The organism is Actinosynnema sp. NPDC053489 (assembly GCF_044544865.1).
GTDB lineage: Bacteria > Actinomycetota > Actinomycetes > Mycobacteriales > Pseudonocardiaceae > Actinosynnema.
The window spans coordinates 1-57671 of the sequence record NZ_JBITXT010000010.1 but is presented as its reverse complement, the minus strand read 5'-3'; the positions used below and the strand labels follow the sequence as shown (position 1 = coordinate 57671).

Annotated in this window: 43 protein-coding genes and 1 pseudogene; 24 read left to right on the top strand and 20 right to left on the bottom strand. The window is 73.4% G+C overall.

Translation table 11 applies throughout. The features are described from left to right. The first annotated feature begins 55 nt into the window (after positions 1–55). Positions 56–1693, top strand: coding sequence for a glycosyl hydrolase family 18 protein (locus ACIGNX_RS22860; RefSeq protein ID WP_396542704.1), 1638 nt, complete (start codon positions 56–58; stop codon positions 1691–1693). A gap of 159 nt (positions 1694–1852) precedes the next feature. Here ACIGNX_RS22860 and ACIGNX_RS22855 read toward each other — a convergent pair whose 3' ends face one another. Next, positions 1853–3256 carry a M14 family zinc carboxypeptidase gene (locus ACIGNX_RS22855; protein WP_396542703.1) on the bottom strand — a complete coding sequence of 468 codons (1404 nt, stop codon included), beginning with the start codon at positions 3254–3256 and terminating at the stop codon, positions 1853–1855. Between the two features lie 156 nt (positions 3257–3412). Here ACIGNX_RS22855 and ACIGNX_RS22850 point away from each other — a divergent pair, with 156 nt between their 5' ends. Both ACIGNX_RS22850 and ACIGNX_RS22845 read left to right on the top strand, forming a co-directional pair. Beyond that, positions 3413–3655 carry a DUF2630 family protein gene (locus ACIGNX_RS22850; RefSeq protein ID WP_396542702.1) on the top strand — a complete coding sequence of 81 codons (243 nt, stop codon included), beginning with the start codon at positions 3413–3415 and terminating at the stop codon, positions 3653–3655. 61 nt (positions 3656–3716) lie between these two features. Beyond that, positions 3717–4529 carry a MerR family transcriptional regulator gene (locus tag ACIGNX_RS22845; protein ID WP_396542701.1) on the top strand — a complete coding sequence of 271 codons (813 nt, stop codon included), beginning with the start codon at positions 3717–3719 and terminating at the stop codon, positions 4527–4529. A 7-nt stretch (positions 4530–4536) separates the two neighbouring features. Here ACIGNX_RS22845 and ACIGNX_RS22840 read toward each other — a convergent pair whose 3' ends face one another. Both ACIGNX_RS22840 and ACIGNX_RS22835 read right to left on the bottom strand, forming a co-directional pair. Further along, positions 4537–6702, bottom strand: coding sequence for an ATP-dependent RecD-like DNA helicase (locus ACIGNX_RS22840; protein WP_396542700.1), 2166 nt, complete (start codon positions 6700–6702; stop codon positions 4537–4539). 20 nt (positions 6703–6722) lie between these two features. Then, on the bottom strand, positions 6723–7814 hold the full coding sequence (locus ACIGNX_RS22835; protein ID WP_396542699.1) for a hypothetical protein: 1092 nt from the start codon (positions 7812–7814) through the stop codon (positions 6723–6725). A gap of 188 nt (positions 7815–8002) precedes the next feature. On the opposite strand from ACIGNX_RS22835, the gene ACIGNX_RS22830 reads away from it, so the two are divergent. The 3 genes from ACIGNX_RS22830 (at position 8003) to ACIGNX_RS22820 (ending at position 11360) form a co-directional block, all read left to right on the top strand. Then, positions 8003–8677, top strand: a complete 675-nt coding sequence (locus ACIGNX_RS22830; protein ID WP_396542698.1) for a response regulator — start codon at positions 8003–8005, stop codon at positions 8675–8677. Beyond that, positions 8674–9786, top strand: coding sequence for a sensor histidine kinase (locus tag ACIGNX_RS22825; RefSeq protein WP_396542697.1), 1113 nt, complete (start codon positions 8674–8676; stop codon positions 9784–9786). The genes ACIGNX_RS22830 and ACIGNX_RS22825 overlap by 4 nt, the downstream gene beginning before the upstream one ends. Positions 9787–10028: 242 nt before the next feature. Beyond that, positions 10029–11360 (top strand): DUF4153 domain-containing protein, encoded by a 1332-nt coding sequence (locus ACIGNX_RS22820; RefSeq protein WP_396542696.1) that lies wholly within the window; start codon positions 10029–10031, stop codon positions 11358–11360. On the opposite strand, the gene ACIGNX_RS22815 is transcribed toward ACIGNX_RS22820, so the two are convergent. Continuing rightward, a complete protein-coding gene (locus tag ACIGNX_RS22815) occupies positions 11335–12189 on the bottom strand; it encodes an alpha/beta fold hydrolase (protein ID WP_396542695.1) in 855 nt (284 codons plus the stop codon). The two genes, ACIGNX_RS22820 and ACIGNX_RS22815, sit on opposite strands and share 26 nt — an antisense overlap. Positions 12190–12389: 200 nt before the next feature. Between ACIGNX_RS22815 and ACIGNX_RS22810 the strand changes: the two genes are divergently transcribed. Beyond that, complete coding sequence (locus tag ACIGNX_RS22810; protein WP_396542694.1) at positions 12390–13529, top strand: mechanosensitive ion channel family protein; 1140 nt, start codon at positions 12390–12392, stop codon at positions 13527–13529. 45 nt (positions 13530–13574) lie between these two features. Beyond that, positions 13575–13976 (top strand): hypothetical protein, encoded by a 402-nt coding sequence (locus ACIGNX_RS22805; protein WP_396542693.1) that lies wholly within the window; start codon positions 13575–13577, stop codon positions 13974–13976. A gap of 68 nt (positions 13977–14044) precedes the next feature. On the opposite strand, the gene ACIGNX_RS22800 is transcribed toward ACIGNX_RS22805, so the two are convergent. Further along, the gene (locus ACIGNX_RS22800; RefSeq protein WP_396542692.1) at positions 14045–17290 is read right to left on the bottom strand and encodes a S8 family serine peptidase; all 3246 of its coding nucleotides are present in this window, start codon (positions 17288–17290) and stop codon (positions 14045–14047) included. Positions 17291–17570: 280 nt separating this feature from the next. On the opposite strand from ACIGNX_RS22800, the gene ACIGNX_RS22795 reads away from it, so the two are divergent. The 3 genes from ACIGNX_RS22795 to ACIGNX_RS22785 all read left to right on the top strand — a co-directional run bounded on the left by ACIGNX_RS22795 (position 17571) and on the right by ACIGNX_RS22785 (position 21446). Further along, positions 17571–18377 (top strand): hypothetical protein, encoded by an 807-nt coding sequence (locus tag ACIGNX_RS22795; RefSeq protein ID WP_396542691.1) that lies wholly within the window; start codon positions 17571–17573, stop codon positions 18375–18377. Between the two features lie 593 nt (positions 18378–18970). Next, the gene (locus ACIGNX_RS22790) at positions 18971–20626 is read left to right on the top strand and encodes an FAD-binding dehydrogenase (RefSeq protein ID WP_396542690.1); all 1656 of its coding nucleotides are present in this window, start codon (positions 18971–18973) and stop codon (positions 20624–20626) included. 112 nt (positions 20627–20738) lie between these two features. Beyond that, positions 20739–21446 carry a zinc ribbon domain-containing protein gene (locus tag ACIGNX_RS22785; RefSeq protein WP_396542689.1) on the top strand — a complete coding sequence of 236 codons (708 nt, stop codon included), beginning with the start codon at positions 20739–20741 and terminating at the stop codon, positions 21444–21446. A gap of 6 nt (positions 21447–21452) precedes the next feature. On the opposite strand, the gene ACIGNX_RS22780 is transcribed toward ACIGNX_RS22785, so the two are convergent. The 3 genes from ACIGNX_RS22780 to ACIGNX_RS22770 form a co-directional block, all read right to left on the bottom strand. Beyond that, on the bottom strand, positions 21453–21620 hold the full coding sequence (locus ACIGNX_RS22780) for a hypothetical protein (RefSeq protein ID WP_396542688.1): 168 nt from the start codon (positions 21618–21620) through the stop codon (positions 21453–21455). A 906-nt stretch (positions 21621–22526) separates the two neighbouring features. Continuing rightward, positions 22527–23435, bottom strand: a complete 909-nt coding sequence (locus ACIGNX_RS22775; RefSeq protein ID WP_396542687.1) for a transposase family protein — start codon at positions 23433–23435, stop codon at positions 22527–22529. A 136-nt stretch (positions 23436–23571) separates the two neighbouring features. After that, positions 23572–26244, bottom strand: a complete 2673-nt coding sequence (locus ACIGNX_RS22770) for a BTAD domain-containing putative transcriptional regulator (RefSeq protein ID WP_396542686.1) — start codon at positions 26242–26244, stop codon at positions 23572–23574. Between the two features lie 216 nt (positions 26245–26460). Between ACIGNX_RS22770 and ACIGNX_RS22765 the strand changes: the two genes are divergently transcribed. The 5 genes from ACIGNX_RS22765 (at position 26461) to ACIGNX_RS22745 (ending at position 32677) form a co-directional block, all read left to right on the top strand. Next, positions 26461–26877: a hypothetical protein gene (locus ACIGNX_RS22765; RefSeq protein WP_396542685.1), complete on the top strand. Its 417-nt coding sequence runs from the start codon at positions 26461–26463 to the stop codon at positions 26875–26877. A 13-nt stretch (positions 26878–26890) separates the two neighbouring features. Continuing rightward, positions 26891–28603: a PPE domain-containing protein gene (locus tag ACIGNX_RS22760; protein ID WP_396542684.1), complete on the top strand. Its 1713-nt coding sequence runs from the start codon at positions 26891–26893 to the stop codon at positions 28601–28603. Then, positions 28600–29364 (top strand): ESX secretion-associated protein EspG, encoded by a 765-nt coding sequence (locus ACIGNX_RS22755; RefSeq protein ID WP_396542683.1) that lies wholly within the window; start codon positions 28600–28602, stop codon positions 29362–29364. Before ACIGNX_RS22760 ends, ACIGNX_RS22755 begins: the two co-directional genes overlap by 4 nt. A gap of 457 nt (positions 29365–29821) precedes the next feature. Next, the gene (locus ACIGNX_RS22750) at positions 29822–31792 is read left to right on the top strand and encodes a putative bifunctional diguanylate cyclase/phosphodiesterase (protein ID WP_396542682.1); all 1971 of its coding nucleotides are present in this window, start codon (positions 29822–29824) and stop codon (positions 31790–31792) included. 45 nt (positions 31793–31837) lie between these two features. Beyond that, entirely contained in the window at positions 31838–32677 is an 840-nt protein-coding gene (locus tag ACIGNX_RS22745) for a S1C family serine protease (RefSeq protein ID WP_396542681.1), read from the top strand. A 91-nt stretch (positions 32678–32768) separates the two neighbouring features. Here ACIGNX_RS22745 and ACIGNX_RS22740 read toward each other — a convergent pair whose 3' ends face one another. Both ACIGNX_RS22740 and ACIGNX_RS22735 read right to left on the bottom strand, forming a co-directional pair. Continuing rightward, the gene (locus ACIGNX_RS22740; protein ID WP_396542680.1) at positions 32769–34004 is read right to left on the bottom strand and encodes a class I SAM-dependent methyltransferase; all 1236 of its coding nucleotides are present in this window, start codon (positions 34002–34004) and stop codon (positions 32769–32771) included. Positions 34005–34018: 14 nt separating this feature from the next. Continuing rightward, positions 34019–35422 (bottom strand): FAD-binding oxidoreductase, encoded by a 1404-nt coding sequence (locus tag ACIGNX_RS22735; protein WP_396542679.1) that lies wholly within the window; start codon positions 35420–35422, stop codon positions 34019–34021. 52 nt (positions 35423–35474) lie between these two features. Here ACIGNX_RS22735 and ACIGNX_RS22730 point away from each other — a divergent pair, with 52 nt between their 5' ends. Beyond that, positions 35475–37067, top strand: a complete 1593-nt coding sequence (locus tag ACIGNX_RS22730; RefSeq protein WP_396542678.1) for an acyl-CoA dehydrogenase family protein — start codon at positions 35475–35477, stop codon at positions 37065–37067. Beyond that, positions 37064–37819, top strand: a complete 756-nt coding sequence (locus ACIGNX_RS22725; protein WP_396542677.1) for a crotonase/enoyl-CoA hydratase family protein — start codon at positions 37064–37066, stop codon at positions 37817–37819. The genes ACIGNX_RS22730 and ACIGNX_RS22725 overlap by 4 nt, the downstream gene beginning before the upstream one ends. A gap of 232 nt (positions 37820–38051) precedes the next feature. Here ACIGNX_RS22725 and ACIGNX_RS22720 read toward each other — a convergent pair whose 3' ends face one another. From ACIGNX_RS22720 to ACIGNX_RS22705, 4 genes are all read right to left on the bottom strand, one after another. Next, on the bottom strand, positions 38052–39209 hold the full coding sequence (locus ACIGNX_RS22720) for an acyl-CoA dehydrogenase family protein (protein ID WP_396542676.1): 1158 nt from the start codon (positions 39207–39209) through the stop codon (positions 38052–38054). Between the two features lie 3 nt (positions 39210–39212). Continuing rightward, a complete protein-coding gene (locus ACIGNX_RS22715) occupies positions 39213–41144 on the bottom strand; it encodes a biotin carboxylase N-terminal domain-containing protein (protein WP_396542675.1) in 1932 nt (643 codons plus the stop codon). Positions 41145–41149: 5 nt separating this feature from the next. Beyond that, entirely contained in the window at positions 41150–42754 is a 1605-nt protein-coding gene (locus tag ACIGNX_RS22710) for a carboxyl transferase domain-containing protein (RefSeq protein ID WP_396542674.1), read from the bottom strand. A gap of 116 nt (positions 42755–42870) precedes the next feature. Further along, positions 42871–43659, bottom strand: coding sequence for an SGNH/GDSL hydrolase family protein (locus ACIGNX_RS22705; RefSeq protein ID WP_396542673.1), 789 nt, complete (start codon positions 43657–43659; stop codon positions 42871–42873). Positions 43660–43850: 191 nt separating this feature from the next. Between ACIGNX_RS22705 and ACIGNX_RS22700 the strand changes: the two genes are divergently transcribed. After that, positions 43851–44426 (top strand): TetR/AcrR family transcriptional regulator, encoded by a 576-nt coding sequence (locus tag ACIGNX_RS22700; protein WP_396542672.1) that lies wholly within the window; start codon positions 43851–43853, stop codon positions 44424–44426. Between the two features lie 48 nt (positions 44427–44474). Next, on the top strand, positions 44475–46625 hold the full coding sequence (locus ACIGNX_RS22695) for a phospholipase A2 (RefSeq protein WP_396542671.1): 2151 nt from the start codon (positions 44475–44477) through the stop codon (positions 46623–46625). 3 nt (positions 46626–46628) lie between these two features. On the opposite strand, the pseudogene ACIGNX_RS22690 reads toward ACIGNX_RS22695, so the two are convergent. The 4 genes and pseudogenes from ACIGNX_RS22690 to ACIGNX_RS22675 all read right to left on the bottom strand — a co-directional run. Then, positions 46629–47414, bottom strand: a pseudogene (locus ACIGNX_RS22690) (acyltransferase family protein); the annotation flags it as partial. Positions 47415–47482: 68 nt separating this feature from the next. Next, entirely contained in the window at positions 47483–48157 is a 675-nt protein-coding gene (locus ACIGNX_RS22685; RefSeq protein ID WP_396542670.1) for an alpha/beta hydrolase, read from the bottom strand. Positions 48158–48220: 63 nt separating this feature from the next. After that, on the bottom strand, positions 48221–48868 hold the full coding sequence (locus ACIGNX_RS22680) for a response regulator (protein WP_396542669.1): 648 nt from the start codon (positions 48866–48868) through the stop codon (positions 48221–48223). Further along, entirely contained in the window at positions 48865–49983 is a 1119-nt protein-coding gene (locus ACIGNX_RS22675; protein ID WP_396542668.1) for a sensor histidine kinase, read from the bottom strand. The genes ACIGNX_RS22680 and ACIGNX_RS22675 overlap by 4 nt, the downstream gene beginning before the upstream one ends. A 189-nt stretch (positions 49984–50172) precedes the next feature. On the opposite strand from ACIGNX_RS22675, the gene ACIGNX_RS22670 reads away from it, so the two are divergent. Both ACIGNX_RS22670 and ACIGNX_RS22665 read left to right on the top strand, forming a co-directional pair. Beyond that, positions 50173–50673: a hypothetical protein gene (locus ACIGNX_RS22670; RefSeq protein WP_396542667.1), complete on the top strand. Its 501-nt coding sequence runs from the start codon at positions 50173–50175 to the stop codon at positions 50671–50673. A 131-nt stretch (positions 50674–50804) separates the two neighbouring features. Continuing rightward, positions 50805–52367, top strand: a complete 1563-nt coding sequence (locus ACIGNX_RS22665) for a cellulose binding domain-containing protein (RefSeq protein ID WP_396542666.1) — start codon at positions 50805–50807, stop codon at positions 52365–52367. Here the strand turns inward: ACIGNX_RS22665 and ACIGNX_RS22660 are convergent. Both ACIGNX_RS22660 and ACIGNX_RS22655 read right to left on the bottom strand, forming a co-directional pair. Continuing rightward, positions 52364–53443 (bottom strand): homoserine O-acetyltransferase, encoded by a 1080-nt coding sequence (locus ACIGNX_RS22660; protein WP_396542665.1) that lies wholly within the window; start codon positions 53441–53443, stop codon positions 52364–52366. The genes ACIGNX_RS22665 and ACIGNX_RS22660 overlap by 4 nt on opposite strands. Continuing rightward, positions 53440–54729 carry a bifunctional o-acetylhomoserine/o-acetylserine sulfhydrylase gene (locus ACIGNX_RS22655; protein ID WP_396542664.1) on the bottom strand — a complete coding sequence of 430 codons (1290 nt, stop codon included), beginning with the start codon at positions 54727–54729 and terminating at the stop codon, positions 53440–53442. Before ACIGNX_RS22655 ends, ACIGNX_RS22660 begins: the two co-directional genes overlap by 4 nt. Positions 54730–54950: 221 nt before the next feature. On the opposite strand from ACIGNX_RS22655, the gene ACIGNX_RS22650 reads away from it, so the two are divergent. Both ACIGNX_RS22650 and rdmE read left to right on the top strand, forming a co-directional pair. Next, positions 54951–55964, top strand: coding sequence for a Gfo/Idh/MocA family oxidoreductase (locus ACIGNX_RS22650; protein ID WP_396542663.1), 1014 nt, complete (start codon positions 54951–54953; stop codon positions 55962–55964). Positions 55965–56008: 44 nt separating this feature from the next. Continuing rightward, positions 56009–57550 carry an aklavinone 12-hydroxylase RdmE gene (rdmE, locus tag ACIGNX_RS22645; protein WP_396542662.1) on the top strand — a complete coding sequence of 514 codons (1542 nt, stop codon included), beginning with the start codon at positions 56009–56011 and terminating at the stop codon, positions 57548–57550. Positions 57551–57671: the final 121 nt, after the last annotated feature.

Sequence of the window (57671 nt, the reverse complement as noted above, 5' to 3'; positions counted from 1 at the left end):
GGTCTGAACCACATGGTGGCCTCAACCCTGCACTCCTTTCCTGACAAGGAGCACGATGTCCAAGATCCGATGGCATGTCACAGCGTTGTTCGTGGCGGTTGCCACGTTGGTGGTGGGCCTGGTCGTCGCACCCGCGGCCAGTGGCGCGGGCGGCGTCTCGGCCACCTTCAGCAAGGGCTCGGACTGGGGCACCGGGTACGAGGGCAAGTACACCATCAAGAACGGCAGCACCGCCGCCCTGACCTCGTGGACGGTCGAGTTCGACCTGCCCGCCGGTCACAAGGTCAGCTCCGTGTGGGACGCCTCCTACACCACCAGCGGCCAGCACGTGACGGTCAAGAACACGTGGAACGGCAACGTGGGCGTGGGCGCGTCGGTGAGCTTCGGCTTCAACGTGGCCTACTCCGGCGCGTTCAGCGGCCCGGCCAACTGCAAGCTGAACGGCGCGTCGTGTGACGCCGGGGGCACCAACCCGACGACGACCACGACCACGTCGACCACCACGTCCACGACGACGACCACGACGACCACCTCCACCACCACTTCCACGACGACCACGAGCAACCCGCCCGTGGGCGCGCGGAAGAACCTGGGCTACTTCACCCAGTGGGGCGTCTACGGTCGCCAGTACTTCGTCAAGAACATCCACACCTCCGGCTCGGCCGCGAAGCTGACGCACATCAATTACGCGTTCGGCAACGTGCAGAACGGCCAGTGCACCATCGGTGACGCGTACGCCGACTACGACATGGCCTACACCGCGGCGAACTCCGTCGACGGCGTCGCCGACACGTGGGACACCGGCGCGCTGCGCGGCTCGTTCAACCAGCTGCGCAAGCTCAAGAAGATGTACCCGAACCTGAAGGTGCTGTGGTCGTTCGGCGGCTGGACCTGGTCCGGCGGCTTCGGCCAGGCGGCGCAGAACCCGGCCGCGTTCGCCGACTCGTGCTACAAGCTGGTCGAGGACCCGCGCTGGGCGGACGTGTTCGACGGCATCGACATCGACTGGGAGTACCCGAACGCCTGCGGCCTGACCTGCGACACCAGCGGCTTCGGCTCGTTCAAGACGCTGACCCAGGCGCTGCGCAGCCGGTTCGGCTCGAACAACCTGATCACCGCCGCCATCACGGCGGACGGCTCCAACGGCGGCAAGATCGACGCGGCCGACTACGGCGGCGCGGCGCAGTACCTCGACTGGTACAACGTCATGACCTACGACTACTTCGGCGCGTGGGCGGCGAAGGGCCCGACGGCTCCGCACTCGCCCCTGACCTCGTACGCGGGCATCCCGACCGAGGGCTTCAACTCCGACGCGGCGATCCAGAAGCTGAAGAGCAAGGGCGTGCCGTCGGCCAAGCTGCTGCTGGGCATCGGCTTCTACGGCCGCGGCTGGACCGGCGTCACCCAGGCCGCCCCGGGCGGCGCGGCGACCGGCGCGGCCCCCGGCACGTACGAGGCGGGCATCGAGGACTACAAGGTCCTCAAGACCAAGTGCCCCGCCACCGGCACGATCGCGGGCACGGCGTACGCGTACTGCGGCAACGAGTGGTGGAGCTACGACACCCCGGCCACCATCGGCGGCAAGATGAGCTACGCCAAGACCCAGGGCCTGGGCGGCGCGTTCTTCTGGTCGCTCGACGGCGACACCTCGAACGGTGAGCTGGTCACCGCGATGGGCAACGGCCTGAAGTAACCCCGGCACCACCTCGGAGGGCCCTGCGGGCATCGCGCCCGCAGGGCCCTTCGCCGTCCTGAGCGTTGAACTCGGGGGTCGCCGACGTAGGACTCTCGCGCTCCGAACGTAGGACTCTCGGGACCTGAACGTAGGACTCTCGGGACCCGGAGGTACGACTCACGCGGGTGGGGCGTAGGGGTCGGCGGCCCTCTTGGCGGCGTAGGTCAGCATCGGCCCGACCTTCGGCCAGAAGGTCGAGGTCTGGCACGAGTAGGTCGGGAAGAACCCGGAGCACGACCCCGAGGCCGGGCCGACCTCCCACACGAACGACGCCACGCCCAGCTCGTCGTACACCCAGTCGTCCGTCCCGCCGGCCGCGTCGTAGAGCACCTCGCCGGGCTGCCCGTACTTCCAGCCGCCCGCCAGCGCGGCCAGGTCCTTCGCCATCGCCCGCAGCGGCGCGTCGTTGCCCGTCTTGTACGAGGTCGTCCACCCCCACGGGAACAGCACCAGGTTGGCGTAGCTGTGCAGGGACACCACGACACCGGTCGTGTCGGCTGGTGCGGCGTCGGTGGTGCCCGTGCCCCGGCGGTCGCGGTAGAGGCCGCGCCACAGCGCCTGGAGCGCCTTGGTCTCCACCTCGGAGTTGGCCGACGGCCCCTTGTAGGTCTGGTCGCACGGCCTGGCCGACGTGCCCGTGCCGCCCCAGTGGGAGTCGGTGTTGCGGTTGAGGTCGACGCCGACCTGGGACGACGACGAGCCGGAGCAGTTCGACCCGTTCGCGGTGTTGGCGTTCTTGCGCTGGTAGCGCGGCGAGTTCCCGCCCTGCTGCACGACGTCCACGCCGTCGGGGTTGGCGATCGGCACGACCCACACCTCGGTGCTGTCCAGCAGCGCGGTGACCTCGGGGTCGGTCCCGTAGCCCGCGGTGAGGTGGTCGATCCACCGCCACGCCACGTCACCGGTGGTGATCTCGCGGGCGTGCAGCTGGCCCAGCACGAAGAACCGGGGCTTGGGCGCGGACGGGTCCACCGCGCAGTCGCCGGCGTTCCTCTTGGTGAGGCAGATCACCCGCAGGTCGTAACCGCCCGAGCCCTGCGTCCTGCGCCACGAGTCGCCGTAGTCCACGACCGCGGCGAGGCCCGGGTACCGCTGCGCGACCTGGTCGAGGTGCGCCCACTGGGCGTTGACCGTGTGGTAGCCGCCGAAGTAGGTCTCGTCCACGTCGGCCGCCGACGACCGCGACCGGCCCGGCGGCCGCCACCGGGCCGGGGGCAGCACCTCGTCCACGACCGCGCTGAACCCGGTTTCCCCGATCCGCGCGCCGGTGCCCGCGTCACCGAGCACGAACAGGTCGTCGCCGTCGCGGTGCTCCAGCACGTCGAAGCCGCGGTCGAGCAGGTCCCGGGCGGCGTCGCCGAGGGGCGCCCGGACCCGGTAGACGTAGGTCGGCCCGGCCGCCGCCCCGGGAGCGGCACCGGGGGCGGGGCCGGCGGTCCCCGGGGTGCTCCCGGTGATCACCGCGGCCACCGCGGCGCCGGCGGCGGCCAGCGCCAGCGCGGAACGTCTGGTCGGTTTCACGGCTGTTCCCTCCTCGCCACGGTCGAGCAGCAGGAGGATGCGGGACGGGCCGGGCGCCCGCACGTCCGCGATCCGGCCGTCGCCGAGCGTCACGGGGGCGGGTTTCGGTCGCGCACCGGGAGGTACCCGGCCCTTGGTCCGGATGGAGGAGGAGTCGTGACGGACGAGGAACTGGTCGCACGAATCACCCAGCTGGTTGACGAAGAGCACCGGTTGGAGGGGTCACGCATCGGGGAGGGTCTCAGCGAGGGCGACGTCCGGCGGCTGCGCGACCTCGAAGTCGCCCTGGACCAGACGTGGGACCTGCTGCGCCAGCGGCGCGCCCGGCGCGCGGCGGGCATGGACCCCGACGCCGCCGAGCCCCGCCCGCCCGGCACCGTGGAGAACTACCGCCAGTGAACCGGGTGTTGACCCGTCCCCTGGGTCCGGCCGCAGGGTCGTCGCCGTGGAGGATGTGGCGGTGGCGCGATTGCTGGGCATCGGCGAGTTCGCCCGCCGGTCGCGCCTGTCGGTGAAGGCGCTGCGGCTGTACGAGCGCCAGGGCCTGCTGCGGCCGGTCGAGGTCGACCCGGGCAACGGCTACCGGCGCTACGGCGAGGAGCAGCTCGCCACCGCGCGCCTGGTGGCGCTGCTGCGCCGGCTCGACATGCCGCTCGCGGACGTCGCCCGCATCGTCGCCGCGCCCGAGGCCGGGCGGGCCGACCTGCTCGCCGGGTACTGGGCCGGGGTCGAGCACCGGGTGGCCGTGCAACGCGGCCTGGCCGCCCACCTCCGCGTCGTGCTGTCCGGAGGGAAGGGGTTGTTGGAGATGTACGAGGTCGAGCAGCGCGAGGTGCCCGAGCAGGTCGTCCTGACCGAGCAGCGGCACCTGCTGCAACCCGCGCTCGTGGAGTGGCTGCGCTCGTCGCTGGACCGGCTGGTGCGGGCGGCGGGCGAGCACGGTGGCGCGTCCGCCGCGCCGTTCGTCGTCTACCACGGCGAGGTCAACGAGGACAGCGACGGGCCGGTGGAGGCGTGCGTGCCGATCGCCGCGGCGGAACCGCCGGACGGCGTCGCGGCCCGGGTCGAGCCGGCGCACCGGGAGGCGTACGTGCGGCTGACCAAGGCGCAGGTGGCGTTCCCGCAGATCCTCTCCGCCTACGACGCCGTCGCCGCGTGGATCAAGGAGAACGGGCACGCGGTCCACGACGCGCCGCGCGAGGTCTACTTCGCGGACTTCGCCGCGGCGGGCCCGGACGACGAGGTCTGCGACATCGCCTTCCCGATGCGGTAGGCGGGCCTCAGACCAGGCGGCCGAGCCGGTGGTCCAGCGCCGTGTGGCGCCGTCCCGCGCCCACGGTGCGGACCGCCTGGCCGATCGCCTTGCGCGACCCGACCAGCACGACGAGCTTCTTGGCCCGCGTCACCGCCGTGTACAGCAGGTTGCGCTGGAGCATCATCCACGCACTCGTCGTGATTGGGATGACGACGCACGGGTACTCACTGCCCTGTGAGCGGTGAATCGTCATGGCGTAGGCGTGGGTCAGCTCGTCCAACTCGCCGAACTCGTAGTCCACGTCCTCTTCCTCGTCGGTCCGAACGGTCAGCCTCTGCTCCACGACGTCAATCGCCGTGACGACGCCCAGCGTGCCGTTGAAGACGTTCTTCTCGTAGTTGTTGCGCATCTGGGTCACCTTGTCGCCGACCCGGAACACCCGACCGCCGAACCGGCGTTCCGGCCGGTCCGGTGTGGACGGTGTCAGGGCCTCCTGCAGCAACGCGTTCAGCCCGCCCGCGCCCGCCGGCCCCCGGTGCATCGGCGCGAGCACCTGCACGTCCGTGCGGGGCGCCAGCCCGAACTTGCGCGGGATGCGGTTGGCGACGACGTCGACCACCAGTGCCGCCGCGTCCTCGGCCTCCTCCGCGGGGAAGAGGAAGAAGTCGGGCAGCCCCCGCACGACGGGGTGCTCGCCGTTGTTGATCCGGTGGGCGTTGGTCACCACGCCGGACTGCTGCGCCTGCCGGAAGATGTGCGTGAGGCGGACGTTCGGGATCGGGCTGCCGGTGGCCAGCACGTCCCGCAGCACCTCCCCCGCGCCGACGGACGGCAACTGGTCGACGTCGCCGACCAGCAGCAGGTGCGCGCCCGGTGCGACGGCCTTGACCAGCTTGTTCGCCAGCAGCAGGTCCAGCATCGACGCCTCGTCCACGACGACGAGGTCCGCGTCGAGCGGCCGGTCGCGGTCGTAGGCGGCGTCACCGCCGGGCTTGAGCTCCAGCAGCCGGTGCACGGTGCTCGCCTCGTGGCCGGTCAGCTCGGTGAGCCGCTTGGCGGCCCGGCCGGTCGGCGCGGCCAGCACCACCTTCGCGCCCTTGGCCGCGGCCAGCTTCACGACCGACCGCACGGTGAAGCTCTTGCCGCACCCCGGACCGCCGGTCAGCACGGCGACCTTGCTGGTCAGCGCGAGGCGGACGGCGTCGCGCTGCCGGTCCTCCAGCGACGCGCCGAGCCACCCGAACGCGCGGTCCCAGTCGACGGACCGAAACGCGGGCAGGCGCTCCTCCTCGGTCCGCAGCAGGCGCAGGAGCTGGTTGGCCAGGGAGACCTCGGCGCGGTGGAACGCGACCAGGTAGATGCCCGGCTCGCCGTCCGGCATGACCTCGCGGACCACGCCCTCCTCGGCGACCAGCTCGGCCAGGCAGTCGATCACCAGCCCCGCGTCGACCTGGAGGATCTTGATCGCCTCGCCGATGAGCGCGTTCTCGGGCAGGTAGCAGTTGCCGTCGTTGGTGGCCTCGGAGAGCGTGAACTGCAGCCCCGCCTTCACCCGCTGCGGGCTGTCGTGCGGGATGCCCACCGCCTTCGCGATCTGGTCGGCGGTGCGGAAGCCGATGCCCCACACGTCGTTGGCGAGCCGGTAGGGCTCCTCGCGGACGACGTCGATCGCCTTGTCCTGGTACTGCTTGTAGATGCGCACGGCCAGGGACGTCGACACGCCGACGCCCTGGAGGAAGACCATCACCTCCTTGATGGCCTTCTGCTCCTCCCACGCGGCCGCGATCAGCCTGGTGCGCTTCGGCCCGAGCTTCGGCACCTCGATCAGGCGCTGCGGCTCGTGCTCGATGACGTCCAGCGCGCCCACGCCGAAGTGGGTGACGATCCGGTCGGCCAGCACCGGGCCGATGCCCTTGATCAGGCCGGAGCCGAGGTAGCGGCGGATGCCCTGCACGGTGGCGGGCAGGACGGTCGTGTAGTCCTCCACGTGGAACTGCCTGCCGTACTGCGGGTGGGAGCCCCAGCGGCCGCGCATCCGGATCGACTCGCCGGGCTGCGCGCCGAGCAGCGACCCGACCACCGTGACCAGGTCACCGCCGCGGCCGGGGTCGACGCGGGCGACCGTGTACCCGGTCTCCTCGTTGGCGAACGTGATCCGCTCCAGCACCGCCTCCAGGACCGCGTCAGCCACCCGGTCAGCCTAGGGCGCGCTCACGGCCAGAGCAGCGGCCGCCCGCCGTACTCGCCGACCACGACACCGTGCCCGTTGACGCCCTGGGCGAAGCCGTAGGTCCCGGAGGGCACCGGCAACAGCTCGACCCGACCGTCCGGCGACCACCTGACGGGCCGGTTGTACCGGCTGATCGCCGTGCCCGCGGCCACCCCGCGGTCGTTGAGCCGCGTCACCTCGCCCGCGGCGTACCCGGTCGGCAGGGGCATGATCGCCACCCCGCCGTCGGCCGCCCACCGCACCGGCTTGCCGTTCACCGTGCCGTACGCGGTGCCGTCCGCGGCGACCGCGAGCAGGGTGCTGAAGCCCTGCGGCGTCGGCACCTCGGCGAGGACCGGGCCGTCCCACCGCACGCCGTACCCCGTGCGGTCGTCGCGCTGGACGTCGCCGACGACGTAGCGGCCCTCGACCTGCGCGACGGCGGAGTGCGTCGCGCCGGGCACCGCACCCAGCTCCGTGAGCACGCCGTCGTCCCAGCGCACGTAGTGGGCCACGTCGTCGGCGGTGGTGGTGATGCCCGCGATCGCCCCGGCCTCGTCGATCGCGGTGGCCTCGGTCGCCGGTCCGAGGCCGGGCAGCACCGTCGCGGTCCCGTCGCGGTCCCAGCGCAGGGCGCGGCGGGTTCCGGTCCGGTGGTCGCCGCTGTAGCCGACGACCGTGCCGCTGCCGTTCACCGCGACGGCGAAGCCGTAGGTGTCGCCCGCGGGGACGTCGAGGACGGTCGCCGAACCGTCGGGGTGCCACTTGGTGGCCTGCGCCCAGCGGTCCGCCGTGCTGGTGTTGCCGTACGCCGCGCCGTCCGCGTCGACGCCGAACACCCGGCCGGGGTTGGCACCGGCCGGCGGGACCAGCTCGGAGATCCGGCCCTCCGCGTCCCACCGCACCTGCCGCGTCCGCCCGTCCGCCGCCGTGGAGCGGCCGACGACCACCCCGGCGTCGTTGATCGCGAGCGCGGTCCCCTTGGTGCCCCCGGGCAGCAGGGCGAGTTCCACCACGCCCGGCTCCGCCTGCGCGGCGGGCGCGCCGGACACCGCCGAGACGAACGCCAACGCCACGCCGAACGTCCTCCGCACGACCAGACCTCCTCGTCGAAGCCCCGCCCGCCCTCCAGCTTGGCAGCCCAGCCCTGGGAGCGCTCCCAGATTCGCCTGATCGGCCGTCCGCCACGCTCGGGGCGGGCGCGGGTCGCCCGGGGAGGTCTCCACAGGACGTTCACAACTCGCCCCGGACGTCTCCACGGCCCGCACCTAGAGTCGGCCGCATGACACGGCGCGTTCTGGTGGTCGAGGACGACCCGACCATCGCCGAGTCCGTGGCCGCGCGGCTGCGGGCCGAGGGGTTCGAGGTGGTGGTGGCGCACGACGGGCCGTCGGCGGTCGCGCGGGCCCGTGACGTCCGGCCCGACCTGGTCGTGCTGGACGTGATGCTGCCCGGGTTCGACGGGTTGGAGGTGTGCCGGCGCATCCAGGCCGACCGGCCCGTGCCGGTGCTCATGCTGACCGCGCGCGGCGACGAGACGGACCTGCTCGTGGGGCTCGCGGTCGGCGCGGACGACTACCTGACCAAGCCGTTCTCGATCCGCGAGTTGGCCGCGCGGGTGCACGCGCTGCTGCGGCGGGTGGAGCGGTCGGCGTCGGCGGCCTCGTCCCGGATCACCGTGGCCGACCTGGAGATCGACCTGGCGGAGCGGCGGGTGGTGCGCGGCGGGGAGGAGGCGCACCTGACGCCGACCGAGTTCGAGCTGCTGGTGCACCTCGCCGAACGGCCGCGGGCCGTGCAGTCGCGGGAACGGCTGCTCAGCGAGGTGTGGGGGTGGGCGGACGGGACGGGGACGCGGACCGTGGACAGCCACATCAAGGCGCTGCGGCGGAAGTTGGGCACGGACCTGATCCGGACCGTGCACGGGATCGGTTACGCGTTGGAGGTGCCCCGGTGAGCCTGCGGTCGGCGTTGGGGACGGCGGTCGACCTGCTGCCGCGCCCGCTCGACCCGGTGCGGTCGATCAAGCTGAAGCTCGGGATCCTGCTGGTGTCGGCGATGGCGGCCGGGTTCGCGTTCTTCCGGTGGCGGATCGGGTGGCTCGCGCCGGGCACCACGTTCGGGGCGGTGGCGATCGTGCTGGTGACGTCCCAGGTGCTCGCGCACGGGATGACCCGGCCGTTGCGCGACATGACCGCGGCGGTGCGGGCGATGCGGGCCGGCGACTACAGCAGGCGGGTGCGCGCGACGGCGCGGGACGAGGTCGGCGAGCTGGCCGGGGCGTTCAACCAGATGGCGGCGGACCTCGGTGCGGCGGACCGGCAGCGGCGGGAGCTGATCGCGAATGTCTCGCACGAGCTGCGGACGCCGATCACCGCGTTGCAGAACGTGCTGGAGAACGTCGTGGACGGGGTGGCGCGGCCGGACGCGGCGACGATGCGGACGGCGTTGGCGCAGACCGAGCGGCTGGGCCGGTTGGTGGCCGAGCTGCTGGACCTGTCGCGGATCGACGCCGGGGCGCACCGGTTGGACAAGGCCGAGTTCGCCGTGCGGCCGCTGCTGGAGGAGGTCGTCGCGGAGACCTCGGTGGCCGCCCGGGGGGTGCGGTTCACCGTGGACGTGTCGCCGCCCTCGGCGACCGTGTACGCGGACGAGGCGCGGCTGGCGCAGGTGGTGGCGAACCTGCTGGACAACGCGGTCCGGCACGGCCCGGCGGGTGGTGAGGTGCGGGTCTCCGCGTCGGTCGGGGCGGAGCTGGTGCTGGAGGTCGCCGACGACGGTCCGGGCATCGCGCCGCGGGACCGGGAGCGGGTCTTCGAGCGCTTCACGCGGGGCGAGCGGGCCGGTGACGGCGGCACGGGGCTCGGGCTCAGCATCGCCCGGTGGGTGGTGGACCTGCACGGCGGCACCATCGCCGTGGTGGACGGGCCGGGCTGCCGGATCAGGGCGACCCTGCCGGCCACCGCACCGCCGGACTCGGCGCCACAGGACTCAGCGCCGCAGGACTCCGCACCGCCGAATTCCGCGCCGCCGAATCCTCCGGCGGATACCGGCCCGACCGCCTGAAGGGCAGTGCACGGCAAGCGTCCCCACCCAGGGGAACCCTGATCTTCAGTCAACCACGCACCACCGACAATTCCCGGCTCCGAGCTGCCGCCGAACCGGCCGCCGACGCGCGCCGGCGGCCCGGGGCGGCCCCGGAGCGGGCCTGAGCAGCCCGGCCCCCGCGCGCCGGAAACCCAACCCATCCCCACCCCGCCACCACGCACGGCGGGGCGGTGGAGTGCGCCCTTTGGAGGCACCACCCCATGACACCCCACCGCGCGCTGCTCATCGGCGCGCTCGCCGGGACCGCGGCCGCCGCCCTGCTGCCCCCCACCGAACCCGGCCTCGGCTGGGCGCTGACCGCGGCCCTCGTCCTCGCCCTCCTGCGCCACGTCCGACCCGGCTGGGCGGTGCTCTCCGTCGCCCTCTTCGGCGTCGGGGCGGTCGTCGCGGCGGGCTGGTTGTTCGCGCTGTGCGCCGCCGCCGGCTGCGCCGCGGCCTCGCTCGCGGTCGCCGGGGGGCGCACCGCGCGCGGCCTCCTGGTCGGCGCGGGCGCGGTGCCGGTCGCCGCGGTCCGGGCGGTGCCCTGGCTCGCCCGCGGGGTCCGGCGGGCCGGCACGCCTCCGCTCACCCGGCCGGTCCTCGTCACCGCGGGCCTCCTGCTGGTGTTCGTCCCGCTGCTGGCCGGCGCGGACGCGGCGTTCGCCGACCTCCTCGGCTCCCTCGCCCCGGACGAGCCGTCCGGCCAACCGGTCGTGCTGTTCGCGGTGGTCGGCCTGGGCGCGGTCGGCGCGGCGCACCTGCGCGTCTCCCCCGTCGACGCCGACGAGCCGTCCGACCTGCCCCGGACGGTCGCGCGCCGCGACTGGGCGCTGCCCGTCGGCGCGTTGGTGCTGCTCTTCACCGCCTTCGTGGTGGTCCAGGTCGACACGCTGTTCGCGGGCGACGAGCACGTCCTCGTCACCCCCGACCTGACCTACGCCGACTACGCCCGCAGCGGCTTCTGGCAGCTGCTCGCCGTCACCGTCCTCACCCTGGGCGTGATCGCGGTGGTCGCGCGGTTCGCCCACCTGGACTCGCCGGCGGACCGCCGCTGGTTGCGCGGCCTGCTGGGCGCGCTCAGCGGGCTCACCCTGGTCATCGTCGCCTCCGCGCTGGCCCGCATGTGGCTCTACCAGCAGGCGTACGGCTTCACGGTGGCGCGCGTCGCGGTCGCCGGCTGCGAGCTGTGGCTGGGCGCGGTGTACCTGCTGGTCCTGGCCGCGGGCGTGCGGTTGCGCGCGGGGTGGTTGGCCCGCGCGGTCGTCGGCACGGGGTTCGCCGCCCTGGTCGGGCTCGCCGCGCTGAACCCCGACCGGTTCGCCGCCGAGCGGAACGTCGAGCGCTACGAGGCCACCGGGAAGATCGACGTCTGGTACCTGGCCCGGTTGTCGGACGACGCCGTGCCGGCGCTCGCGGGGCTGCCGCCGGAGCTGCGGGACTGCGCCCTGGAGTTCCGCCGCGTCGAGCCGGACGACTGGCGCTCGTGGAACCTCGGCCGGCAGCGGGCCCGGGAGGCGCTCGCGGGCTTCAGCTGGAACGGCTGTGCGCGGTGACGTGGTCGGCGACCAGGGCGGCCACCTCCCCGGCGTGCGTGACCGGCGCCCAGTGCCCGGCGTCGACCACGCGCCGCCGCACGTCCGAGGCCCACCGCTCGACGTCCTCGATGACGCCGGGCGTGACGTACCGGTCGCGGGTCGGCCGCACGAGCTGCACCGGGACGTCGGTCCGCCGCTCGCGGGGCGAGCGCAGCCGGGGCACGAAGTTCGCCCGGTACAGCGCCATGCCGTGCACCCCGTCCCGCGCCACGGTCGGCGACACGTGCGACGTGACGCCCTCCAGCCTGCGCACGATCGTCGACCACCGGGGCCCGACCACGTACCGCCACGCCAGGGGCGCGACGAACGGCAGGTGGAACGCGGCGATGTACCAGGAGTGCCGCAGCTGGGCGAAGCGCCGGCCGGTCCGCCGGTCGCGCAGCCAGTGGCCGACGTGGTCCAGGCACGGCCCGGAGATCGAGGTGAAGGACGCGATCGGCGCGCCCGGCGCGGTCACGGCCTCCCACGCCTGCACCGAGCCCCAGTCGTGCCCGACGACGTGCACCGGCGCGTCCGGGCTGACCGCCGCGACCACCGCGAACAGGTCGCGGGCCAGCACCGGCAGCCGGTAGGCGGCCAGGCCGCGCGGCGCGGAGGACGCCCCAGCCCCCCGCACGTCGTAGGTGACCACGTGGAACCGCTCGGCCAGCACCGGGACGACGCCGTCCCACACCCGGTGGGTGTCGGGGTAGCCGTGCACCAGGACGACGGTCGGCGCGGACCGGTCGCCCGACTCGAACACGGCGAGCCGCGCGCCTTCGGACTCCACGAACACCGTCGCCTCCACCTACTCGTGCGTAGCCCCCGGCAAGTTACTCCACCGTAGCAACGGGGCCGGCCACCCGCGGGTGGAGCCGGAGCGCGACCGGGGTGATCAAACTCCACTGATAGTGGGATAACTCGCACAATCCGCGCGGACGGCTGATCGACGGCGCACCCGGGTACGGCTGTTCGGACGAACCCGCGCACTGAGGAGGTGCCCTTCCCGTGCTCGCAGCCCTGGTCACGTTCGCCGGCTCGCTGCTGGTCGCCCTGCTCGCCGTCACGCTCGTCCACCGGGTGGTCCGCCGCATCGGCAGGCGGTCGGACCTGTTCGCGGGCCTCGCCCGGCACGCGCACAAGCCCGCGGTGGCGGTGGCCGCGCTGGTGGCGGTGCAGTTCTCGCTCGGCGTGGTGGCGCACGGCGACTGGCGTCCCGTCGCGCTGCACGTCACCGGGATAGCGCTGATCCTGGCGGGCGCGTGGCTGCTCGCCGCGCTGCTGGTGGTGGTCGAGGACGCGACGCTGGCCCGCATCCGGGTCGACGTCTCGGACAACCGGCACGCCCGCCGCGTGCACACGCAGATCACGCTGGTCCGGCGGGTCACCGTGGTCGTGGTGAGCGTGCTGGCGGCGGCCGCGGTGCTGATGACGTTCCCGAACGCCCGCGCCGCCGGGACCAGCATCCTCGCCTCCGCCGGTGTCATCGGCGCGATCGCGGCGCTGGCCGCGCAGTCGCTGCTGGGCAACGTGTTCGCGGGCGTGCAGATCGCGTTCAGCGACGCGTTGCGGCTGGACGACGTGGTGGTCGTGGAGAAGCAGTGGGGGCGCATCGAGGACATCACCCTCACCTACGTGGTCGTGCACCTGTGGGACGACCGGCGGCTGATCCTGCCCACCGCCTACTTCCTGAAGACGCCGTTCGAGAACTGGACGCGGACGCAGTCGGCGCTGCTGGGCACGGTCGAGCTGGACCTGGACTGGACGGTGCCGGTGGAGGAGCTGCGGCACGAGCTGCGGGCCGCCCTGGAGGCGAGCGACCTGTGGGACGGCCGGGTGTGCGTGCTGCAGGTGACCGACGCGGTGGGGTCGTTCGTGCGGGTCCGGGCGCTGGTCAGCGCGTCGGACGCGGGGCGGCTGTGGGACCTGCGGTGCGTGGCGCGCGAGCACCTGGTCGGCTGGCTGCGGTCGCGGCACCCCGGCGCGCTGCCGCAGGTGCGGGTGCGCGAGCTGCCCCGCGGCAACGGGGTCGCGCTCACGCGGACGGCCAACGGCTCGTCGGACAACCGGGTGTTCGGGGACAGCGTCGACGGCGAGGAGCGGGTGCAGGCGTTCAGCGGGCCGGACCAGGCCGTGCAACCGCGCTGACCACCCGGTCCGTCCTGGTGGTGGGATCGGCTCCGGGGAGGCTTCGTGCGAGGGTTCGTGGTGACCGTGCTGGCGGGGCTGGTGCTGGCGGGCTGCGCCCAGCGGCCCGCGGAGACCGGGCCGCCGGCCACCACCGGTGCGGAAGGGGTGACGTCGGTGCCCGTGACACCGGGCAAGCTCGGCCCGAGCGCCCGGGGCGCGCTCGACCGGGCCAGGAGGGACGGCGCGAGCACCGTCGGCCTGACCGTCTCCACCGAGCGCGACCGGGCCGCCGAGGTGGCCGAGGGCCTGCGCGGGCTGGGCGCGACGGTCGAGTCCACCGACACCGCCGTCGGTTACGTGCGCGCGACCGTGCCCATCGAGGCGGTGGCCCGGGTGCCCGCCGTCGCGGGGGTCAGCCGGGTGGACGTGGACGAGCCGTTGTCCAACGGCGACCCGACGCCCTGACCCCCGAAATGGCTCAGGGCCACCCCCGCGCGAAGCGGGAGTGGCCCTGAGGGTCGGGCGACGTGGCGTCAGACCACGTTCTTGATGATCACCGCGCCGCGGCCGACGACCGCGCCCTCGGAGGTCTGCACGGTCAGCTCACCGCGCAGCACGCGGCCCGCGCCGGCCTGCCCGGTGGCGGTCACCGTGGCGGGGACCACCCAGGAGGCGCCGGCCGTGCGCTCGGCGTCGGCGTCGGTCACCGCGATCGAGCCGAGGCCCGCGGCGGTGAACAGGTCGATGTAGTCGTACTCCGTGGTGCCCGAGGGCACCTCGTAGCCGTCGACCTGCACCCGCCACGCGCCGGCGGCCGGGTTCGGGATCGTCACCGACTCCTCGGAGTCGCCGTCCGCCGACTGCCCGGCCAGCACGCAGGCGCCGGACGTGCAGTTGTAGACGAACAGGTCCAGGTCGGCCGACACGTCGCTGGTCCGGCCGATCGTCGCGCGCAGCGACGTCGAGCCGGGTGCGACGGTCAGGTCGTAGTTCTGGGCCGTCGCGTCGGCGATGGTCGGGCGGTCGATCCGGGCGCTGGCCAGGGGACCGCCGACGAGCTTGCCGGTGAACGCGGCCAGCGAGTTGGTCACCGTGTACTGCCGGGCGACCGGCGTGCCGGCGGTGACCGACTCGATGGTGTCCGGGTTCGGGCTGATCGTCGTGCCCAGCACGGACGCGGTCACCGAGTACGGCGCGGCGTCGGCGTCGGAGGTGCGCCGGGCCTCGAGCACGACCTCCCACACGCCCGGCGTCGGGTTGCTGACCGTGCGGCTGGTGGGCGAGCCACCGGTGCAGCCCGCGCCCGCGTCGGGGTTGTAGCAGTTGGTCGACGACGTGGTGTCGAACGGCACGCCGTACGGGTCGAAGCGCAGGAACCGGACCTGGCCCTTGCCCGCCTCGGCGCCGCCGGCCGCCATGTCGACCTTCAGCGCGCTGGTGCCCGCGGGCACCTTGACGAAGAAGCTCTTCGACTGGTTGCGCGGGAGCGTGCCCGTCTTGGTCACCGCGTACTTGTTGGCCGCGGTGAACTCGTCGGCCGCGAAGACGGTGTTCAGGGTGAACACGTCGACGCCGCGGGTGAGCACGTTGTCCAGCCGCAGCACGGCCGAGTGCGCGCCCGCCGCCTTCGGCTTGACCTTCACGTCGAACGACACGGGCTTGTTCAGCGGCAGCGTCACCGACGCCTTGGACGAGAACGTGCCGTCGTTGCCCTGCCAGTTGACCACGAAGCTCTGGTTGCGGTCCGGGCCGGTGGTGCGGGTCAGGGTGTAGGTGCGGGTGTACTCCTTGCCCACGACGACGCCCTCGCGGTCGTGGATGCCGACACCGGTGTTCGGGGTGGCCAGCAGCGCCGACAGCGCGGTGCTCACGGTCACCGAGGTGCTGACCGCCTGGGGCTCCGGGTGCGCGTTGAGCTGCGTCCACGCGCGCTTGGTGTCGAACAGGCCCGCGCCCTGCTCGTACGCCTGGAGGGTGGGGACCCACTTGGCGCCGGACTGGATCGCGTTGCGCAGCGCCGCGACGGGCGGGCGCTCGCCGTTGTGCTCGGCCTTGTAGGCGCTGACCAGCAGCGCGGCCGCGCCGGTCGCCTGCGGGGCGGCCATCGAGGTGCCGTTGAACATGGCGTAGCCGGCGGGCAGGTCGTAGGTGCCGGCCACCGGGCCGGGCGCCTGCCACTGCGGCGTGGTGGAGATCGCCGAGCCGGGCGCGACGATGTTCGGCTTGAACCCGCCGTCCTCGCGCGGGCCGCGCGAGGAGAAGCCGTGCAGGCTCTCCTTCTGCTTGGTCACCGAGCCGTAGTTGGACAGCCAGGTGTCCGCCGTGATGTAGGAGCCGACGCTGACCGCGTCCGTGGCCACCGACGGGTCGCCCACGGTGTTCGCGCCCGCGCCGCTGTTGCCCGCGGAGATGAACACCTGCACGTTGTACTCGGCGATGGTGCGGTTGTAGAGCTCCGCGCGCGCGTTGTTGCCGTCGTTGAGGGCGGGCAGGCCGCCGATGGAGATGTTGACGACGTCGGCGCCGTTGCGCGCCGCGTACAGCAGGCCGTCGATCAGGCCGCTGTTGGTGCACGACGGGGTGGAGAGGCAGACCTTGACGGCCATCAGCTTCGCGCCGGGCGCGGCGCCCGTCATCTTGCCGCCGAACAGCTTGTTGGCGGAGGTGATGCCCGCGACGTGCGAGCCGTGCGCGGCACCGGCGATGCCGATGTTCACCCACGCCGTGCCGGCCGCGTCGTAGATCGACTTGTCGGTCTGCACCACGAACGCCACGGTGTCCAGCACCGGGGTGGCCGGGTTGTCCGCGCCGAAGTGGCCGACGTCCTTCTTGTACTTGTAGTCGATCATCGCGGCCTGGTCGGTGAAGTCGCCGTCGCCGTCGGTGTCGACCCGGACCTCCTTCGTCGTGGTGTCCTGCAGCACGCCGAAGGTGTCGGTGCGGTCGCCGTCGCGGTTGATGTCGCCGCCGGTCTCGCTGTTGGCCAGGCCGAGGTCGCCCGCGGTCTCGCGGAACGTGCCGAAGCTGAACGGACCACCGGTGGCGGGCGCCTTGTAGGTCGCGCCGCCCGCGGTGAACGTGCCGTTGTAGCGACCCGAGACCTGCAGCCAGGTGCCGTCGCCGGAGTTGGTGGCGTTGGCGTTGTACCAGTCGACGATCTTGCGCTCACCGGTCGTGGTGGTCGCCAGGGCCGGGTGGTCCAGGTCGATGCCGGAGTCCATGATGGCGATCGTCGCGCCGCGGCCGTCCCACTTGGGGTGCTCGTCGGTGAACTGCGCCGCCTTGGTGTCCTGCGTCGGCATGTACGGGTTCTTCTTGGGCGTGGACTTGCCCGGCGCCGGCTGCGGCAGCGGGTTCGTCGCGCCCTCGGGGCGAGGGTTGTCCAGGACGACCAGGCCGTCGACGTCCACCGCGTTCACGGACGCGAGCTTGGCGGCCTTCTCGGCCTTGTCCCGCGGGACGGAGACCTTGAGGTAGTCGACGTCGCGCTCGGTGGACTCGACCACACCGCCGAGTGCCTTGAGGTCGTTGGCGGCGGAGTCCAGCTTGCCCGCTTCGGCGGCGACGAGGAGCGTGACGTTCGCCTGCCCGGCCCGCTCGGCCTCGGCGATGCGCTCCCGGTCCTGCTTGTCGAGCTGCTTGTCGGCCGGCGCGGGCGCGGTCGGCGCCTCCTGCGCGACGGCCGTACCGGCGGCGAAGCCGAACCCAGTGGTGCCCAGCACGGCGGCCAGCAAGGCCGCGCTGGTGCGGTGTCTCCACCGACTTCCCGAGTTGATCACGGCGCAAACCCTTCGTGGGGAAAGATTGGCGCAAGCACATCTCCCCGGGTCCCCGCTAACAATCGGACGAACAGCCCAATAGAAGTGTCCACATTGGACTGAACGGTCTATTGCGGGAACACGTCGGAAGTGCCGCACAACTCAGGAACGAGTGCGACACCTCCAGTCAAGAGCCGACCGGTCGGAATGTCAAACACTGTCAACGGTGAACCGCTCACGAGCGCGGGAAATCGGTAACAAATCGCACATCAACGCGATCGCGGGCACACTGGTCGACATCGTGGACGCCGCACCGATCGACCGGATCGCCGACGAGCTGTACGCCCTGCCGCCGGCGGAGTTCGTCGCGGCCCGGGACGCCCACGCCAGGGCGGCCGCGGACCGCGGCGACCAGGCGCTGGCCAAGCAGGTGTCGGCGCTGCGCAAGCCCACCTCGTCGGCGTGGGCGCTGAACCTGCTGGCCCGCGAGGACCCGGCCGACCTGGCCGAGGCGCTCGCGCTGGGTGACGAGCTGCGGGCCGCCCAGGAGGACCTGCGCGGCGGGGCGCTGCGGCGGTTGGGCGCGCGGCGGCGGGCCGTGCTCAGCGCGCTCGTGCGGCGGGTCGAGGTGCTGGCGAGCCACGCGGGCCGGCCGCTGGGTGCCGACGCCGTGCAGCAGGTGCGCACGACGTTGGCCGCGGCGCTGGCCGACGCCGTGCTCGGCGCCCGGATCCGGGCCGGGCGGCTGGTCAAGCCGGTCGAGCAGTCCGGCTTCGGCCCGTTGAGCGAGACGGCCACCCCGGTCCGGGACGACCTCGCGCCCCGCCGTGAGCAGCGGCGGGAGCGGCAGCTCGCCAAGGCCCGCGACGACATCGACGCGGCCCGGGCGGACGTGCGCAAGGCGGACGACGCCGTCGCGGAGGCCGAGCAGGTCGTGACCGAGCACGAGGACCGCGTCGCCGACCTGCAGGCCGAGCTGCGGCGGGCGCAGCGGGCCGAGCGCGAGGCGGCGGCCCGGCTGGGCAAGGCCAAGCGCCACGCCGAGACCGCGCGGACCAGGCTGGAGCACGCCGAGGGCCGGATGGCGGAGCTGCGCGACGAGGGCTGACCGAGGGCCTTTCCGAACACTCTTCGTGACCCCGACACCCCCGGCCCATCCGGGGAACACCCACCGGTCACCACCCGTTCTACTGCTGGTCGGCACGTGGACGCCGCACCGGACGTCAGGCCCCGCGAGGCCCCTCCCCCCGAGGCCCGCGCGGCACCTCTCCCCGAGACGTTGCAGGTGCGCCCGCGCATGCCCGACCGCCGTCGGCCGGACGGTTCCCCCCACCGCACGGCCGGCGGCCTTTGCCACCGCTCCCGCCCCACCCGCGAAGTCCGAGAACAGGCCGTGCCGACGCGGAAGTCCGCAGCCGGACCGACAACCCAATGGGGATGTCCGCCGGTTCCCGGAAGTGCCCCGCCCGGGGCGGGAGCGATCACGATCACCGTCGACGCCGGGTTCGCCGGAGTCGTTCCCGAATGCGCGGATGTCGTCGGCGGCGGCGTGGAGGAAATCACCCCGCGCGCCCGTTACCGAATTGTCACCGCCGGGTCACCGGGCCGATCCGGGGCACCGCGTGGAACACCTCACCCCGCACGAAGATGAATCTTCCTCAAGTCTCGTGCGCCGCCGGAGCTTCGATCTAGACTCGCCCGATGGCACATGACGCGGATGTCATCGTGGTCGGCGCGGGCCTCGCGGGCCTGGTCGCCACCGCCGAACTGGTCGACGCCGGGCGCAGGGTGATCCTGCTCGACCAGGAGCCCGAGGCGTCGCTCGGTGGCCAGGCGTTCTGGTCCTTCGGCGGGTTGTTCCTGGTCGACAGCCCCGAGCAGCGGCGGCTGAAGGTCAAGGACTCGGCGGAGCTGGCACTGCGGGACTGGCTGGGCTCGGCGGCGTTCGACCGGGAGGCCGACCACTGGCCGCGTCGGTGGGCCGAGGCGTACGTGCACTTCGCCGCGGGCGAGAAGCGGTCGTGGCTGCACGGCATGGGCGTGCGCTGGTTCCCGCTCGTGCAGTGGGCCGAGCGCGGCGGGTACCTGGCCGACGGCCACGGCAACTCCGTCCCGCGCTTCCACGTGACCTGGGGCACCGGGCCGGGCATCGTCGCGCCGTTCGAGCGCCGGGTCCGCGAGGGCGTGGCGCGCGGGCTCGTGCAGCTGCGGTTCCGGCACCGCGTGACCGGGCTGACCACCACCGGCGGCGCGGTGGACGGCGTGCGCGGCGAGGTGCTGGAGCTCAGCACGGCCGGTCGCGGCGAGCCCAGCTCGCGCACCGCCACCGGCGACTTCGAGCTGCGCGCGCAGGCCGTCGTCGTCACCTCCGGCGGCATCGGCGCCAACCACGAGATGGTGCGCCGCAACTGGCCTTCCCGCCTGGGCACGCCGCCCGAGCACATGCTGTCGGGCGTGCCCGACCACGTGGACGGCGAGATGCTGCGGGTCGTGCAGAGCTCCGGCGGCGGCATCATCAACGAGGACCGCATGTGGCACTACCCCGAGGGCATCGCCAACTACGCCCCGGTGTGGAACCGGCACGGCATCCGCATCCTGCCCGGGCCGTCGTCGCTCTGGCTGGACGCGACCGGCGCGCGGCTGCCGATCCCGCTGTTCCCGGGGTTCGACGCGCTCGGCGCGCTGGAGCACATCGTCAAGACCGGCCACGGCTACTCGTGGTTCGTGCTGAACTCCCGGATCATCGGCAAGGAGTTCGCGCTGTCCGGGTCCGAGCAGAACCCCGACCTGACCGGCAAGGACGTGCGGGCCGTGCTGAAGCGGGCGCTGCCGGGCGCGGTCGCGCCGGTGGAGGAGTTCGCCAAGCGGTCCGAGGAGTTCGTCTTCGGCCGCACGCCCGAGGAGCTGGCGGCCGGCATGAACGAGCTGACCGGCACGTCGCTGATCGACGCGGCCGGGCTGCGGCGCACGATCGCGGCCCGCGACCTCCAGGTGCTGTCCGGGCTGGGCAAGGACATGCAGGTCAACGCCATGCGCGAGGCGCGCCGGTTCCTCACCGACAAGCTGATCCGGGTGGTCGAGCCGCACGCCCTGATGGACCCCAAGGCCGGGCCGCTGATCGCCGTGCGGCTGTCCGTGCTGACGCGCAAGACGCTGGGCGGCCTGCACACCGACCTGTCGGCGCGGGTGCTCAAGGACGACGGCACCCCGTTGGACGGCGTCTACGCGGCCGGTGAGGCGTCCGGCTTCGGCGGCGGCGGCGTGCACGGCTACCGCGCCCTGGAGGGGACGTTCCTGGGCGGCTGCCTGTTCTCCGGCCGCGTGGCGGGCCGCGCGGCGGCCGAGGCCACCGGCTGAGGTTGGACGAACAGCGGCCAAAAGGTGGTCAATCGCCCGCGGCGCGCGGCGGGGAGGTGGGCCCGGGGCTAGCGTGGTCTGTCTTCTTCGGACACGCGGCAGGGACTCCACCATGGACGTTTGCGGCAGGTGCGGCACCGCGTCGACCCCCGGTCTGCGGTACTGCGCGGCCTGCGGAGCCGACCTGGCGGTCTGGTCCCGGCGGGGTTCGGACGGGCACCGCGTGCCGGTGCTCGTCGTCACCGCGGTGGTGGTGGCCGCGCTCGCGGTGGCGGCCGCGACCGCGGTCGGGTTCCGCTACTCCGACCGCCGCGTCACGGGCGTCGCGACCGCGGCGGGCGGCTCCGCCGTGGTGCCGACGTGGACCCCGCCCCCGCCCGCGGTGCCGGCCCCGACCACGGTGCGCGTCCCGACCACGGTGGCGGCCGTCTCGCCGGACGAGGTGGCGCTCTCGCAGCTGAACGCCGAGGTCGCGGCCGACCGGGCGGCCGTCGAGTCGCTCGTGGACCGGTGGGTGCCGCAGCTGTCCTCCAAGCGGCTCGGGCTCGTGGTGCACGGCGTGCGGTTCACCCACGAGGACATCTGGCGCGACTTCCAGCTCACCCGGGCCAGGTACCCGGACGCGCTGCTGCTGTCCTCCGCCGACTACGCGAGCTTCGACAGCGGCGACTTCTGGGTGACCGTGGTGCCCCGGACGTACGCCGCCGGCGCGGAGGCCAACGCGTGGTGCGACCGGGAGCTGATCGGCCCGGACGACTGCTTCGCCAAGCGCCTCACCCACACCGGGACGTCCGCCGGCACCACGCTGCCCCGCCGCTGACCCGGCTCACCGGTCCGGCGTCCAGCGCAGCCCGCAGACGTCGCCGGGGCGCAGATCCGTGAACCGCGCGTGCGCCTCGTGCACGGCGTCGACCGCCACCTCGCCGGTGACCACCTCGCCGGTGACCGCCTCGGCCTCCGGCGTGCCGCGGACCGGGGCGATCGCGGCGGGCACGTGCGCGGCCGGGAAGCGGACCGTCAGCTCGAACGCCTCGCACCGCCGTTCCGGTCGGTAGAGGTGGTGCGACCGGGGCGGGCCGGAGGCGGCGACGACCAGGCCGCACTCGTGCCGCTGACCGGCGTGGAGGGGGGTGGGGCAGGCGCAGGTCGAGCAGGAGGCGTCCGTCGGGGGCCGGGTGCGCGCCGGCCACCTCCACCCCGAAGAACGGGGTGGCCGTCACGTCGGCGTGCCCGCACGGCGGGGTGGGGGTGACCCGGACGTGGTCGCCGATGTCGCGTTCGGCGACGATCGTCCAGCGCTCGACGCACTCCGGTCGCGGCACGTCGAGGCGGACCAGCGCGGCCAGGCGCTCGACGTGCCAGTGGTCGGCCTCGACCCCTGGTGGCGGCCCGACCCGGGTCGCGGCGTTCTCGGCGACCAGGTCGACGGCCTCCTCGACGCGTCGCCGGATCGTGCGGGCGTCCCGGTGCAGGGCGGCGGCCAGCGACCGCTCGCGTTCGCCGAGGAACTTGCCGGGCACGTCGACGTCCAGCGCGAGGGCGGTCACGAAGACGGCGCGGAGGTCGGCGGGCAGCGCCTCGCTCCACCCGTGCAGGGTCGTGCCCACCTTGGCGCGCGCGGCGGCGTGGGAGTCGGTGTCGCGGATGCCGCACAGTGCCCTCAGCGCCGGGCCGACCTCGTCCCGCAGGCGTGCCGCCTGGGCGCCGCGCCCGCGGCGGAGCCTGCGCAAGTCGGCCGCGAGTTCGGCCGGGGAGACCTCCACGCGCCCCTCCCACCGGGCCGACCGGTCACCGGACCACTCCAGTGTCGGCACCGACCCCGCCACCCGCCACCGTCCCGAACGGAGAACTCGGGGGTCCTGGAGGTACGACACACGAGCCCCGAACGTAGGAGCTTTATTCAAAAGTGTCGTTGGCTGAGGCGGTAGAACTCGAGGTTGGTGACGATGCGGATGATGGTGGGGAGTTCGGTCAGGCGGGCGCGGTAGCCGGTGGCGAGGATCTTCCAGTTCTTCAGGTGGGCGATGGCGCGTTCGACGGGCCATCGGTGGCGGGAGATGAGGGTGTTCCAGGCCTGGTCGGCGGGGGTGTGGTGGGTGTGGCCGGGGCGTTTGCGGCGGGGGATGATCGCGTCGGTGCCCTGGTAGCCCAGGTCGGCGATGGTGGGGGTGGTGTGCAGCAGGTCGGCCAGGCCGTGGTGGTGGTAGGCGCGGCTGTCGTGGGTGCTGCCGGGTTGTGGTGTGAGCACGGCGAGCAGTCGGCCGGCATGGTCGGTGAGGATCTGGACCGACAGGCCCTGCTCTCGGTGTTTGCCGTTGTAGTTGGGGTGGGGTCGTCGGCGGGTGCCGTCGGTGGGGTGGGGGTCGGGGTGGGCCCGGTTCCCCGTGGGGATCAGGGTGCCGTCGAGCAGGACGGTGGACAGTCGGGGCAGCAGGTCGGGCAGTGAGGGGGTGTGGGGGCGCAGCACCCGTCCGATCAGCGGCGCGTAGCGGCGCAGGGTGCGGGAGACGGTGGGTTGGGAGACGCCGAACAGGTCCGCGGCCAGGGTCTGGGGCAGGTTCTGCCGTAACAGCACCAGGGTGAGCAGCACCGAGCGGTACAGGCTCAGCGCGGGCGGGCGTCCGGTCCGCCGGTCGGGGTCGGGCAGCGTCTGTCGGATCCGGGCGATCAGTTCCCGGATCCGGGCGGGATCCAGTCCGGTCGTAGAGTGGTAGCGCAACAGCCCTGTCCTGTGGTGGTCGAGCTTCTGTGGAAGGAAACCGACCCTACCCAGGCAGGGCTGTTGCGCTACCCGCCCCAGAACACCCACACCAGCACTTCTGAATAACGCTCTAGGACTCTCGCGAGAGTCCTACGTTCACGCCGCGTGTGTCGAACGCTCAGAGCCCGTGTGTCGAACGTTCAGGGCCGGTGTGTCGAACGTTCAGGGCCCGGGTGGTGCACGGTCAGGGGGTCGGGCAGGCGGTGTGGTCCAGCTTGCGGGCCAGGTCGTCGGCGTCGGCCAGGCGCAGGTCGCGGTACAGCTGGTAGGCGGCCAGGTAGTGCGGGCGGGCGGCGGACGGGCCCTCCGACTGCTCCAGCACGTCCCCGATCGCCCGGTGGCACAGGGCCTCCTGGTAGCGGTCGCCCAGGCGGGCCGCCAGGGCCAACCCCGCCCGGTACGACTCCAGGGCCTCGTCGGCACGGCCCAGCTGCTGCGACGCCGCACCCACGGTGTGCAACGTGGCCGTGTGCGCCTTGGACGGCGCGGCCGGGAACAGGCCCAGCGCCTCCCGCGCGTGCCGCAACGCCTCCTCCGGCCGGTGCTTGCGCAGCAGCACGTTGGCCAGGTTGTTCTGGATGCTCGCCTGCGACCGGTCGTCACCGACCTCCCGCGCCACCTCCAGCGCGTCCAGGATCGTCGCCTGCGCCCGGTCCAGCTGGTCGTCCGCCATCAGGCAGTACCCGAGGTTCGCCAACGCCGCCAGCTCCAGGTGCCGGTCGCCGTCCGACAGCGCCGCCGCCCGCGTGCACGCCTGGATCGCCTCGTCGATCCGGCCCAGGTCGGCCAGCGTCGACCCCAGCCGCAGCAGGAACGTCGCCTCGGCGTGCCGGTCGCCCAGCGACCGCGCCGCCGCCAACCCGATCCGGCACAGCGCCAGCCGGTCCAGCCGGTTGCCCCGCCGGAAGTGGAACGCGTCCAGGCACAGCGCGAGCTGCCACGTCCGCTCCCGCTGCCCGCCGTTCACCGCGATGTCCAGCGCCAGCCCCAGGTTCGCCTCCTCCAGCGCGAACCACTCCAGCGCCGCCGCGTTCGACGACAGCTCGGGGAACGACGACGGCCGGTGCTCGATCGGCCCGAACGGCCGCACGTGGTCCGACAGGTGCGCCCGCGCCCGGTCCGCCACGTGCAGGTAGTAGTCCAGCAGCCGGTTCGTCGACACCTGCTTGTCCACTTCGGACTCGGTCGCCGCCAGGTGGTGCGTGAACAGCCGCACGAGGTCGTGCCGCGAGTACCGGTCCGGCGTCGACTCGTGCAGCAGGTTCGCGTACGCCAGGGTGCGCAGGTGCGTGCGGGCGCTGACGACGTTGATGTCCAGCAGCGCCGCCGCCGTGTAGCTGTCGAGGTCCGTGCCGGGGTGCAGGCCCAGCCGCCGGAACAGCCGCGCCGCGCCCTCCGGCAGCTCCCGGTAGCTCACCGCGAGCGCCGCGTGCACCCCGCGCCCCGCCTCCGGCAGCGACAGCGCCGACAGCCGCCCCTGCTCGTCGCGCAGCTCGTCGACCAGCGACTGGATCGTCCACCGGGGCCGTGACGCGAGCCGCGCGCCCGCGATCCGCAGCGCCAGCGGCAGCCGGTCGCACAGCTCGACCAGCTCCGCCACCGCCTCGGGCTCCTGCTCGATCCGCTGCCTGCCCAGCAGCGCCGTCAGCAGGTCCTCGGCGCTGGCCTCGGGCAGCGTCGGCACGTGCAGCGACGACGCGCCCTCCGTCACCACCAGGTCGTCCAGCCGGTGCCTGCTGGTCACCAGCACGAGGCACCGCGGCGAGCCGGGCAGCAGCGGCCGGACCTGCTCGGCCGACCGCGCGTTGTCCAGGAACACCAGCACCCGCCGCCCGGCCAACAGGGACCGGTACTGCGCGGCCTGGCCCTCCAGGTCCGCCGCGATCTGCGAGTCGGTCAGCCCGAGCGCCCGCAGGAAGCCGATCAACGCCGTGCGCGGGTCGAGCGGCTCGGTCTCGTCGAACCCGCGCAGGTTCACGAACAGCTGCCCGTCCGGGAAGTCGCCCGCCACCCGGTGCGCCCACCGCAGCGCGAGCGCCGTCTTGCCCACGCCGGCCGGCCCGACCAGCAGCCCGATGGCCGAGTCCTGCCCGGTCAGCGCCGCCCCGAGGTCGGACAGCTCCTCCTCGCGCCCGACGAACCCGCGGTGCTCGCGCGGCAGCTGGGCGGGCGCGCGGTCCACCGGCGGCGGCGCGGTGTCGCCCGCCAGCACGGTCTGGTACGCCTCGCGCAGCTCCGGGCCCGGGTCCACGCCCAGCTCGTCGGCCAGCCGCTCCCGCGTCCGGTGGAACAGCGCCAGCGCCTCGGCCTGCCGCCCGCTCCAGTGCAGCGCCAGCACGAGCCGGGACACCAGCGCCTCGCGCAGCGGGTTGGCCTCCACGGCGTCGCGCAGCGCGGAGACCGCCTCCGCCGCCCGGTCCAGCCGCGTCAGCCGGGTCGCGAGCTCCTGCACGGCCACCAGCCGCAGCTCCTCCAGCCGCGCCGACACCGCCTCCCGGAGCTGGTCGCCGGGCACGTCGGCGAGCAGGGGGCCGCGCCACAGCGCCAGCGCCTCCCGCAGCAGCCGCGCCGCGTCCTCGTCCGCCGCCTCACGCGCGCTCGCCAGCAGGTCCTCGAACCGGAACACGTCCACGGCCGCGCGCTCGCCGGTCAGCACGTAGCCGGGCGAGCGGGTGACCAGCGCGACACCGCCGCCCAGGACCTTGCGGAGCTGGGCGATGTGCCCCTGGAGGGCGGCTTTGGCCTGCGGCGGTGGTGAGCCGTCCCACACCAGCTCGAGCAGCCGGTCACCGGACACCACGCGGTTCAGCTCCAGCGCCAGCGCCGCCAGCACCGTCCGCCGCTTGGCCGCGCCCAACCGAACGGCTTCCCCACCTGCGGAAACCAGCTCAACGGGGCCAAGCAGGTTCACCCGCATCCGCAAGCCCTTTCGGCGTTGTCACCGTGTAGTCACCGAGTTTCCCACAGTCGTCACCGCATTCCGGCGGGCCGCGTTGGGCGCGCGTTGGCCCGGCGTTGGAGGTGGGCGGGATGGTCGGTTCCGTCCAGCAGGCCGCCTTCGCGAGGGGTACCGATGTACATCGCCGAAAACGGGGGTGAAGTGGCCCCGCCCCAGGAGGTCTCGACCGTCAACGGGCAGGTCGTGGCACTCCAGGAGACCGTGAACTCCGGTCGGGTGTCGCTCGATCCCGCCACCGGCGAGGAACTGCGCAAGATGCTCCTGGAGCAGATGGACCAGGTCGACTCGTGGCTGGAGCGCGCGGGCAGGCTGGCCCGCCCCGCCCCGATCGGCCGCAACCCCGTCGGCGACCGGCTGGCGCAGAAGTTCGAGGCGCGCGCCGACGGCGACCCGAGGTCGTTCGTCGCGGTGATGACGGCCTACCGCGAGGTGCTCCAGCAGACGCACGACTCCGTGCAGAACGCGATCCGCAACTTCACCGCGGTCGACGACGAGAGCAGCGTCGCGCTGCGCAAGCTGAGCGGGAACTGAGGGGGCGGCGACGATGGCGACGGAGCGCGTTGAGCGGGAACTCCTGGCCGCGCAGGCGAAGCGGTTGGCCCGGGAGGAGCGCGAGATCGACCTGGTGCTGACCGACACCCAGAACTGGGCGTCCCGGTCGCACCGCGAGCTGTACGAGGCGGTGCACAACAACAACGACCCCGGCCAGACCGGCGAGCTGGGCGCGGAGTGGGGCCAGTTCGGCGCCGAGCTGACCGAGTCCGCCCGGCTGATCAACGAGCGGGTGGCCGTCAGCGAGTCCGGCTGGACGGGCGACGCGGCGGACGCGGCGCGGCTCGCGATCAAGGGCCTGGCCGAGTGGGTCACGCACACGGCCGAGACCGCGGTCGAGGTCGGCAAGCGGGTCCAGGACGAGAGCCAGATCATGGAGAACGCCCGGGCGAGCATGCCCGAGCCGGTCGAGTTCAACTGGGACCAGGCCACGGGCGTCTTCACCGCGGGCGGTATCCAGGGGCTGGCCAACTCCGCCGCGGACGTGCAGGCGGCCAACGACCACGCGCGGGCGCTGCACGAGCACGCCGTCACGGTCATGAGCACGATGGAGCGCGAGTCGCAGGCGGTCGACCAGAACACGCCGCAGTTCACCGCGCCGTTCAACCCGGTCACCGGCCGCACCGAGGAGCCGCAGCTCGCGCGGTTGCAGGCCGTGTCCGGCACCACGCTGGCGGGCGCGGGCGTGGACGCCCTCGGCAGCTCGGGCGGCGCGACCGCGCCCTCGGCGTACACGGCGACGCAGCCGGCCCAGCCGGTGCAGGCCGCGCGCGGTGCCGACGCGCCGGCCGCGTACCAGCCGTCGCAGCAGACGTCCGGCACGCAGCCGTCGGGCTACACCCCGGCCGCCGCGTCGTACCAGGGCCCGGCCGGGTCGTACGGCGGCGGCGGGTCCTACGGCGGCGGTGGCGGCTCTTACGGCGGCGGCTCGTACGGCGGCGGCTCGGCACCGTCGGTCCCGCAGCCGATGTACCGGCCGGAGGGCACGACGGCGGCCGCGGCGGCGGCCCAGGTGCCGGTGGCCAACCCGTACACCCCGCCGTCGAACGGCGGCTACAACTACACGCCGCCCCCGGGCGGTGGCTACACCCCGCCGGCCGGCGGCGGCTACACCCCGCCCAGCGGTGGCGGTTACGTGCCGCCGTACCAGCCGGCCAACCCGAACACGGTGCCCCGCCAGGGCGGCGGCACGCTGCCGCCCGGCGTGAAGCCGCCCGCCTACATCCCGGCGGGCAGCCCCGGCACTCCCCCGGTGCCCGGCGCGCCCGGCGGCGGTGGCGGCGGCGCCGGCGGTGGCGGCGCGGCCGGTGGGCGCATCCCGGGCGGCATGCCCCCGGGCGCGTTCGGCGGCGGTGGCGGTGCCGGCGGCTTCGGCGGCGGTTTCGGCCCCACGGGCTCCGGTGGCGCCGGTGGTGGCGGTGGCGCCCTGGCCGCGGGCGGCTCGACGGGCGCGGTCGGCGGTCCGGGCGCGCGCGGTCCGATGCCGGTCGGCGGCTACGGCCCCGGCGGCGCGGCGGCGTCGTCCCCGATGGCGGGCGGTGCTCCGATGGGCGGTGCCCCGGCGGGCGGCCAGCAGGGCGAGGACAAGGAGCACCGGGCCGCGGGCTACATCCGGGGCGAGGACATCTTCGAGGTGCCGGGCGAGAACCTGCCCCCGTCGGTGATCGGCGGTCAGAAGCCGAAGAAGAAGGGCGACCAGTCGTGATCGAGCCGGAGTTCGTGCTCACCCCGCGCGAGCTGGACGTGCTCTGGCACCACCTCGACCTCGGCCGGCTGCCCTACCCGCTGGACGTGCCGAGCCTCGGTGACACCGAGGAGGAGCGCAAGCGGTTGCGGGAGGAGGTGCTCGCCGCCCACGGCGAGCCCGACCCGCGGCTGGTGGCGCTGCTGCGGCTGCTCGGCGACCACGAGGTGGCCGTGGACGCGGTCGCCCACGTGGACCGGGCGGTGCGGGCGGTGGCCGTGTCCGACGGCTCGCGGGCCGCGCTGGCGGTGGTCGACAGCGGCTCGATCGGCGTGCTGGAGATCCGGCCGACGGCGTTGGCGCGGTCGATCGTGGAGGTGCTGCCGGACGGGTCCGCCGGTCCGGGCAGCGCGCTGTCGCTGCGGCTGGAGGCGTTGAACGCCGCCGTGGCGATGCAGGAGGAGCAGCCCGACGACGAGGACGACGACCCGTGGGGCAGCGGCGAGCTGGACGAGCGGGAGGCGTTGCAGAAGGCGGGCCTGTCGCGCGAGGACGCGACGGTGGTCAGCGAGCTGGCGGCGAACCGGGTCGCGGGCGGCCAGTTCGGCGTCACGGTGGGCGGCGGCTACCGCCGCACCCGGGCCGGCGCGCTGATCACGTGGTTCGACACGCACCAGGGCCGCTACCTGATGGTGCACGAGAACGGCTGGCTGAGCCTCGCGCCGACCGACAACGACCGGATCGCCACCCGGATCGCTTCGGTCCTGGCCTCGGTCGCGTAAGAATTTCACGTGCCGGGTGTGGGCTCTCGCGAGAGAGCCACACCCGGCACGCGGTCGCTCGGGGAAATGCGACCGGCGGGCCGGGAAAGCACGGCCGAATCGGGCATCCCCGCCGCCGGGCAATCGTCGTGATCACCACACCGTCCCAACTGGTGCGCCACCTTCGCCGAGGTCAGGCCACCCGAAGATCACAAGACGCTGAAGACCGGTGTTGATCGTCTTGCCGGGGCACCGCCGCGGGGAAGTAAGCTGACCGGGACCAGTGGTCCGCATTACCCCATTAGAGTGAACAATGACCGGGGAAATGCGCACCGGGTGACCCGCGACGATTGGCCCGCAGAGCTGAATGACGATGGCAGGCGCAGCGAGACTCGGTGATGAGCCCGGACAACAACCCGGGGACGCATTCGCACGCCGCTGGGCCGCCGCGCTGGCGCCCGGCCCCGACGACCGGCTGGTGGACCTCCTCACCGGCTTCACCGACGACCTGCGCGCCGCAGCGCGCGACGACGGGTCGGCGGCACGCGCGCACCACGTCGGCCGCGACCTGGTCGAGCACGGCTTCGCGGAGCCGGAGGTGGTCGAGCGCACGCTCGCGCTCGTCGGCGAGGAGCTGTCCGGCGACGGCCCGGGGCGGGTGGCGGCCGTCCTCGCCGCGCTGGCCACCGGGTTCACCGAAGGGCTGCGCCGCACCCTCGACGAGCACGGGCGCGACCACGAGCTCCAGACCACCCGGTCCACCGAGTCCGCGGTCCGGACGAGCGAGGCGAAGTTCCGCGCGGTGTTCCAGACCTCGGCGCTGGCCATCGCGGTGTCCGACATCCGGGGCGTGATCCTCGACTGCAACGACGCCATGCTCGCCCTGCTGGACCACACGTCCGAGGAGCTCGTCGGGTCGCTGGGGCGCGACCTGGTTCACCCGGACGAGCGCGAGGTGATCGACCGCGCCGCCCAGCGGTTACAGGCGGGCGTCGAGCACGTCCGGGTCGAGACCCGGCTGGTGCGGTCGGACGGCGAGGCGGTCGCCGTGCTCGTCGCGCTCGCCCTCCTGCGCGACGACGACGGCGAGCCCGCCTTCTACGTCACCATGATCGAGAGCCTGGACGAGGTCCGCGCGCTGCAGTCGCAGCTGCTGCGGCAGAGCCTGCACGACCTGCAGACCGGCCTGGCGAACCGGGCGCAGTTCGTCGGCTGGCTGGAGGGCGCGGTCGGCGCCCGCGGTCCCGAGACGCTCGCGCTCGTGGTGTTCGACCTCGACGGGTTCCGGGTCGTCAACGACGCGTTCGGGCACGACGTGGGCAACCGCATCCTCACCGCGGTCGCCGGCCACCTGCGGTCGGTGTTCGACGGCGTCGGCCAGCTGGCCCGGATCGGGCCGGACGAGTTCGGCGTGCTGATCCGCGACCCGGCGGACGTCGCGAGCGTGGTCGACCTGGCCGAGTGGGCGGTCGAGCTGCTCGCCGAACCGGTGTGGGTCGGCGAGGACGGCATCGGCGTGACCGCCAGCGTCGGCATCGTGGTGCAGCCCGTGCGCGGGGCGGACGCCGCCGAGCTGCTGCGCCGGGTGGACCTGACCGTGCGGTGGGCCAAGGACGACGGCAAGGCGCAGTGGGCGCTCTACGACAAGGAGCGCGACCGGCGCGAGCGCACCCGGATGCGGTTGGCCGCGTCGATCGCGGGCGGGCTGGAGCAGGACGAGTTCCAGGTGCTCTACGAGCCGGTGCACGCGCTGGACGACGGCTCGCTGCTGGCCGTCGAGGCGCGGGTGCGGTGGGACCACCCGACCGAGGGCGTGCTCGACCCGCAGGCGCTGCTGTCGCTGTCGACGTGCACGGGGATGGCGGCCCGGCTCGGCCGGTGGGCCATCGCGCGGGCGTGCGCCGACGCGGGCCGGTGGCACGCCGAGTTCGGCGACGCGACGCCCGTGCTGAGCATGGACCTCACCGCCCGGCAGTGCCAGGAGCCCGAGCTGGTGGCGACCGTGCGGCAGGCGTTGCGGGAGACCGGGCTGCCCGCGCCGAAGCTCCAGTTCGAGCTGGGCGAGCAACTGCCCGCCCTGATCAACGAGGACCAGGTCGAGGAGCTGAGCTACCTGGCCGAGCACGGCGTGCGGCTGGTGCTCGACCAGGTGGGCGGCGGCAACGTGCCGATCGACCGGCTGCGGCGCATCCCGCTGTCGGCGGTGAAGTTCCAGGGCTCGCCGGTGCACGGGCTGGCCGACGGCGCGGACCCGCTGTCGGAGAGCGCGGCCGTGGGCCTGCTCACGTGGTCGCGGACGCTCGGGCTGCCCCTGTACGCGGCGGGCGTGCGCACGGAGGTCGAGGCGCGGCGGCTCGCGGAGCTGGGTGTGGCCGGGGCGCAGGGCCCGCTGTTCGGCACGTCGTTGCTGACCGCCGACGAGGTCCACCGGATTCTTGGCAAGTCCTGACGGGACGCTCAGCCTGCTCATAGGGTGCGGGCCGACCCTGGAGCCATGACGACACAGGACTTCCCCGCCGTGAGCGGGTCGTTGCAGGAGCCGCCGGCGTTCTGGAAGCGGCGGACGGGTGTGGTCGTGACCTCGGCGGCCCTGGTGGCCGCGGTGTTCGGCGGGGTCACCGGGGGCGTGGTGGGCGCGCTGAACGCGTCACCCGCGACCGTGGCGGCGACGAGCAGCCCGGTGGCGCTCACCGCGTCGTCCACTTCGGACGTCTCGGCGATCGCGGCGCGGGTGCTGCCGAGCGTGGTGCAGGTGAACGTGGTGTCGGCGCAGGGGCAGGGCCTCGGCTCCGGGGTGGTGCTCACCGCGGACGGGCGCATCCTCACCAACAACCACGTGGTGGCCGGCGCGCAGCAGGTGACGGTGACGCTGAACGACGGGCGGACCGTCGACGCGACCGTGGTCGGCACGGACCCGTCCAGCGACCTCGCGGTGGTGCAGGCGTCGGGCGTCAGCGGCCTCACGCCGGCGAAGTTCGGCGACTCCGACCGGGTCAAGGTCGGCGACCAGGTCGTCGCGATCGGTTCGCCGGAGGGCCTGCAGGGCACGGTGACGTCCGGCATCGTCAGCGCCCTCGACCGCACGGTGACCGTGCCCGGCACGTCGACCGGCCGGCGCGCGGCGACCTCGGTCAGCTACCAGGCGATCCAGACCGACGCGTCGATCAACCCGGGCAACTCGGGCGGTCCGCTGGTCGACTCGGCGGGCGAGGTCGTCGGCGTCAACTCGGCGATCTACTCCCCCGCGTCGGACGGGGGCGAGGCGGGCAGCGTGGGCATCGGCTTCGCCATCCCGTCGAACCAGGTGCAGCAGATCGTCGACCGGTTGTCGTGAGTCGTCCGACCTCGGGGTGGGTTCGGTGCCGGCGGCGCGGCGGCGGTCCCGGGTGGCGCGACCGTCGGCCGCACCACCCGGCGACCCCTCGTCAGCCCAGCCAGTCCGGGCGCAGCGGCATGTGGGACGTGGTGCCGTCCAGCTTGACGCCGAGCACCTGGTGCAGCTGGATGTTGTTGCGCTCGAAGCCCAGCCGGGACGCGGCCAGGTACAGCCGCCACACCCGCGCCCGGCCGAGGCCCACCTCGGCCACGGCGTCGTCCCAGTGCTCCTCGAGGTTGTCGCACCACGCCGCCAGCGTCATGGCGTAGTGCTCGCGGAGGTTCTCCTCGTGCCGCACCTCGAAGCCGGTGTCGTGCATCAGCGACACGAGGTGGCCCGGCCCGACCAGCTCGCCGTCCGGGAACACGTACCGGTTGATGAACCCGCCGGTCCGCGCCCGCTGCTTGTTGTCCGGGCGGGTGATGCAGTGGTTCAGCATCCGGCCGCCGGGCTTGAGCTTGCCGTACAGCGACCGGAAGTACCCGGGCAGCTTGGCCTTGCCGATGTGCTCGGTCAGGCCGATCGAGCTGACCGCGTCGAACCCGGTCTCCCGCACGTCCCGGTAGTCGAGGTAGCGCACCTCGGCCAGGTCGGACAGGCCGGCCTCCACGATCGCCTTCTGCGCCCACTCCGCCTGGTTGCGCGACAGCGTCACGCCCAGCGCCTTCACGCCGTACTCGCGCGCGGCGTGCATGACCATCCCGCCCCAGCCGCAGCCCACGTCCAGCAGCCGCATGCCCGGCTTGAGCCCGAGCTTGCGCGCCACCAGGTCGTGCTTGGCGAACTGCGCCTCCTCCAGGGTGGACCCGGCGGTCGGGTACACGGCGCACGTGTACGCCATGGACGGGCCGAGGACCCACTCGTAGAACGTGTTCGACACGTCGTAGTGGTGCGCGATCGCCTCCCGGTCGCGCGCCTTGGAGTGCCGCAGGCCGCGCAACCGGCGTTCCTGCGGCGGCACCTCCACCTTGGTGCCGATCCTGGTCCGCCCGAGCGTCGCCAGCAGCTCCACCCGCTCGGGCCAGGGGATCTCCCGCAGCGAGATCTCGGACAGCTGCTTCAACGCGCCGTAGACGTCGCCGATGATCTCCAGGTGGCCGGTCACGTACGCGCGCGCCAACCCCAGCTCACCCGGCGCCGAGGCCAGGTACGACAACGCCTCCGGTGTGCGCACCTCGATGCTCACGCCCGCGTCGGCCGGACCCGCCTGACTGCCGTCGTACGCGCTGAACCGCACGGACGACCCGCCTCCGACCGCCCGCTGGAACACTTCCGCCAACCGCACGACCCCGGCTCCCTTCACCTACGGAGAACACACTTGGCGTACAAATCGGGCAGCCGACCCGCCGGGTCGTACCGCTTCTTCAGGTCCTGGTAGATCGGGCCGTTGTAGTTCTCCCAGAACTCCTCCTCGCCGTAGTAGGAGTCGGAGTACAGGGACTTGTGCCCGCCCAGCTCGGTGACCTTGTCCTCGATCAGCCGGTTCCGGCTGCCCAGCTCCTCGTCGGGCCGCAGCGACACCGTCGACCAGAAGCCGACGTTGACGTACAGCACGTCCGGGTCCATCGGGTACAGCGGCCAGCCCGGCCGCCGCCCGTCCCCCCGGTCCCGCAACCGCACCGGGCACAGCCACACCGGGCTGATGCCGATCTCGCGGTGGAAGAAGTCCAGGAACTCGGCGAGCCGGTCCACCGGGATCTCCACGTCCTGGATCACCGGCTCCTGCACCGCCCTGCTCAACCGGTCGGAGAACCCGTGCCGCCGGTCCCACGCCACGACCTTGCGGTAGACGTCCGACCGCAGGTACCGCTTGGGCACCAGCCGCCGCACGACCGGGTGCTGCACGCCGAACGCGCGCGAGCACCAGAACCAGTCGGTGTCCCACCGCCACAGGTAGTCGCGGGCGGTCAGGTAGTCGACGCTGCGCCGCTGGATGGACCGGTAGTAGATGTCGTTGCCGGTGTAGTCCGAGGTGAACGGCGCGGAGTCGGCCCAGTCGGCCAGCGTGAGGTACTGCTCGCGGCCCGTGAACACCGTCCCGTCGACGAAGTCGACCGGCTCACCCCGGTAGGAGCCCTCGGCGCAGACCTCGGCGATCACCTCGGCGCACTCGGCGGCGTCGGCGAACGGCACGTGCCGCAGCCGCACGAACGGCCGCACCGGCTCCAGCTCGATCTCCAGCCGGAGGGCGTAGCCGAGCGTGCCGTAGGAGTTCGGGAACCCGCGGAACAGGTCGTCCTCCGGGCCCACGACGACGACCTCGCCGTCACCGGTCATCACTTCGAGCTCGCGCACGGACTCGTGCGGCAGGCCGTTGCGGAACGAGCTGGACTCGATGCCCAGGCCCGCCACCGCGCCGCCCAGCGTGATCGTCTTGAGCTGCGGCACGACCAGCGGCATGAGGCCGTGCGGCAGGGTCGCGTCGACCAGGTCCTCGTAGGTCGTCATGCCCTGGACCTGCGCGGTCCGGGCGCCGGCGTCCACCGACAGGACCCGGTTGAACCGGGCCACGTCGAGCCCGCCGGTCTGGTCGGCGCGGAACCGGAAGAGGTTCGACGTCGACTTGGCCAGGCGCACCGGCGCACCGGCCGGGATCGCCGCGTACTGGCCGCGCAACGCGGCCACCGCCCGCTCGTGCTCCGACTCCAGCCACTGCCGATGCGTCACCGGACCGACGTTAGGCCGCCGGACGTTGATCAGCATCCCCAAATTTCCCCTCTGTCCAAGTTACCGACGAGTAGTACTCTTGGCGGTTATGACCCACGCCACTCACGAGGTGACCAACCAGGTCCCGCCCCTGGCCGGGCACGACGTCTCCGCCGACCCGGCGCTGCTCGACGGCCTGCGGCGCGGCGGGGCGGAGTGGGCCGAACCCGAGGTCCGCTCGCTCGGCGTGCTCGCCGGCACCGCCCACGTGCAGGACCTGGGACGGCTCGCCAACGCGCACCCGCCCGTGCTGCACACCCACGACCGGTACGGGCACCGCGTCGACGAGGTCGAGTTCCACCCCGCCTGGCACGAGCTGATGGGCACCGCCGTCGCCAACGGCCTGCACGCCGCGCCGTGGCGGGACGACCGACCCGGGGCGCACGTCGCCCGTGCCGCCAAGTTCTACGTGTGGAGCCAGGCCGAGGCGGGCCACGGCTGCCCGATCTCGATGACCTACGCGGCCGTTCCCGCGCTGCGGCGCGCGCCGGAGCTGGCCGAGCACTACGAGCCGCTGCTGGCCTCGCGCGAGTACGACTTCGGGCTGCGCGCGCCGCTGACCAAGCGCGGGCTGATCGCGGGCATGTCGATGACCGAGAAGCAGGGCGGCTCGGACGTGCGGTCGAACACGACGCGGGCCGTGCCGCGGGGTGACCACCACGTGCTCACCGGGCACAAGTGGTTCACGTCCGCGCCGATGTCGGACCTGTTCCTCACCCTGGCGCAGGCGCCGGGCGGGCTCTCGTGCTTCCTGGTGCCGCGCGTGCTGCCCGACGGCACGCGCAACGCCCTGTTCCTGCAACGGCTCAAGGACAAGCTCGGCAACAAGTCCAACGCGTCCGCCGAGCTGGAGTACGACGGCGCGGTGGGGTGGCTGGTCGGCGAGGAGGGCCAGGGCGTGCGGACCATCATCGAGATGGTCAACACGACCAGGCTGGACTGCGTGCTCGGCTCGGCGGCCGGGATGCGGTTCGGGCTGACCCAGGCCACCCACCACGCGGCGCACCGCAAGGCGTTCGGCGCGTACCTGGTCGACCAGCCCGCGATGCGCAACGTGCTGGCCGACTTGGCGGTGGAGTCGGAGGCGGCGACCACGGTGGCGCTGTGGCTGGCGGGCAACCGCAGCCGGCTCGGGCTCGCGGTGACCAAGTACTGGGTGTGCAAGCGCGGCCCGGCGCACGCGGCGGAGGCGCTCGAGTGCCTGGGCGGCAACGGCTACATCGAGGACTCGGGCATGCCCCGGCTGTTCCGCGAGTCGCCGCTGATGTCCATCTGGGAAGGTTCGGGGAACGTGGCGGCGCTGGACGCGTTGCGCGCCCTGGGGCGTTCGCCGGAGGCGGTGGCGGAGTTCTTCGGCGAGTTGGACGCGGCGCGCGGTGCCGATCGGCGGCTGGACGCGGCGGTCGACGGGATCAAGGATGAGCTGACCGACCCCGGTGACCTCGAAGTGCGGGCGCGCAGGCTGGTGGAGCGGATGGCGTTGGCGTTGCAGGGCGCGTTGCTGGTGCGGTTCGGGCACCCGGCGGTGGCGGACGCGTTCTGCGCGTCGCGGCTGTCCGGCGACTGGGGCGTGGCGTTCGGCACGCTGCCGCGCGGGGTCGACTTCGGCGCGATCGTGGAGCGGGGGCTGCCGAAGCCGTGAGCGCGGTCCGGGTGGAGCGGTCGGGGCCGGTGTTCACCGTGCTGCTGAACCGGGCGCGCGTGCGCAACGCGGTGGACGGGCCGACCGCGCACACGTTGACCGAGGTGTTCCGGGAGTTCGACGAGGACCCGACGGCGGCGGTGGCCGTGCTGCACGGCGAGGGCGGGACGTTCTGCTCGGGTGCGGACCTCAAGGCGCTGGGGTCGGTGCGGGGCAACGACGCCGAGTCGCGGTCCGGGCCGATGGGGCCGACGCGGCTGCGGTTGTCCAAGCCGGTGGTCGCGGCCGTGTCGGGGTACGCGGTGGCCGGCGGGTTGGAGCTGGCGCTGTGGTGCGACCTGCGGGTGGCCGACGAGGACGCCGTGTTCGGGGTGTTCTCGCGGCGGTGGGGCGTGCCGCTGATCGACGGCGGGACCGTGCGGCTGCCGCGGTTGATCGGGGCGTCGCGGGCGATGGACCTGGTGCTGACCGGACGGCCGGTGCGCGCGCCGGAGGCGTTGGAGATCGGGCTGGTGAACCGGGTCGTGCCGACGGGGACGTCGCGTGCGGCGGCGGAGGCGTTGGCGGCGGAGGTGGCCGCGTTCCCGCAGCTGTGCCTGCGCCGGGACCGGCTGTCGCTGCTGGAGCAGGAGGGCCTGCCGGAACCGGAGGCCCTGGCCAACGAGCTGGCCCACGGCCTGGTCTCCCTGACCGAGGTCGACCAGGGCCTGCGCCGCTTCCACGACGGCGAGGGCCGCCACGGCCACTTCTAACCCGAGAGTCCAACACTCAGAACGCGAGAGTCCAACGCTCGAAGCGCGTGAGTCCAACACTCAGGACGCGCGAGTCCAACGCTCGCGCATCCCGAGTTCAACGCTCGCGCATACCGGCCGGTCGGCCGAGTGTTGAATTCAGGTGCCCTGAGCGTTGGACTCTCGCGCCGTGAGCGTTGGACTCACGCGAGCTGAGGGTTGGACTCTCGAAGGTTGAGCGTTGGACTCTCGGTCAGGCGGGGAGGCCCAGGTCGCGGGCGATCAGGATCTTCTGGACCTCGCTCGTGCCCTCGCCGATCTCCAGGATCTTGGCGTCGCGGTAGAAGCGGCCCACCGGGTACTCGTTCATGAAGCCGTAGCCGCCGAAGACCTGGGTCGCCTCGCGCGCGTTGTCCATCGCCGCCTCGGACGACACCAGCTTCGCGATCGCCGCCTCCCGCTTGAACGGCTCGCCGCGCAGCATCTTCGCCGCCGCCTGGTAGTACGCCAGCCGCGCGGTGTGCGTGCGCGCCTCCATCTCGGCGATCTTGAACTGGAGCGCCTGGTACTCCCCGATCCGCCGGCCGAACGCCTCCCGCTCGCGCACGTACCGCAGGCACTCGTCCACGCACCCCTGCGCGAGCCCGACGCCGATCGCCGCGATCGCCACCCGGCCCTCGTCCAACGTCTGCAGGAACTGCGCGTACCCGCGCCCGCGCTCGCCGACCAGGTTAGCGGCCGGCACCCGGCAGTCCTGGAACGACAGCTCACGGGTGTCGGACGCGTTCCAGCCGACCTTCGAGTACTTGCGCGACACGGTGAACCCGGGCGTGCCCGACGGCACGAGGATCGCCGAGATCTCCGGCTTGCCGTTCTCCCGCCGCCCGGTCACCGCCGCCACCGTCACCAGCCCGGTGATGTCCGTGCCCGAGTTGGTGATGAACGCCTTGGTGCCGTTGAGCACCCACTCGTCGCCGTCCAGCTTCGCCGTCGTCCGCAGCGCGCCCGCGTCCGACCCGCCGCCCGGCTCGGTCAACCCGAACGCGCCCAGCACCTCGCCCGAGCACAGCCGGGGCAGCCACCGCTCCTTCTGCTCGGCCGAGCCGAACCGGAACAGCGGCATCGCGCCCAGCGACACGCCCGCCTCCAGCGTGATCGCCACCGACGAGTCGACCCGCGCCAGCTCCTCCAGCGCGAGGCACAGCGCGAAGTAGTCGCCGCCCATCCCGCCGAACTCCTCGGGGAACGGCAGCCCGAACAGCCCCATCCGGCCCATCTTGGCGACGATCCCGTACGGGAACTCCTCGCGCTCGTAGAACCCGCCGATCACCGGCGCGACCTCGTCGCGGGCGAACTCCTCGACGGTCTTGCGCAGCGCCTCGTAGTCCTCGTCAAGGCGGAAGTCCAGCATCGCTCACTCCTCGTGGGGCACGACGACGGCCAGGGGTTGGTCCAGCGCGACCTGTTGGCCCGCCCGGACGTGCACTTCGGTGAGCACACCGGCGACCGGTGCGGTGACGGTGTGCTCCATCTTCATCGCTTCGACCACGAACAACGGCTGGCCGGCGGTCACGTGCTCGCCCTGCGCCACCCGCGCCACGAGCACCGTGCCGGGCATCGGGCTGGTGACGGGTCCGCCGCCGGCGGCGACCGCCGACGCGGACACCTCGGACGGCCGGGTCTCGGTGAGCGCCCACGCGTGGCCGTCCCGGCCGAGCCACAGCACGTCACCGTCCCGGGCCATCGCGTACGACCGGCCGTCCACGACCAGCCGCCCGCCGTCGACGGACACCCGGTACCGCCTCGGCTCGCCGCCCGCGATCGACACCTCGTCGCCGCGCACGCGGACCTCGACCCCGTCGATCAGCCACCGCGTCCACGCGTGCTCGCCGACCCGCCAGCCGTCGGTCCGCTCCCACGGGTCCGCGCCCGCCGCCGCCGACTGCCGCTCCAGCGCCGCCGCGGCCAGCACCTCGTCCGGGCGCTCCACGGCCACCAGCGCGTCGAGGCGGCGCTCCACCAACCCGGTGTCCAGCTCCCCCGACCGCACGTCCGGATCGCGCAACAGCGCGCGCAGGAACGGGATGTTGCACGTCACGCCCAGCAGCTCGAACCGGCCCAGCGCCGCGTCCAACCGCCGCAGCGCCTCCGCCCGCGTCGCGCCGTGCGCGATCACCTTGGCCAGCATCGGGTCGTAGTCGCTGCCCACCCGCAGCCCGACCCGCAGCGCCGAGTCCACCCGCACGTCGCCCGGCTCGCCCAGCGCCAGCACGGTCCCGCCGGTCGGCAGGAACCCCCGCGCCGGGTCCTCGGCGTAGACCCGCGCCTCGACGGCGTGCCCGGTCATCGACACCGACGAGAACCCCAGCGGCTCGCCGGCCGCCACCCGCACCTGCCACTCGACCAGGTCGACCCCGGTCACCAGCTCCGTCACGGGGTGCTCGACCTGCAGGCGCGTGTTCATCTCCATGAAGAAGTAGTCGCCGGACGCGCCGTCCACGATGAACTCCACCGTGCCCGCCCCGACGTACCCGACCGAACGCGCGGCCTCCACCGCCGCCCGACCCATCGCCTCGCGGGTCGCGGGCGTCAGCAGCGGCGACGGCGACTCCTCGATGATCTTCTGGTGCCGCCGCTGGAGGCTGCACTCGCGCTCCCCGAGGTGGACCACGGTGCCGTGCGCGTCGGCCAGCACCTGGATCTCGACGTGCCGCGGGTTGCCGACGAACCGCTCGATCAGCAGCGCGTCGTCGCCGAACGACCCGCGCGCCTCGCGCCGGGCCGACTCGATGGCGTCGCGCAGCCCGTCGGCGGAGGTCACCAGCCGCATCCCCTTGCCGCCGCCACCGGCGGACGGCTTGAGCAGCACCGGGAACCCGATCTCGGCCGCCGCGGCGACCAGGTCGTCGTCGGTCATCCCGACCTCGGTCCGCCCGGGCACCACCGGCACGCCCGCCGCGGCCACGGTGAGCTTGGCGCGGATCTTGTCGCCCATCGCCTCGATCGCGTCGGCGGGCGGCCCGATGAACACCAGGCCCGCCTTCTCGCACGCCCGCGCGAACTCGGCGTTCTCGGCGAGGAACCCGTACCCGGGGTGCACGGCCCGCGCGCCCGTCGACAGGGCGGCCTCGACCACCCGCTCGACCGACAGGTAGCTCTCCCGCGCCGCCGCGGGCCCCAGCCGCACCGCCTCGTCGGCCTCGCGCACGTGCAGCGCGTCCGCGTCGGCGTCGCTGTACACGGCGACCGACCGGATGCCGAGCCGCCGCAGCGCGCGGATCACGCGGACCGCGATCTCGCCGCGGTTGGCCACCAGGACGCTGTCGAACACCTCTTCGCGCGACATTCCCCTCACATCCGGAAGACGCCGTAGGAAACCGGCTCGATCGGGGCGTTGGCCGCCGCGGACAACGCCAGGCCCAGGACCGTCCGCGTGTCGAGGGGGTCGATCACGCCGTCGTCCCACAGCCGGGCCGTGGAGTAGTACGGGTTGCCCTGGTCCTCGTACTGCTGCCGGATCGGGGCCTTGAACGCCTCTTCCTCCTCGGCCGACCAGGCGTCGCCGAGCTGGTCGCGGCGCACGGTGGCGAGCACCGAGGCCGCCTGCTCGCCGCCCATCACCGAGATCCGGGCGTTGGGCCACATCCACAGGAACCGGGGCGAGTACGCCCGGCCGCACATCGAGTAGTTGCCCGCGCCGAACGACCCGCCGATGACCACGGTGAACTTCGGCACCCGCGCGCACGCCACCGCCGTCACCATCTTGGCGCCGTGCTTGGCGATGCCGGCCGCCTCGTACTCGCGGCCGACCATGAACCCGCTGATGTTCTGGAGGAACACCAGCGGCACGCCCCGCTGGTCGCACAGCTGGATGAAGTGCGCGCCCTTCAACGCCGACTCGCCGAACAGCACGCCGTTGTTGGCCACGATGCCGACCGGGTGGCCGTGGATGCGGGCGAACCCGGTGACCAGGGTCGCGCCGTACTCCTTCTTGAACTCGTGGAACCGGCTGCCGTCGACCACGCGGGCGATCACCTCGCGCACGTCGTAGGGCGTGCGGCTGTCGGTCGGCACGACGCCGTACAGCTCGGCGGGGTCGACGGCGGGCTCGACGGGCGGCTCCACGTGCCACGGCCGCGACGGGCGCGGGCCGAGCGTGCCGACGATCGAGCGGACGATCCGCAGCGCGTGCTCGTCGTCCTCGGCCAGGTGGTCGGTGACGCCGGACGTGCGCGAGTGCAGCTCGCCGCCGCCCAGCTCCTCGGCCGTCACGACCTCGCCGGTGGCGGCCTTCACCAGCGGCGGGCCGCCGAGGAAGATCGTGCCCTGGCCGCGCACGATCACGGCTTCGTCCGACATGGCCGGCACGTACGCGCCGCCCGCCGTGCAGGAGCCGAGCACGGCGGCGATCTGCGGGATGCCGCGGGCGGACATGGTGGCCTGGTTGAAGAAGATCCGGCCGAAGTGCTCGCGGTCCGGGAACACCTCGTCCTGCCGGGGCAGGAACGCGCCGCCGGAGTCCACCAGGTAGACGCACGGCAGGTGGTTCTGCAGCGCGACCTCCTGGGCGCGCAGGTGCTTCTTCACCGTCATCGGGTAGTACGTGCCGCCCTTGACGGTGGCGTCGTTGGCCACGACGACGACCTCGCGGCCGGAGACCCGGCCGACGCCGGTGATGACGCCGGCGGCGGGCGCCTCGTCGCCGTACATGCCGTCCGCGGCCAGCGGCGACAGTTCGAGGAACGGCGAACCGGGGTCGAGCAGCGCGTCCACCCGGTCGCGGGGCAGCAGCTTGCCGCGCTCGACGTGCCGGGCACGGGCCTTCTCCGGGCCGCCGAGGGCGGCTCGGCGGAGCTTCGCGCGCAGGTCGTGCACGAGGCGCGCGTGCTCGTCGTGGTAGCGCCGGAAGGCGTCGGCCGACTTGTCGGCCGTGCTGCGCAGCACCGGGGCGTCCATCGGGCTCCTCGCGGTTAGCCGTCGTTAACCTGAGGAGATGTTAGCGCCTGTTAACGGCGGCTCACAAGCCGGAGGGGGCCGTCGCTGCGGCCCCCTCCGGGTGATGTCGCGGCGGATCAGCCGGTGACGGCGGTGAGCTGCGGCAGGTAGCCGAGGCGCTGGCCGTTGCGGTTCGGGTGGTAGGACTCCTCCACCGGCCACGACAGGCTGTTCAGCCACCAGTCCGACGAGCAGATCTCGTGCCCGACGAACGCCGAGCGCAGGTCGCGGTAGACGAACGCCTTCGCGCCCGCCCGCGCCGAGATGACCTCGTGCAGGGTGTCGGCGGCCGAGTTGATCGCCGCGCGCTTGGTGTCGCTGAGGCCGACCGCGCAGCTGCCCGGCACCTTGTACAGGCGCGGGTAGCCGAGGACGACGACCGTGGCGGACGGCGCGCGGTCGCGGATCTGGGTGTAGACGTTGTCGAGCAGGCCGGGCAGCGTGCCGGTGGCGTACGCCTTGGCCTGGTTGACCCGGTTCACGCAGGTCGAGTCGGAGCCCAGGGTGCAGGTGGTGATCACGTCGGTGAAGCCGGCGTCGTTCCCACCGATCGAGACGCTGACCAGCGAGGTCGTCGAGGACAGGGCGCTCACCTGGTTGGCGAGCAGGTCACCGGTCTTGGCGCCGGAGCAGGCCACGAACTTGAACGACGCGGGCGCGTGCGACGCCGCCCAGAGGGCGGGGTAGCTGTACTGGCTGCGCTTGCAGCTGCCGGAGTCGCTGTAGTACGTGCCGGTGCCGGTCCCGGAGGAGTAGGAGTCGCCGAGCGCGACGTAGTTGGCGGCCGCGGCTTCGGCCGGCACGACGAGCGCCAGCGAGGCGAGCAGCGCCAGCGCCGCGCTGGACAGGGTTCGGACAAGGCGCATCGGAGCCTCCCGGAGGGAAACAACGCAGGGTGTGATGCGGAGCACAACAAGAGCTACCAGCAAGTAGTCCTATATAAAAAGAGTGGGTCAAGAGTTAACTACGCGTTTCGGCCGCCGGTCGGTGATCAACCGCCGGCGGGCAGGTTAACGACCGTTTACGTGGACCGGGCCGGCCGTTTAAGATGAACCGCGTGTCAGCCGAGCCAGCGAAGCAAACCCGCCGCGACCAGATCCTGGCCGCCGCCGCCGAACTGTTCGCCCGGCACGGCTTCCACGGCGTCGGCATCGACGACATCGGCGCCGCGGTGGGCATTTCCGGGCCGGCGCTCTACCGGCACTTCCGGAGCAAGGACGCGATGCTGGGCGAGATGCTCACGTCCATCAGCGAGCGGTTGCTCGACGGCGGGCTGAACCGCGTGGCCGCGTCCGGCGACCCGGCGCACGCGCTTCGGGAATTGATCCGCTGGCACGTCGACTTCGCGTTGGACGACCCGGCCCTGATCACCGTGCAGAGCCGCAACCTGGCGAACCTGACCGACCCGGACCGCCGCCGGGTGCGGGCGCTGCAACGCCGCTACGTCGAGGTGTGGGTGGAGACCATCCGCAAGACCTCCCCCGAGGTGGACGAGCCGACCGCCCGGGCCGCCGCGCACGCCGTCTTCGGCCTGATCAACTCGACCCCGCACAGCGCCCACCTGGACCGCGACCAGATGGCCGCGCTGCTCTCCCAGATGGCCCTGGCGTCGCTCTCCGGCGCGCTGCCGTAGCCGATCGCCTGGCGACCCGCGCCCGGTTGTCCGTACCCTGGGCGACCGATGAGTGACGTGGCGGTGAACACCACCGGCGGCTGGCCGGGGCTCCGGCTGCTCGCCCGCCTACCGGCCTGGTTCAGGTTCGTGCTGGTGGCGCTGGCCGTCTTCGTGTGCGGCGTGATCGCCTCGCGGCCGGCGGGCGCGACCGACACCTCGCCGCTCAGCGGTGACGTGGCGACCGCGGCCCGGGCGGTCGAGGCGATGGCCAACCCGACGGCGGCGAACCCGCTGGACCGGTTCCCGGCCGACTTCGACGAGGTCACCAACCGCAGGCCGGTGCCGGTCGTGGCGCCCGACGGGACCACCCGGGCCATCGACCCCGGCGGCGGCTGCTCCGGGCCCGCCGGGGACACGGAGTGGGACTTCGGCGCGGGCTGCAAGGCCCACGACCTCGGCTACGACCTGCTCCGCTACGCCGAGCAGAAGGGCCGCCCGCTCGGCCGGGAGGCCCGCAAGTCCCTCGACGCCCGCCTCGCCCGCGACATGCACGACCAGTGCGAGGTCAACCCGCGCGGCCACGCCGCCCGCTGCCACGCCACCGCCCAGCTCTACGCGGCCGGCCTGGAGTTCAACTCGTGGCGGCAGCGCTGGGGACCGCCGGGGCACGAGCCGGTGCTCGCCTGGGGCTTCGGCAGCGCCGTGGTGGTGTTCCTCCTGCTCGCCCGCCTGCCCCGCCGGCGGGACCCCGGCGAACCCGCCGACGAACGGCCGCCGCCCGCCACGAACGACCGCTACGCCACGTTCCTGCGGCTGGGCGCGCTCGGCCTGGTGGTGGTCGGCCAGTCCGCGATCACGGTGCTGCACTGGGCCGGGTTGAGCGCGAACTGGCTGTGGCTGCTCACCTGGGCGTTGCAGGCCGCGCCGGTGTTCTACTTCGCGGGCGGCCACGCCAACCTCCTCAACTGGTACTCCGTGCAGGCCGAGCACGGCGGCTACGGCCGCTACCTGGCCGCCCGCCTCTCCTGGCTGCTGCGGCCCGTGCTGGCGTTCGTGCTGGCCTGGCTGGTGCTCCCGCTGCCGCTGGAGCTGCTCGACGTGGACAAGTCGCGGGTGGAGATGTTCGGCCGGCTCATCGCGCATCCGCTGTGGTTCCTCGGCCTGTACCTGGTCGCGGTCGCCGCGACCCCGGTCATGGCCTGGCTGCACCGGCACGCCCGCCTGGTCACGCCGGTGGCGCTGGTCGCCGCCATGATCGTCACCGACCTGGTGCGCATCGGCTTCGCCTGGCGCACCGGCGGCCACCTCAACCTGATGCTCGGCGCGCTGCTGCTCCAGCAGCTCGGCTTCCACTACGCCGACGGCAGCCTGCACCGCGTGTCGCGCCGGGTCCTCGGCGCCCTGGCGCTCGCCGCCGTGCCCGCGCTGCTCGCGCTGATCACCTTCGGCGGCTACCCGCGCACGATGATGCCGCTGCCCGGCGAGGTCGGGTCGAACCTCAGCCCGCCGACGGTGTGCCTGCTCGTGCTCGGCCTGGCGCAGATCAGCGTGGTGCTGCTGCTCAAGCCGCGGGTCACGGCCTGGCTCGCCGGCGCGCACCCGTGGCGGTGGGTCGAGTTCGCCCGCGCCGCGCCCATGACGGTCTACCTGGGCTACCTGACCGTGCTGGCCGCCGCGGTCGGCCTGCTCGGCCTGCTGGACTCACCGGCCGCGTTCGACTGGGTCGCGGCCCGGCCGCGCTGGCTGGCCGTGCTGGTGCTGCTGCTCCTGCCGCTGCTGCTGCTGTTCCACCGGTTCGAGCGCAACGCCGCCCTCATCCCGTGCCGGACCCGGGAGACCCACCGCACCCGGCTCGCCGTCACGCTCGGCGCCGGTTACGGCGTGCTGGGCGTCCTCGGGTTCGTCGTCACCGGGTTCGCCGGGACCGCGGGCACCCTGGTCGTGCTCCAGGTCGACCCGCTCCAGAACCTGATCCACCTCCTGCTGGGCTGGTACCTGCTGCACTCCGCCCGCGCCGGCACGTGCCACGGCCGCCGGCCGTGGCTGCTCACCGCGCTGGCCTGCGTGCCGCCGCTGCTCGCGCTGGAGCCGACGGGCGCGATGGTCGCCCTGCACGGCGCGACGATCGCCGTCGCGCTGCTGGCGGCGATACCGAAGCAGGACCAGGCACACACCGGTGAACACCGGCAGCCACGTCCCGCGCTCCAGCACCCATAGGGCGTCCGTCGGGGGCGTGTGCAGGCCGCGCAACGGCCCGAACACCGCGCCGACCAGCGTCACCACCAGCAACGCGCTCTGGTGCACCAGGAAGATCGGCAGCGCCCGCGCGTTCAGCGCCCGCGCCCGGAACGACGGCCGGACCAGCAGCACCAGCCCCACCTGGGCCAGCGCGAGCGCCAGCGCGGCGGCCGACGGCGGCGACAGGTTCGACCGCGCGGCACCCGGCACGCCCACCGCGCTGACCGGGTAGCCCGCGTGCAGCAGCACCGCGAACGCCACCCCGCCTGCCACCAGCAGCGCCGCACCCCACGACCGGCGCTGCCCCCGGCCCGCCACGACCACGCCCACCTGCCACGGCGCCCACCACACCGCGACCGCGTTCACCCAGTCGACGTCCACCGCCACCATGGCGACCGCGAGCAGCACGCCCCACCAGCCCAACCGCGGCAGCACCGGCGTGACCGCCGTCAGCACGACGTACACGGCCAGGAACCACAACGGCGACACGACCAGGTGCGCGACCGTCATCACGGTCTGCTGCGGCAGCCCGCGCAGCGACAACCCGGCCAGCACCGCGGCCCAGGCGCCCAGCAGCACCGCCACCGGCGGTACGAGCCGCCGCGCCCGCCGCCACCACGGCGTGCCGGACCGCGCCGCGCCGAACCCGCCGGCGAAGAAGAACAGCCCGAGCGTCTGCAACGCCCAACTGGCCGGGGCCAGCTCCGGCACCCACCGCAGCGGGCTGTCGACCACCAGCCCGTCGCCTGTCAGCACCACGGCCGTCACCAGCCAGTGCCCCAGCACCACCCCGACGACGGCGATCGCCCGCGCCGCGTCGACCACCGGGTCGCGCGTCACGGCGTCCCGCCCACCGCGATCCGGGCCAGGGCCCGCAGCGACGGCGTGCCCTCCCGGAAGTACTCGTCGTGCCGGGCGTCCCCGGCGTCGAACACGCGCGCCCCGAACGCGGGGTCGACCGGGTCCACCCCGTGCCCGAGGTCGCCCAGCCGGACCGCGGGCACCCAGCGGACCCAGTCCCGGCCGCCGCGCGCCGCCCACACCCGCGCGCCGGACGTCACCGCGTCGACCCGGACGCCCGGCGACCCGAGGAGCACCACGTCGTCCACCGGCGGCTGGGCCAGCGCGCACACCACCGACCCGTAGCTGTGGCACATCAGGTGCACGTGCCCCGGCAGCGTGCGCACGTACTCGTCCAGCGCGACCGCGCCGGCCCGCGCCAACCGGCCGCCGGCCGCGTCCACGCCGAGCCCGGACGGCGTCCGGTACCCCAGCCAGGCGACCACCGCGACGTCGTCCCGCCCCACGGCCGCGTGCAGGTCGCGCGCCATCCTCCCGACCGTGCCGGCGAACCGCCGGTCGTCCACGTCGGACCCCGGCACGACGACGGCGACGTGCGCCGCCCGCGCCAGGTCGCCGCGCACCTCGACCCGCGGGGTGAACGGCGGCGGGTCGCCGCCCGGTGTCGCCAGGACCAGCAGCGCCGCCACCAGCGCGATCTTCTTCGACATGGCGCCGAAGCTAGGAAGACCACCCGCGGCCGGTCGTCACCCCGCGGTGCCGTTCGCCGGGCCCTACCCCGGTACTACCAGGCCGGACTCGTAGGCCGCGATCACGGCCTGGGCGCGGTCGCGCAGGCCGAGCTTCATCAGCACCCGGCTCACGTGCGTCTTCACGGTCTGCTCGGCCAGCACCAGGTGGGCGGCGATCTCGCCGTTGGACAGGCCCCGCGCGACCAGCCGCAGCACCTCGGTCTCCCGCTCGGTCAGCGCGCCCAGCGCCGCGGGCCTGACCGCCCGCGCGGGCCGCGCCTTCACGAAGTCCTCGATCAGCCGCTTGGTCACCGAGGGCGCGAGCAGCGCGTCGCCGCGCGCCACGACCCGCACGGCGGTCAGCAGGTCGCCGGCCGGCGCGTGCTTGAGCAGGAACCCGCTCGCGCCGGCCCGCAACGCCTCGTAGACGTAGTCGTCCAGGTCGAACGTGGTCAGCACGAGCACCCGGACCGGGTCGTCGGCCAGCAGCCTGGTCGCGGTCAGCCCGTCCATCCCGGGCATCCGCACGTCCATCAGCACCACGTCCGGCCGCAACCGGCGCACCTCGGCCACGGCGGCGACGCCGTCGCCCGCCGACCCGACCACGGTGATGTCCGGCTGGGCGTCCAGCAGGGCGGAGAACCCCTCGCGCACCATCTCCTGGTCGTCCACCACGAGGACCCTGATCACGACCGCCCCACCGGTATCGCCGCCCGCACCTCGAAACCACCGTCGGCGGTCGGTTCGGCGGTCAGCGAACCACCGTGCACCGCCACCCGTTCCCGCATGCCCGTGAGCCCGTGCCCGCCGCCACCGCCCAGCGACGGCCCGCCCGCCGCGTTCCGCACGACCACGCGCACCTCGCCGTCGACCAGGTCGACGGCGACCGACGTCGCGGAGCCCGGCGCGTGCCTGCCCGCGTTGGTCAGGGCTTCCTGCACGACCCGGTACGCGGTCAGCCCGACCGCCGGCGGCACCTCGGCGCCGGTGACGGACGCGCCGGCGTGCAGCGACGCGATGTCGGCCAAGCCCGGCTGCGGCGCGCGGTCGGCCCGCTGGTCGGACGCCCGCAGCACGCCGAGCAGCTGCTGCAGGTCGGTGATCGCGGCCCGGGCCGCCGCGCCCAGCTCGGCGAACTCCCGCGCGCCCTCCTCGGGCAGGCCGGTGATCCGGTAGGGCGCGGTCTCGCAGCGGACCACCACCATGGACATGTGGTGCGCGACCACGTCGTGCATCTCGCGGGCGATCCGCGCGCGTTCGACCAGCGCGGCCTTCTCGTCCCGCTCGGAGTGGAACCGCTGCTCGGCGCGCCCGCGCGAGCCGAACGCGTACGCGACGAGGAGCACGAGCAGCAGCAGGCCGACCATGGGCCAGGCGTACTGGTCCGGCCCGTTGACCGCGATCACGACCGCCGCCGTGAGCACCCCCACGACCAGCACGACCCGGCCGCTGTGGACCGTCCCGACGGCCACCAGCACCGGCAGGTACCACAGCCACCGCCAGTCGGCGAGCAGGACGGGCTCGTGCTCCAGCAGCAGCCGCACCACGACCAGGCCGGCCGTGGCCAGCCGCCAGGCGGCGAGCGTGGAGCGCAGCGTGAGCGCGGTGCTGCCCGCGACGACCGCGAACAGCAGCGGCCACCAGCCGTCCGGGTCCTCCGCCGAGACGTAGGCCGCGCTCGCGCAGATGGCGACGACCAGGCCGTAGACCAGCACGGCCGCGCCGAGCAGGCGGCGCAGGGGGAAGCCGTCGAAGACCCGCGAGCGGTCGCGGAGCAGCACGACCTGGAGGAGGGTGCGGATCACGTCCCCGATGCTAGGTGGCGGGACCGGGCCGGCACAGCGACCGTGGTCCGTCATACCCCGGTAGCACGGGTGGGAACGCGCCCATACCTGAGAGCCGGTGCTGCGGACAAGCCGTTGCGGCGGGCGAACGCCACCGGGTAGGCAATATGCAGAGCTGTGCGCCCCTACTCCGTGTTGGAAGATGGCTTAATGCACCCGCAGCAAGATCCGGATCGCTGGTCGCGGCTCCAGGCCGTGGCCGGCGAGGCCCTGACCGCCGCCAAGGTCGGGGAGGACGCTGTCGCGGTCGACCTGGTCACCGGCTACCTCAGCGGCTCGCCCGAGGGCAACGAGGAGATCCGGGAGCTGGTGCTCCTGCTGTTCTCCGAGTGCAGCGCCATGGTCGCGGCGCTGGGGTCGGGCGGGGCGACACCGGTCAAGATGCAGGTCTTCGACGAGGACGGGCAGGAGGTGCCGATCGACGACGCCGACCCGCCCGTGCGCACCGCGATCCGCACGCTGCTCGCCGAGGTGCACGGCGACCAGGAGGCCGCCGCCGAGCAGATCGAGATCGCGCTGGCCAACGGGCAGCCGCAGGAGCTGGCCACGGTGGTGCTCCAGGCGCTGCGGTGGACGGTGAAGCTGGCCGTCGAGTGCGGGATGCGCGACCTGCCGGTGTCCGCCTGGATCGCCTCCGCGCTGGAGGATTAGTCCGTTTCGCCCGCTTCGACCGGCCGTCGGACCGGCAATACCGCGCGGAGCCTTGCCTTTTCATATGGTCTAGACCAACCTCCCTGGTGGGCGTGAATCACCCTGCCGATCCCGCCGAGGAGGACTCCTCAATGTCACGACGAACGAGCGCGCTGCTCGCAGCAGGCGCACTCGCCATCGGTTCACTGGTCGTGGGCCCCGCCGCGCAAGCCGCGTCGGGCGTCACCGCCACCTTCGCCAAGACCCAGGACTGGGGCACCGGCTTCGACGCCAAGTTCACCGTCGCCAACGGCGGCCCGTCCGCGATCACCTCGTGGCGCGTCGAGTTCGACCTGCCCGCCGGCACGTCGGTCGGGTCGTACTGGGACGCTCTTATCACCCGAACGGGTGATCATTACGTGGCGACCAACCGCGAGTACAACGGCAGCGTCGCCGTCGGGGCGTCGACGAGCTTCGGCTTCGTCGGCACCGGCTCCGGCGCGCCGCTCAACTGCACCGTCAACGGGGCCCCGTGCACCGGTGGCGGCAGCGGCGGCGACACGGTCGCGCCCAGCGCGCCCGCGTCCCTGCGCGTCACCGCGACCACCAGCAACTCCGTCTCGCTGGCGTGGACGGCCTCGACCGACAACGTCGGCGTGACCGGGTACGACGTCTACCGGGGCACCTCGGTCGCCACCACGGTCACCGGCACCACGGCCACCGTGACCGGCCTGAACGCCTCCACCGCCTACACCTTCACGGTGCGGGCGCGCGACGCCGCGTCGAACACCTCCGGCCCGTCCAACCAGGTCTCCGCGACCACCCAGCCGGGCACCAACCCGACCGGCGGCAAGGGCGCGCCGTACCTGTTCCTGGGCTGGGGCAACCCGCCGGCGCCCGCGTCGATCATGAGCTCGACCGGCGTCAAGTGGTTCACCCTGGCGTTCGTGCTGTCCTCCGGCGGCTGCAACCCCGCGTGGGACGGCACCCGGCCGCTGGCCGGCGGCGTCGACGCGCAGGCCATCCAGCAGATCCGCGCGGCGGGCGGCGACGTCATCCCGTCGTTCGGCGGGTGGAGCGGCAACAAGCTCGGCCCGAACTGCTCGACCCCGCAGGCGCTGGCCGGCGCGTACCAGCAGGTCATCAACGCCTACGGGCTGAAGGCCATCGACATCGACATCGAGAACACCGACGAGTTCGAGAACGCCACCGTGCAGGACCGCATCCTGGAGGCGCTCAAGATCGTCAAGGCGAACAACCCCGGCATCCAGACGATCGTCACCTTCGGCACCACGACCACCGGCCCGAACTCCTGGGGCAACCGGCTGATCGAGCGGGCCGCGGCGATCGGGGCGAACATCGACGTGTTCACGATCATGCCGTTCGACTTCGGCAGCTCGAACATCGGCACCGACACGATCAACGCGGCCACGGCGCTGAAGAACAAGCTGAAGGCCACGTTCGGGTGGTCCGACGCCGAGGCGTTCCGGCACACCGGCATCTCGGGCATGAACGGCCTGTCCGACCAGCGCGAGGTCACGACCCCGCAGACGTGGACCCAGCTGCGCGACTGGGCGAAGTCCAACGGGCTGGGCCGGTTCACGTTCTGGGCGGTCAACCGCGACCGCGGCGGCTGCGACGGCCAGGTGGCGTCCAACTGCAGCGGCGTCCCGCAGGCCGACTGGGAGTTCACCCGCATCACGGCCGGCTTCTAGCCCGCCTCCAGCAGTTCCGCGACCAGCTTCGACACCTGGTCGACCTCGATGAGGAACGCGTCGTGGCCGTAGGGCGAGGTCACCACGCGCAGGTCGCCGGCGCCGGGAAGGGCGTCGGCGACCTCGGCCTGCTGCCGCAGCGGGTACAGGCGGTCGGAGTCGATCCCGGCCACGAGGGTGCGTGCCGTGACGCGGCGCAGCGCGGCCCGCACCCCGCCCCGGCCGCGGCCCACGTCGTGGCTGTTCATCGCCTCGGTCAGGGTGGCGTAGCTGGCCGGGTCGAACCGGCGCACCAGCTTGGCCGCGTGGTGGTCCAGGTAGGACTCCACCTGGTAGCGGCCGTCCTCGCGCACCTCGCGGCCGAACCGGGCGGTCAGCTCCGCCTCCGTGCGGTAGCTCAGCTGGGCGATCCTGCGCGCCACCCCCAGGCCGCCGACCGGGTCCAGCCGGATGGCGTGCAGCTGGGCGGACGCCAGCGCGATGTGCTCGGCCGTCGAGGCGACCGGCGCGGCCAGCACCAGCAGCGCGCGCACCCGGTCCGGCTCGGACACCGCCCACTCCAGCGCGCGCATCCCGCCCATGGACCCGCCGAGCACGGCCGCCCACGCGTCGATGCCCAGCGCGTCGGCCACCAGCACCTCGGCCGCCACCTGGTCACGCACCGTGATCTTGGGGAACCGCGAGCCCCACGGCCTGCCGTCCGGCGCGGTCGACCACGGGCCCGTGGTGCCCTGGCAGCCGCCCAGCACGTTCGGCGCGACCACGAACCAGCGCTCCGGGTCCAGCGCGCGCCCCGGGCCGACCAGCCCGTCCCACCAGCCGGGGGTGGGGTGCCCCGGCTCCACCGGGCCCGCCACGTGGCTGTCACCGGTCAGCGCGTGCAGCACCAGCACGGCGTTCGACCGGTCCGCGTTCAGCTCGCCCCACGTCTCGTAGGCGATCGACACCGGCAGGCCGGGCAGCGCGCCGCGGACCCACTGCCGTCGCCCGTTCGGGTCCCCCTCCCGCCACCCGCCGGCGGCGGGAGGGGTCTCCCCGACAGTGGACCCGGTACTCCAGGGGATCCCTGGACTCACTGCACCGACTTGGCGGCGCGGAAGCCCGCCTCCAGGTCCGCCTTGAGGTCCTCCACGCCCTCGATGCCCACCGACAACCGCACCAGGCCCGGCGCGACGCCGGAGACGAGCTGCTGCTCGGGCGTGAGCTGGCTGTGCGTGGTGCTGGCCGGGTGCACGATCAGGCTGCGCACGTCGCCGATGTTCACCAGCTGGCTGAACAGCTCCACGCCGTCCACGAACGCGCGACCCGCCGCCACGCCGCCGCGCAGCTCGAACGACACCACGCCGCCCGCGCCGGCCGGCAGGTACTTCTGCGCCAGGTCGTGCCACCGGCTCGACGGCAGGCCGGCGTAGTGCACCTTCTCCACCTCGTCGCGCGCCTCCAGCCAGCGGGCCAGCTCCAGTGCGTTCGCCGAGTGCTTGTCGATGCGCAGCGACAGCGTCTCGATGCCCTGCAGGATGAGGAAGCTGGTCAGCGGCGCGATCGCCGCGCCGGTGTCGCGCAGGCCCTGGACCCGCAGCTTCGCCGCGAACGCGCCGTGGCCGAGCGCGGGCCAGTACTGCAGGCCGTGGTAGCTGGGGTCGGGCTCGTTGAAGTCGGGGAACCGGGCCGCGTCGGAGTACTCGAACGTGCCGCCGTCGACCACGATGCCCGCGACCGCGGTGCCGTGCCCGCCCAGGTACTTCGTGGCCGAGTGGACCACGACGTCCGCGCCGTGCTCGATCGGCCGCACCAGGTACGGCGTCGGCACGGTGTTGTCCACCACCAGCGGCACGCCCTCGGCGTGCGCGACCTCGGCGACCGCGGCGATGTCCAGCACGTTGCTGCGCGGGTTGGCCAGCGACTCGGCGAAGAACAGCTTCGTGCCGGGCCGGACGGCCGCGCGCCAGGCGTCCAGGTCGTCCGGGTCGTCCACGAAGGACACCTCGATGCCCAGCTTGGGCAGCGTGTAGTGGAACAGGTTGTACGTGCCGCCGTAGAGGGAGGCGCTCGACACCACGTGGTCGCCCGCGCGGGCGAGGTTGAGCACGGCACCGGTCACGGCCGCCTGGCCCGACGCGAAGGCCACCGCCGCCACGCCGCCCTCCAGCGCCGCGACCCGCTGCTCCAGCACGTCCTGGGTGGGGTTGTTGATGCGGGTGTAGATGTTGCCCGGCTCGGCCAGGCTGAACAGCGCCTCGCCGTGCGCGGAGTCGCGGAACACGAACGACGTGGTCTGGTAGATCGGGGTGGCGCGCGCGCCGGTGGCCGGGTCGGGCGCGGCGCCGGAGTGGACCTGCTTGGTGTCGAAGGACCAGGACATGCTGACGGCTCCTGTCTAGCCAGGGAAGGGTTGTGCGGGCACGCCGAGGACACCGCGGCGCGCGGGGGCTGAGGTGGATCAGGCTTGGCGACAGGCCATGCTGGTCACGCGCACGTAGTCCACGTGCCGGCGTGCCACGAGCGGGGTCATGCGGATGACCGTAGCGCTGCGTGACGACGTAAGACAGAGCGTCCACGTCGTGGGACGCCTAGGGTGCGGGCATGCGCACCGCACTCATCGGTTACGGGCTCGGCGGAGCCGCGTTCCACGCACCGTTCGTGTCCACCACGCCCGGCCTGTCGCTGGCCGCCGTCGTCACCGGCAACCCCGAGCGGCGCGCCGAGGCGGCGGCGCGCTACCCGGAGGCGGAGCTGATCGCGTCCGCGGACGAGGTGTGGCGGCGGGCGGACGAGTTCGACCTGGTCGTGGTGACCACGCCCAACCGGTTCCACGCCGCGCACGCCCGGGCGGCGCTGGAGCACGGGTTGAACGCCGTGGTGGACAAGCCGTTCGCGGCCTCGGCCCGGGAGGCGCGGGAGCTGGCCGGGCTGGCGGCGGGGCGGGGGCTGCTGCTGGCCCCGTTCCACAACCGGCGCTGGGACGGCGACTTCCGCACGGTGGCGCGGCTGGTCGGCGAGGGCGCGCTGGGGCGGGTGCACCGGTTCGAGTCGCGGTTCGAGCGGTGGCGGCCGGAGGTGAAGGGGAGCTGGAAGGAGTCCGGCGACCCGGCCGACCTGGGCAGCATCGTGTTCGACCTGGGCACGCACCTGGTGGACCAGGCGGTGGCGTTGTTCGGGCGGCCCGAGAGCGTCTACGCGGAGGTGCGGACGCTGCGACCGGGCGCGCGGGCGCACGACGACGCGTTCCTGGCGCTGACCCACCCGTCCGGGGCGGTGTCGCACCTGTGGGCGTCGGCGCTGGCGGCGTCGTTGGGGCCGCGGTTCCGGGTGCTGGGCGACCGGTCGGCGTTCGTGAAGCACGGGATGGACCCGCAGGAGGAGGCGCTCAAGGCGGGTGCGGTGCCCGGCGGCGAGGGGTGGGGCGAGGAGCCGGTGGAGCACTGGGGCCTGCTCGGCACCGAGCCGGTGCGCACCTCGCCGGGCGCCTACCAGGAGTTCTACGCGGCCGTCGCCGCAGGTCGGGCGCCCGTTCCGGTGGCCGACGCGATCACCGGGCTGGAGGTCGTGGAGGCGGCGTTCGAGTCGGCGCGGACGGGGAGCGTGGTAGCGCTCTGATACTTCTTGCACAGCAAGTCTCTTAGCGTCTAAGATTCTTAGGCATGGGAGACAGACGTGTGCGGGTGTTGGTGGTCGGGGCGGGGCTCAGCGGGTTGACGGCGGCGCTGTTCCTCGCCCGGGAGGGCGTCGAGGTGCTGGTGGTCTCCAAGCACCGGGGGACCTCGCCGCACCCCAAGGCGACCGGGCAGACCCACCGGACGATGGAGGTCCTGCGCCGGGGCGGGGTGGCCGAGGAGGTGCTCGCCGGCTCCGCGGGCCTCGACGGCGGCCTCGTGATCAAGGTCGCGGAGAGCCTGCGCGGGCGGGTGTTCCACACGATCGTGCACGAGGACGAGACGTGGGACTCCCCGCTGAGCCCGGAGCGGCCGGGCCTGGCGAGCCAGGACCACGTCGAGCCGGTGCTGCTGCGGCGGGCCCGCGAGCTGGGCGCGGAGGTGCTGTTCGAGACGGAGCTGGTGTCGTTGGCGCAGGACGAGGAGGGCGTGACGGCGCGGCTGCGGTCGGCCGGGGGCGAGCAGGTGGTGCGGGCGGACTACGTGGTGGGCGCGGACGGGCACCGCGGGGTGGTCCGCGAGCTGGTGGGCATCGCGCGGCGGGGGCCTGGGTCGTTGTCGCACCACATCGGGGTGGTGTTCGAAGCCGACCTCACCACGCGCATCGCCCCCGACAAGATCACCCTGTACTACCTGCGCAACCCGGCGTTCACCGGGGCGTTCGTCGCCACGAACACGCCTCGGCGCAACGTGTTCACGGTCGAGTACGACCAGGCGCGCGAGTCGGTGGCGGACTACCCGCCGCGGCGGTGCGTCGAGCTGCTGCGGATCGCGACCGACGTGCCGGACCTGGAGCCGGACGTCCTGGAGGTCACGGCGTGGGAGATGGGCGCGTGGGTGAGCGACCGGTTCCGCGCCGGGCGGGTGTTCCTGGTCGGTGACGCGGCGAAGGTGACGCCGCCGACGGGCGGGTTGGGCGGCAACACGGCGATCGGCGACGGCTACGACGTGGCGTGGAAGCTGGCCGCGGTGCTGCGGGGCGAGGCGGGCGAGGGGCTGCTGGACAGCTACGAGGCCGAGCGGCGGCCGTACGCGGAACTGGTCGTGGCCGGGTCGTACGCGAACTACGTGCAGCGGTTCGCGCCGCAGTTGGCGGGGCCGGACGTGCCGGCGGAGGTGGACCCGATGCACCTGACGCTCGGGTACCGGTGCCGTTCGAACGCCGTGCTGATCGAGGACGACGACCCGGCGTTGATGGAGGACCCGGCCGAGGCGAGCGCGCGCCCGGGGTTCCGCGCACCGCACGTGATCGTGGAGCACGAAGGCCGTCGCGTGTCCACTTTGGACCTGTTCGGCAGGTGGACCCTGCTGACCCTGGACCCGTTGTGGCGCAGCGCCACCGTGCCGAACCTGCACGTGCCCACCATCACCGACCCGACGAACGCCTTCGCCGACCGCTACCGCCTGACCCCGACGGGCGCGGCCCTGGTCCGCCCGGACGGCGTGATCGCCTGGCGCACCACCACCCACCCCCGAACCACCCCGACCACCGCCCTGACCACCACCCTCCACCACCTCCTCTCCCTCTAACCGGCGAGAGTCCTACGTTCAACGCGCGAGAGTCCTAGGGTGTTATTCAGAAGGTTGATCTTGGGGTGGTAGCGCAACAGCCCCGTCTGGGTAGGGTCGGTTTCCTCTCACAGAAGCTGAC

What these genes read in the sequence shown, in the direction of transcription:
- ACIGNX_RS22655 (WP_396542664.1), bottom strand. Translation starts at nt 54,729, where the DNA reads ATGTCCTGGTCCTTCGACACCAAGCAGGTCCACTCCGGCGCCGCGCCC.
- ACIGNX_RS22710 (WP_396542674.1), bottom strand. Translation starts at nt 42,754, where the DNA reads ATGGACGCCCCGGTGCTGCGCAGCACGGCCGACAAGTCGGCCGACGCC.
- ACIGNX_RS22715 (WP_396542675.1), bottom strand. Translation starts at nt 41,144, where the DNA reads ATGTCGCGCGAAGAGGTGTTCGACAGCGTCCTGGTGGCCAACCGCGGC.
- ACIGNX_RS22685 (WP_396542670.1), bottom strand. Translation starts at nt 48,157, where the DNA reads ATGTCGAAGAAGATCGCGCTGGTGGCGGCGCTGCTGGTCCTGGCGACA.
- ACIGNX_RS22820 (WP_396542696.1), top strand. Translation starts at nt 10,029, where the DNA reads ATGACACCCCACCGCGCGCTGCTCATCGGCGCGCTCGCCGGGACCGCG.
- ACIGNX_RS22665 (WP_396542666.1), top strand. Translation starts at nt 50,805, where the DNA reads ATGTCACGACGAACGAGCGCGCTGCTCGCAGCAGGCGCACTCGCCATC.
- ACIGNX_RS22650 (WP_396542663.1), top strand. Translation starts at nt 54,951, where the DNA reads ATGCGCACCGCACTCATCGGTTACGGGCTCGGCGGAGCCGCGTTCCAC.
- ACIGNX_RS22720 (WP_396542676.1), bottom strand. Translation starts at nt 39,209, where the DNA reads ATGCTGGACTTCCGCCTTGACGAGGACTACGAGGCGCTGCGCAAGACC.
- ACIGNX_RS22760 (WP_396542684.1), top strand. Translation starts at nt 26,891, where the DNA reads ATGGCGACGGAGCGCGTTGAGCGGGAACTCCTGGCCGCGCAGGCGAAG.
- ACIGNX_RS22745 (WP_396542681.1), top strand. Translation starts at nt 31,838, where the DNA reads ATGACGACACAGGACTTCCCCGCCGTGAGCGGGTCGTTGCAGGAGCCG.
- ACIGNX_RS22765 (WP_396542685.1), top strand. Translation starts at nt 26,461, where the DNA reads ATGTACATCGCCGAAAACGGGGGTGAAGTGGCCCCGCCCCAGGAGGTC.
- ACIGNX_RS22705 (WP_396542673.1), bottom strand. Translation starts at nt 43,659, where the DNA reads ATGCGCCTTGTCCGAACCCTGTCCAGCGCGGCGCTGGCGCTGCTCGCC.
- ACIGNX_RS22790 (WP_396542690.1), top strand. Translation starts at nt 18,971, where the DNA reads ATGGCACATGACGCGGATGTCATCGTGGTCGGCGCGGGCCTCGCGGGC.
- ACIGNX_RS22670 (WP_396542667.1), top strand. Translation starts at nt 50,173, where the DNA reads ATGCACCCGCAGCAAGATCCGGATCGCTGGTCGCGGCTCCAGGCCGTG.
- ACIGNX_RS22830 (WP_396542698.1), top strand. Translation starts at nt 8,003, where the DNA reads ATGACACGGCGCGTTCTGGTGGTCGAGGACGACCCGACCATCGCCGAG.
- ACIGNX_RS22695 (WP_396542671.1), top strand. Translation starts at nt 44,475, where the DNA reads ATGAGTGACGTGGCGGTGAACACCACCGGCGGCTGGCCGGGGCTCCGG.
- ACIGNX_RS22735 (WP_396542679.1), bottom strand. Translation starts at nt 35,422, where the DNA reads ATGCTGATCAACGTCCGGCGGCCTAACGTCGGTCCGGTGACGCATCGG.
- ACIGNX_RS22860 (WP_396542704.1), top strand. Translation starts at nt 56, where the DNA reads ATGTCCAAGATCCGATGGCATGTCACAGCGTTGTTCGTGGCGGTTGCC.
- ACIGNX_RS22785 (WP_396542689.1), top strand. Translation starts at nt 20,739, where the DNA reads ATGGACGTTTGCGGCAGGTGCGGCACCGCGTCGACCCCCGGTCTGCGG.
- ACIGNX_RS22730 (WP_396542678.1), top strand. Translation starts at nt 35,475, where the DNA reads ATGACCCACGCCACTCACGAGGTGACCAACCAGGTCCCGCCCCTGGCC.
- rdmE (WP_396542662.1), top strand. Translation starts at nt 56,009, where the DNA reads ATGGGAGACAGACGTGTGCGGGTGTTGGTGGTCGGGGCGGGGCTCAGC.